Below are 57,110 nucleotides of genomic sequence, written 5' to 3'. Positions count from 1 at the left end.
CATGTTAAAGCGCAGGGGCGCTGCGTGATAGAGCGGCGCCGGCGAGAGATAGATGCTGTCGGATGACATGCCGCACATGTCGGCGCAGAGAATTTTCAAAAGCGGGTTCGGCACGTCGATCGCCTTGCCCTCGAACTCCTTCTTGATGCCCTTGGGCCGGCCGGTAGTGCCGGAGGAATAGAGCATGTCGTAGCCGGCCACTTCATCCGCAATCGGCGTCACCGGCATCGCGATCGCTTCCTTGTCCCAGGAGCGGAAGCCGGGCGCCGGCTCGTCGACCATGAAGAACAGCGGCTCTCCGGGTTCGCCCTTTATCAGGCCTTTGACCTTGTCGGCGCATTGCGGCGTGGTGATGAAGACTTTGGCGCCGCAATCCTTGACGATGTAGGCGATCTCTTCCTCGGTGAGGTAGCGGCTGATGGCGGTGTAATAAAGCCCGCTGCGCTGCGCCGCCCAGCAGATCTCCATGAAGGCGAGGCGATTCTCCATCAGGAGCGCAATGTGGTCACCGGCCTTCAGCCCGAGCGAGCGGAATAGATGCGCGCCCTGGTTCGAGAGTTCATCGAGCTCGCGATAGGTGATCGCCTTGCCGGTGCCGGCCATCTGGTAGGCGATCTTGTTCGGTGTGGTGCGGGCGTGAATCGACGGATGGGTCACAAACGTTTCCTCGGGTGATTATTATTTTGTCGTCCCTGCGAACGCAGGGACCCATAACCACTGATGGCGTTTGTTGAAACAGGCTGGAGCTCCAGCTTTATGTAACCACGCTCACCGGTGGTTATGGGTCCCGGCTCAAGGCCGGGACGACACTGTTTATGCGGACGCTCTTTGCGTCCGATTGCAGGCTTTTACAGTCTTTCAACGATCGTCACATTCGCCATGCCGCCGCCTTCGCACATGGTCTGCAGGCCGTAGCGCTTGCCGCGCTGCTTCAGGGCATTGACCAGCGTCGTCATCAGCTTGGTGCCGGAGCCGCCGAGCGGATGCCCGAGCGCAATCGCGCCGCCATTGACGTTGAGCCGTTCCGGGTCGGCGCTGGTGGTCTTAAGCCACGCCACCGGCACGGCGGCGAAGGCTTCGTTGACCTCGAACAGGTCGATGTCGTTGATCGACATGCCGGCCTTTTCTAATGCCCGCTTGGTAGCGTGTAGCGGCGCGTCCAGCATAATCACGGGATCACCGCCCATCATGGTCATGTGATGGATGCGCGCCATCGGCTTCAGGCCGAGCGATTTAAGGCCCTTTTCATTGACGACCATCACGCCGGAGGCGCCGTCGCAGATCTGGCTGGCGCTGGCGGCGGTGTGCTTGCCGTTCTCGGCGATCAGCTTGACGCCCCTGATACCGTCGAGGCTGGCGTCAAAGCGGATGCCTTCGTCGATATGGTGCGTGTCGGTAGAGCCGTCGGCGCGGGTGATCTGCACCGGAACGATTTCGTCCTTGAACTTGCCGGCCTGGGTCGCGGCAATCGCGCGCTGGTGGCTCCCGTAGGAATATTCGTCGAGCTGATCCTTGGAGAGCCCGTACTTCTCCGCCATCATTTCCGCGCCAGTGAACTGGCTGAATACGATGTTCGGATACTTCTTCTCAATACCCGGGCTCTTGTAGTGACCGAAGCCGTTCTTGGCCGGGAGCTGCGAGGCGAGGCCCATCGGCACCCGCGTCATCGATTCCACGCCGGCGGCGATCACGATATCCATCGAACCGGCCATCACCGCCTGCGCCGCGAAATGCAGCGCCTGCTGTGACGAGCCGCACTGGCGGTCGACCGAGGTCGCTGGCACGCTCTCGGGAAGCTTTGAGGCCATCACCGCGTTGCGGGCGATGTTGTTGGACTGTTCGCCGGCCTGCATCACGCAGCCCATGATCACGTCTTCGATCTGGGCGGGATCAACGCCGGTGCGGTCGACCAGCGAGTCCAGCACGGAGGCGGCGAGGTCGGCCGGATGCCAGCCCGCCAGACGTCCTCCCTTGCGGCCGCCGGCGGTGCGCGCGGCGGCGACGATATAGGCCTCAGCCATGTCTGTTCTCCCTGGTCATTGTTGTCTGTTGGAAAATATGGACCGGATTTAAGGGGCGCGGCGGGATTTAGTCAATCAATCAATTAACTCTTGAGCGCAGCCGCGGCATGCGCTTATGTGCGGGCCGGATTTCCATCCCTCAGGCTATGACGGGACATCAGTTGAATACCAGCGTACCGACCAGGCTTCCGAGCGGCCGAAACGCCACCGCCGAGAAGCTGCTCGTCGCGGCGAGCGAGCTGATGATCGAGCGCGCCTCGATCGAGGTCTCGCTTTCGGACATCGCGCAGAAGTCGGGCGTCAACGCCGCGCTGGTGAAATATCATTTCGGCAACAAGGACGGGCTGCTGCTGGCGCTTCTGGCGCGCGACGCCGCGACCGAGATGTCGCAGCTCGAATATCTGATCAGCCAGCCGATCACGCCGACCGCGAAGCTGCGCCTGCATATCGGGGGCATCATCCGCGCCTATCACCAGTTCCCCTATATGAACCGGCTGATCCACTATCTCCTGCACGAGAGCAGCACGGAGGCCGCGGACGAAGTCTCGCAATTCTTTGTCGCGCCGCTGCTGGACTTTCACCGCCGCCTGCTCGCGGAAGGCGTCAAGGCCGGCGAGTTCCGCGATATCGATCCGGTGCTGTTCTACACCAGCCTGATCGGCGCCTGCGATCACCTGTTCTTCGGCCGTCACGCGATGTCGCGGGCGACCGGGGTCGGTCCGGTCACCGACGAAGTCTGCCGCGACTACATCAAGCATATGGAAGCGCTGATCTTCGGCGGAATGCTGAAGGAGCGAATGGCGAGTAGCGAATAGATCACTATTCGCTACTCCCTATTTGCCAAGTCTAGAAAAGAAACTCTCCAAGGAAAGGTAGCTACAATGCAATTGAAAGACGTTGCCGTACTCATCACCGGCGGTGGCTCCGGCCTCGGGGCGGCGACCGCCCGCGCCATGGCTGCGAAGGGCGCGAAGATCGGCGTGCTCGACCAGAACAAGGAGAATGCCGAAAAGGTCGCGGCCGAGGTGAAGGGCGTAGCTCTTCATGCCGACGTCACCAGCGAGGAGCAGATGAAGGCGGCGATCGCCAAGGCCGAAGCGGCCCACGGCATCGCCCGCGTGCTGATGAACTGCGCCGGCATTGGCGGCTCGCAGCGCGTGGTCGGCAAGGACGGCGTCTACCCGCTGGAAAAATTCGTCCGCATCATCAACGTCAACCTGATCGGCACCTTCAATGCGCTGCGCCTGTTCTCTGAACGGCTTGCCACCGAGGCCCCGATCGGCGAGGAGCGCGGCGTCATCATCAACACCGCGTCCGTCGCGGCCTATGAAGGCCAGATCGGTCAGATCGCCTATTCGGCCTCGAAGGGCGGTATCGTCGGCCTCACTTTGCCGGCGGCGCGCGACCTCGCCAGCCTGAAGATCCGCGTCAATACGATCGCGCCCGGCATCTTCTTCACGCCGCTGCTGATGGGCCTGAACGAGGAAGCCCGCAAGAGCCTCGGCGCGCAGGTGCCGCATCCAGCCCGCCTCGGCGAGCCCGACGAATACGGCGCGCTCGCGGTGCACATCGTCGAGAACGCGATGCTCAACGGCGAGACCATCCGCCTCGACGGCGCCATCCGCATGGCGCCGCGGTAGGGCGAGGTGCTTTTCCTTCTCCCTTGTGGGAGAAGGTGGCTTCGCGAAGCGAAGACGGATGAGGGGTTCTCTCCGGTTGGCAACCCCTCACCACGATGAATGCACAGCACTGCCAGTGTAGCCCTCTCCCACAAGGGGAGAGGGCGCAGCAATAAGCGCCGCAATCCGCGGATGCAGGGAGCGCATCGTGAATCAACCGCTACTGATCGCACATCATGACGGGGTCGATTGGGTCACGCTCAACCGGCCCGACAGCCTCAACGCGCTCGATCCTTCGCTGATCGACGCGCTCAACACCTATTTCGAAGGCCTGCAGCGCAACCGCTCCACCCGCGTCGTAGTCCTGAAGGGGGCCGGCCCCTCGTTCTGCGCCGGACTTGATCTGAAACACGCGATGAAGCGCCGCGCCGGGCAGCAGGAACCACCCGGCGTCACCGAATCCCTGGATTCGCAGCGCCGCATCGCAGATATCGTCATGCTGATGCGGCGCTGCCCGCAGCCGATCATCGCCCTGATCCAGGGCGCGGCGGCCGGCGGCGGATTCGCGCTGGCGCTCGCCGCCGATATCCGCATTGCCACGAAGTCCGCGCGAATGAACTGCGCCTTCATCAAGCTCGGCCTTGGCGGCTGCGACATCGGCACGTCCTATTTCCTGCCGCGGCTGGTCGGCGTCTCCGTTGCTTCCGAACTGATTTTGACCGATCGCTTCATCGGCGCGGAGCGCGCGCTGGCGGTCGGCCTCGTCTCCGAAGTCGTCGAAGAAGGCGGCCTTGATGCAGCAGCTGAGCCTTATGTCGATGCGATGATGACGGCCTCGCCGGTCGGCCTGCGCCTGTCCAAAGAATGCCTCAACATGAGTGTCGATGCCGGCTCGATCGAGGCCGTGATCGCGATGGAAGACCGCAATCAGGTGTTGTGCAGCCGTTCCGAAGATTTCAACGAAGGCATCAGGGCCTTCCTTGAGAAACGAAAGCCTGTCTATATCAGGCGGTAGAAACGAAGAAGACTGAAGAGATCCGCAAAGGACGAATTCCGGGAGACGCAATATGAGTGGGAGTGCCGCCGCCGTGTTGACCAAGCCAGCCTTTCGCAAGATCGAGTGGCTGGCGCGCGACATTGCGGTCGAGCGTCGCCCCGATGGCGTCATCATCCTGAAGTCGCGCATTCCGCTGCAGCCGTACGAGAAGCACATACCGGCTTCGCTCGCGAAATGGGCGAGAGAGGCGCCGGAGCGCATCTGGCTGGCGCAGCGCGCCGGTGCTGACAGGCAATGGCGAAAAGTCTCCTACGGCGAAGCAAAGCGCACCGTCGACGGCCTGACGCAGGGCTTACTAAATCTCGGCCTGGAAGGAGGCCGCCCCGTTACGATCCTCTCGGGCAATTCGATCGAGCATGCGCTGATGACGCAGGCGGCGATGCAAGCGCGTCTGCCGGCAGCGCCGGTGTCGCCGGCCTATTCGCTGATGAGCCAGGATCATCTCAAGCTCAAATACCTGTTCAACCTCATCAAGCCTGCGGTGGTGATGGTGCAGGACGGACCGACCTTCGAGAAAGCACTCAGGGCGATCGACCTCACCGGCATCACGGTCGTTCACGTCGCGCGGCCCTGCGATGGGATCAAGAGCGTGTCCTTTGCCGATCTCGCGGCGACGCAGGTGACGAAGGATGTCGAGGACTCGATCGCGAAGATCACGCCGCAGACCGTCGGCAAGCTCCTGTTCACCTCGGGCTCGACCGGCATGCCGAAGGCCGTCATCAACACGCAGGAGATGATGTGCGCCAACGCGGCGATGATGATGCAGGTTCGCCCGCGTGATCCGAACGGGCCGCTCGCGACCGTGCTGGACTGGATGCCCTGGAATCACACCATGGGCGGCAATGCCGCGTTCCATCCGATCCTGGTCGATGGCGGCACGCTCTATATCGACGATGGCCGGCCAATGCCCGGTCAGTTCGAGGAGACCATTCGCAATCTTCGCGAGGTGTCGCCGACCTATTATGCCAACGTGCCCGCTGGCTATGCGGCGCTCGCGGCAGCCATGGAGAAGGACGACGCGCTGTGCCGCAGCTTCTTCAAGAACCTCTCCGTCATGGCCTATGGCGGCGCGCGGCTGCCGGATGATCTCTATGACCGCATGCAGGCGCTGGCGGTGAAGACCACTGGTGAGCGCATCGTGTTCTATACCGGCTGGGGCTCGACCGAGACTGCGCCGACCTCCACCGGCACCTATTGGGACACCGAGCGCGTTGGCTTGATCGGCCTGCCGTTCCCCGGCGTCGAACTGAAGATGGTGCCGTGCGGCTCGAAATATGAGTTGCGCCTGCGCGGCGTCAACGTCACGCCGGGCTATTTCGGCCAGCCGGACCTCACGAAGAAAATGTTCGATGAGGAAGGTTTTTACTGCATCGGCGATGCCGGCGTGTTTGTCGACGAGAATGATCCGCTGCAGGGCATCATCTTTGCCGGCCGCGTCGTCGAGGACTTCAAGCTCACGACGGGCATCTTTGTCCATGTCGGGTCGCTGCGCACGGATGCCATCGCGGCCGCGACGCCTGTGGTGCACGACGCTTTGGTCGCGGGACAGGACCGTCCGTTCATCGGGCTGCTCGCCTGGCCAAATCTGCACGCCTGCCGGCAGATCATTGGCAATCCCGATGCGACGTTTGAAGATGTCATCCGGCATCCGGAGGTGATCGCCCGCTTCAGGCAAGGGCTGGAAGCGCACAACGCCTCCGCCACCGGCAGCAGCATGCGCATCGCGCGAGCCATGCTGATGGTCGAGCCGCCCTCGATCGATGGCAACGAACTCACCGACAAGGGCTACATCAACCAGCGCGCCGGCCTCGAACGCCGCGCGGCGCTGGTCGAGAAGCTCTACGCCGACAAGCCGGGAGAGGACGTGATTGTGCTGCAATGAGAACGACGCTCTCTCCACTCGCCATTCCGGGATGGTCCGAAGGACCAGACCCGGAATCTCGAGATTCCGGGTTCGATGCCTCGCATCGCCCCGGAATGACAACAGAACGTAGGATGGGTAGAGCGAAGCGAAACCCATCATCCGAAACCAGTTATTGATGGGTATCACTTCGCTCCACCCATCCTACAGAGCCATCACCAACGCGAGTAACACGCCATGAACTTCGATTTCTCCGACGAACAAAAACAGATGCGCGACGAGGCGAGGAAGTTTCTCGCCGAGAAATGTCCGTCGAAGGCCGTGCGGGAGGTGCTCGACGGCAAGGCGCCGTACGACAAGGAGCTGTGGAAGGGGCTCGCCGAAATGGGCTTCCTTGGCGTTGCGATTCCCGAGGAATTCGGCGGTGCGGGTGCCGGCCATCTCGAACTCTGCGTGATCGCGGAGGAAATGGGCCGCGCCAATGCGCCGGTGCCGTTCTCCTCCACCGTCTATCTCGCCGCCGAAGCGCTGCTGCTTGCAGGCTCCGACGCGCAGAAGCGGAAATGGCTGCCGAAGATCGCATCGGGCGAGGCGATCGGCACGCTGGCGCTGTTCGAAGGCAAGGGCAATCCGTCGCCGAAGGCGATCAAGCTGCAGGCCTCAGGCGGCACGCTCTCCGGCGTGAAGAAGCCGGTGCCGGATGGCGCGATCGCCGATTTTGCCGTCGTTGCAGCGCGCACCGGTTCGACCGGGCGCGACGCTGACATTTCGCTGTTTCTCGTCGACCTGAAGGCCGGCGGCGTCGAAGCCAAGCCGTTGACCAACATCGATCCGACGCGCGGGCAGGCCGAACTGACCTTCAAGAACGCCAAGGCGGAGCCGCTTGGAGCTACCGGCGAAGGCTGGAGCATTTTGACCCAGGTGCTCGACCGCGCCGCGGTGTTGCTGGCGTTCGAACAGGTCGGCGGCTCCGATCGCGCGTTGGAGATGGGCCGCGACTATGCGCTTGACCGTATCGCGTTCGGCCGGCCGATCGGCTCCTTCCAGGCGGTCAAGCACATGCTGGCCGACATGTATGTCTCGGCAACGCTGGCGCGCTCGAATTGCTATTACGGCGCCTGGGCGCTCTCGACCAACGCCGCGGAATTGCCGGAAGCCGCCGCTGCCGCACGCATCAGCGCGACGCAGGCGTTCCAGCACTGCTCCAAGAACAATATCCAGGTCCACGGCGGCATGGGTTTCACCTGGGAGTTCGACTGCCACATGTATTACCGCCGCGCCAACGCGACCGCGCTGACGCTCGGCAGCCTATCGTATTGGGAAGACCAGCTGATCGACCGCATGCGCAGGAAGAACGCGGCGTAAGCTTGTGAGAACCGTAGGATGGGTAGAGCGAAGCGAAACCCATCATCACACCGGCCAAGAAGGAGATGGGTATCGCTGCGCTCCACCCATCCTACGAAGCCGGAAACGCGATCGAGGATTGAGACCATGAACTTCGACGACACCCCGCAGGAAGCCGCGTTCCGCGCTGAAGCCAGGGCGTGGATACAAGCCAACGCGCCGAAGCAGTATGAGGAAGAGCTGCGCAAATCCTCGCTCGGCCGCACCGTGCTGAAGGGCGCCAACATTCTCGAGGTCGCCAAGGCCTGGCAGAAGAAGAAGGCCGATGCCGGCTGGGCCTGCCTGCACTGGCCGAAGGAATATGGCGGCCGCGGCGCGTCGCCGATCGAGCGCGTGATCTGGCAGCAGGAGGAGGGCCCGTTCGGCAAGCTTTCCGCCATGTTCATCATCGGCCACGGCATGTGCGGGCCGACCATGATGGCGTTCGCCGGCGAGGAGCAGAAGCGGAAATACCTGCCGCCGCTGGCCTCCGGCGAAAAGATCTGGTGCCAGTTATTCTCAGAGCCGGCCGGCGGCTCCGACGTCGCGGGCCTCCGCACCCGCGCCGAAAGACGCGGCGACGACTGGATCATCAACGGCCAGAAGATCTGGACCTCGGGCGCGCACTATTCCGATTACGGCATTCTCCTCACGCGCACCGATCCGACCGTGCCGAAGCACAAGGGCCTCACCATGTTCTTCCTGGACATGAAGAGCCCGGGCGTCGAGGTGCGGCCGATCAAGCAGGCGAGCGGCCAGTCTGACTTCAACGAGGTCTACTTCACCGACGTCAAGATCCCGGACTCGCAGCGTCTCGGCGCAGTCAACGACGGCTGGAACGTCTCGCTGACCACGCTGATGAACGAGCGCATGTCGATCGGCGCCGGCGTTGCAACTGGTTTCCCCGAACTGTTCGAGTTCTGCAACAGCCTGATGCTGGAGGACGGCCCCGCAATCGAGGACCGCAACGTTCGTTCAAGGCTGGCGAACTACGCGGTGAAGGCGAGCGGGTTGAGATACACCAGCATGCGCGCGATCTCTGCGCTGTCGAAGGGCGAGCGTCCCGGACCGGAAAACTCCATCGGCAAATTGGTCGCGGGATCGATGGTCCAGGAAGTCGCGATGTATGCGCTGGACCTGCAGGGCGCCGCCGGCGTGCTGAGCGGGCCTGAGGATGCCGAGGTCGCCGGCAAATTCCAGGCGATGCTGCTGCGTGCGCCCGGTACCCGCGTCGAGGGCGGCACTGATGAGATCATGCGCAACATCATCGCCGAGCGCGTGCTTGGTTTGCCTGGTGACATCAGGGTCGACAAGGACGTGCCGTTCAACCAGATCCCGACCAAGGGAAGGGGTTAAGAGAATTCGTAGGGTGGGTTAGCGACGCGTAACCCACCATTGCAAGCACGACAATCGATAGAACCGGTGGGTTACGCCTTCGGCTAACCCACCTACGCAAGAAAAAGAGGTCCGCCATGAACTTCGACGATACCCCGCAGGAAGCGGAATTCCGCGCTACTGCCCGCAAATGGATCGATGCCAACGCACCGAAGCAATATGAGGCGGAGCTATCCAAATCCTCGCTCGGCCGCATCCGGCTGGAAAAGGAAGACATCGTCGACGTCGGCAAGGCCTGGCAGAAGAAGAAGGCCGAGAGCGGCTGGGCCTGCCTGCACTGGCCGAAGGAATATGGCGGCCGCGGCGCCAGCCCGATCGAGAAGGTGATCTGGCAGCAGGAAGAGGGCGTCTACGGCAAGCTGACGCAGCCGTTCCAGATCGGCGAGGGCATGTGCGGCCCGACCGTGATGGCGTTCGGCAGCGAGGAGCACAAGCGCCACTATCTGCCGAAGCTCGCTTCCGGCGAACATATCTGGTGTCAGCTGTTCTCCGAGCCGGCCGGCGGCTCCGACGTGGCCGGCCTGCGCACGCGGGCGGAGAAGAAGGGCGACAACTGGATCGTCAACGGCCAAAAGATCTGGACTTCCGGCGCGCACTACTCCGACTACGGCCTCCTGATCACCCGCACCGACCCCAACGTGCCCAAGCACAAGGGGCTGACGATGTTCTTCCTGGACATGAAGAGCAAGGGTGTCGAAGTGCGGCCGATCAAGCAGGCCAACGGCATGCAGGAGTTCAACGAGGTCTATTTCACCGACGTCGTGATCCCCGACAGCCAGCGGCTAGGTGCGGTAGGTGACGGCTGGAATGTCTCGCTCACCACGCTGATGAACGAGCGCATGTCGATCGGCTCGCGGCTCGCCACCGGCTTCCCCGAAATGTTCGAGTTCTGCTCCAATCTGATGACCGACGACGGGCTTGCGATCGATGATCCCGCGACGCGCTCCAAGCTCGCGAGCTGGGCGGTGAAGGCGAGCGGGCTGAAATATACCAGCTACCGCGCCATCTCTTCGCTGTCGAAGGGCGAGCGGCCGGGCCCGGAGAATTCCATTGGCAAGCTGGTGTCCGGCATGATGCTACAGGACATCGCGACCTATGCGATGGATCTGCAGGGCGCGGCGGGCGCGCTCGCCGGCGCCGATGAAGAGCTGGCGCGCGGCCAGTTCCAGCAGATGCTGCTGTCCTCGCCCTCGATGCGCATCGCCGGAGGCACGGATGAAATCCTGCGCAACATCATCGCCGAGCGCGTGCTGGGCCTGCCCGGCGACATCAGGGTCGACAAGGACGTGCCGTTCAACAAAATCCCGACCAAAGGGCGCTGAATAAGGATCGTAGGGTGGGTTAGCGAAGGGTAACCCACCATGCTCCCACACCGATGCGACGGAAGCGGTGGGTTACGTCTTCGGCTAACCCACCCTACGCAGGCAGCAGGAAAGTCCATGGACGTCACCGTGAATCAACAAGACCGCATCGGCGTGCTCGAAGAGCTCCTGAACGAGCGCTATTCCGTGCGCGCCTTCCTGCCGCGGGAAGTGCCGCGTGAAACCATCGAGCATGTCCTGAAAGTCGCGCAACGCACGGCGTCATGGTGCAACAGCCAGCCATGGCAGGTACTAATCGCGAGCGGCGAGGCCAAGGAGAGCTTTCGCAAGGCGATCTATGCCGAGGCCGCCTCCGGTGCCAAGGACGATCATGACTTCACGCCGCCGCGCGAATATCTCGGCGTCTATCTCGAACGCCGCCGCGAGAGCGGCTTTCAGCTCTACAACACGCTCGGCATCGCGCGCGGCGACAAGGCGGCCTACGCCAAGCAGGCGCTGGAGAATTACAATTTCTTCGGCGCGCCGCATGTCGCCATCATCCACACCGACGAGCCGCTCGGCGTCTATGGCGCGGTCGACTGCGGCGCCTATGTCTCCAATTTCATGCTGGCGGCGCAGGCGCTCGGCCTCGGCACGATCCCGCAGGCCGCACTCGCCCGGCATTCCGGGCTGATCCGGCGTCACTTCAGGCTGCCGGACGACCGCCGCGTCGTCTGCGGCATTTCGTTCGGCTATGCCGACCACGCCCACAAGGTCAACAGCTACCGCACCTCGCGGGCGAGCGTCGCCGATACCGTGACGTTCATCGAAGAATAGAGAAGTTCGATCACTCGGCACGGCTCGCGTGAACGCCAAGGTCCTGCAATGCGGCGATCAGGTCAACTGCGTTGAACGGTTTTGGGAGAATCCGCAGGCGCCCCACATTTGCGAAACGAGCTCGGATGCTCGTGTCGGCATAGCCCGTTGCCAATATGATCGGCATGTCCGGGTACAAACTCCTGATCTCGGCGACCAATTCATGGCCAGGTCTATCCGGTAGACCGAGGTCGACGATCGCTCCAACCAGCCCATCCGCATCGGTTCGAATTTTTGTCACGGCTTCCCTGAAATTGCCGGCGACCTCGGCCAAAAGTCCCCATTCTGCAAGCATGTCTGTGACAAACGCATGCAGTAGGGGTTCATCCTCGACGACGAGAATGCGGGAGCCCATGTGCTCATCATCGAGACCGGTATCCAGAAGCTCGCGTACCCGCACCGCAAGCGCAGAAAATGAAAAGGGCTTGTTGAGCAACTCGATACCCGGGTCAAGCCGACCTTCATGGACGAGAGCAGCTGCGGCGTACGCTGTTGTGATGAGAACTCGCAACGACGGATGACTTGACTGAGCTCGGTCACCGAGGGTCTTTCCGTCCATTTCGCCTGGCAGTCCGAGATCGGTCAACAACAAAGCAATACCGGGCTCTCGTTCAAGAATGCCGAGCGCCGAGACTGCATCGGCAGCTTCGTGTACGAGATAGCCAAGTTCGCGTAGGCTGCTCACGGTGTAATTGCGTACGTCGGCCGCGTCTTCCACAACAAGGATCGTCTCGCCCGGCCGGGCGGCGGGAAGCTGCCGCGGCGTCTCCTGTTCGGCTGGTTCAATGTGACATGACGGTGACCGGGATGAGGCGGCCGCCGGCAGGAAGATTTTGACCGTAGTGCCAATATTTGGCCGGCTGAGAACGCTGACAAAGCCGCCACTCTGCCTCACGAAGCCATAGACCTGACTGAGACCAAGGCCGGTTCCACGCCCGTCGGTCTTGGTCGTGAAGAACGGCTCGAATACGTGATTGAGAACCTCGGGCGTCATACCCATCCCGGAATCGGCGACGGAAATGAGCACATGAGGTCCATCCGCGATCTCACTATCGGCGACAGAACGATCCGGAGCCGCCGTCTCAACATTGATCGCTTCCAGAATCAGCTTGCCGCCGCAGGGCATTGCATCTCGCGCGTTGACCGCGAGATTTAGAATGGCGGCTTCCAGCTCGGTCGCGTCGACTTCTATTCCCCAAAGGCCCGCGGCGATTCTAGCTTGAACTTCGATCTTTTCTCCGAGGGTACGTTGAAGCAGATCCGACATCCTTGAAAGGAGGTCTTCAGGACTGATCAGCCGGGGCTCAAGCGGCTTCCGCCGGGCAAACGCGAGTAGTCGTTCGGTCAGCACGGCGGCCTGCTGTGCGCCGCGCGTGGCGTTTTCGAGCGCCCGCTTCAGCAAAGGATCGGCGCTCCTCGAACGTCGCATAGCGCTTTCTAGATTGCCGAGCACCACCGTGAGGTGATTGTTGAAGTCGTGCGCGATACCCGCAGTTAATCTGCCTACTGCCTCCATCTTGGCTGAATGCCTTAGCCGCTCCTCCATCGCCCTCCGGCCCGAAATGTCGCGAAGGCTTGCGAGACGTGCGGGCCGATGATCCCAGACCGTCTCGACGATGCGGATTTCCGCGTCGATTTGATCGCCGCCAGGCCTGTGAATGGCAATTTCCGTCATCTCACCGGCGACAAAGGGAATGCCGATAGGAGAGCCGATTAGCGAGTCGGAAGACCTGCCAAATATTTGCTCGGCGGCAGGATTCGCGAACAGGACGATTCCCATTTCGTCAACCACAATAATTCCATCAGCGTTCTTCTCGATGAGAAACCTGATTTCCCCGTGATCGATGTTCGGTCGGTTTGCAGTATCCGTCATGCTCGTGCCGATCTCAACGCGCCCGGCGGAGTCTCTCGCACCGTCCTGCAGGTCGCTATGTCTTGAATACATTCGGCGCTCTCTTGAATGGATCGCCGAGGTGCATGCCACTGCCATCGATCGCAAACCGGCGAATTTCCTTGGCGTGCTCGCTGCCGCGCATCTTCAGGACCATAAGGCCACGGTTCATTACTTCCTCCTCCTGAATGTAGCGCAGCAAAATGATCGAATCCGTCAGCGTTGAAATATGCTGCTCGCTGACGCTCTCGCCGCCAATCAGGGATTTGCTGGTCGCGGTGCAAAGCCCGGCTATCTCCCGCTTTTTGATGAAGGACGTCAGGCTTATCAAGAACTCGCGGAAGCCGGTGTCCGGTGCGATGCGCTCAAGTGCCGACAGACTGTCCACGGCAATGCGGTTCGGTTTGAATTCGTCAACGAGGCTCTGGATCGTCAGCAGATGATCCGGCAACCCCTGCGCTTCTGGATAGAGACAGATGACCTTAAGCTTCCCGTCGGCTTCCATCCGGGCGAAATCGGTGCCCCAGCCGCTGGCATTGCGGAACAGTTGGCCTTTGCTCTCTTCGTACCCGAACAGGATGGCCCTTTCTCCGGCAGTCACCCCGCCGGCGAGGAAATTCGTCACCAGCAGGGTTTTGCCGGTGCCGGTGGCGCCACTGACCAGCGTCACGCTGTCGCGGAAAAATCCACCCCCGCACATCTCGTCAATTGCCGGATTGCCGCTGGTCACCCGTACGGTGCTCGACTGCTGCTCCAAGCGAAGCGAGGACAGCGGGACGGCTACTACGCCCTGGCTCGCGAGCAGCGTGAATGGTGCTTCGCCTTCGGCGTGATGGCTTCCCCGCATTTTGAGAACCTCTATCGTACGGCGGCGCTTCTCGTAATGCAGGACGTTGCGCAATATCACCACGTTGTCGGCAACGAATTCTTCCAGTCTGTGACGGGTAATCTCGCCATATTCGCTGTTACGCTCTGCGGTCATCAGCACCGTGAGGCCGGATTTTTTCAGGGCGGTGCTGATGTGAAACAGCTCGCGGCGCAGGATCTTGGGATCCCCTATGAAATGGTCGAACAGTTGCGTCAACGAATCCAGGACGACGCGTTTGGCGTTGGCATTCTTTACCGCGTGCTCAATTCGCGAAAGCAAACCGGCGAGATCGAAGTCGCCGATCACGAGTTCATCGGTGGCCGGTGGGCTTGCATCCACGAAGGCTAGCCGGCCCTCCTTGCGCCACTTCGCAAGATCCCAGCCGAATCCGCGCATATTGGCCTCGATGTCAGCCGGCGGTTCCTCAAATGTTACGAGCACGCCATTCTCCCCAAATGTCGTGATTCCGTGGGCGAGAAACTGCGTTGCGAACACGGTCTTTCCGCTTCCGGGTGTGCCGCTGACAACAGTGGTTCGTGCACGCGGAAGGCCGCCCATAACTAGGTCGTCGAAGGCCGCAACGCCGGTCTTGACGCGCTCCAGAACACCGGTCAGATCGACATCATCCTGTGCGGTCATGGATCGTCTCCTGTCTCGATTCCAAGAAATTCAAGAATCCGCTTTTTGTCGCTGAGATCGCCGACGATACGTCTGGGCCTGCCCGAATGCTCGTAGGAGAGAGTAGGCGTGGCAATGATGCGGGCCTGCTCGGCCAGCTCGGGTCTACGCATCACATCGATGATCTCGATGTGCCATGCCTCATTGAGCAAAGTTCTCAGGTCATGAAGATTTTGCTCTGCTCGACGAGAGCCGGCAGAATTTCCGGCGATATACAGTCGGAGCACGAGTTCGGCCACGGAGGCTTCGCCTTTGTAGTAGACCCGTCGCGCGATGCTACGGAGGGCAACATCACTCCGCGGCAGCTCGGGATACGGAAGCCTGATCGGTTAGCGTGATGAGTCGGCAAAGCGAACAATAGACGCCACGCCAGCGCAAGAGAGAGAGAAATACCAACCCTACTAGTAGGCGGTCACCTTCGCCGAAGTTCAGGCGGGACTCGCTTGTGCCTGCTGCCGCCCAAGGCAACCTCGGTAGTAATACCGCGTTCGCGAGCCCAGATGATCGCAGCGCTGCGACGATTGACGCCAATTTTGCGATACAGAGATGCAACGTGATTTCGTACCGTATTCTGCGAAAGCCGGAGCTGTTTGCTCATGTCGATGTCGCTCTTGCCCTCGCATATCAGCCCGAGGACCTCTCGCTCGCGATCGGTCAACAGCTCTATGTCGGTGGAAAGGGGGAGCGGGTGCGCAACCGGGCGCAGACTTTTGAGCTTGTCGATCATGTTGCGCGTAAAGGAGGAAGTATCGGTCAGGACCGACTCGATGGCGGTGATGAGGTCGCGGCCGGAATCCCTGACTTCCTGAATGACGCAAACTGTTGATTGCTCGCCGTTAACCGTCAAATCAACGGACGTTACGAAGCAATCGATCGTGGTCGCGCCGGACTTGCGAATTGGAAGCTCAAGATTCTGCAGGCCGCCATTCACGCGGCGGCGCGTATCGTCGTCTATCCAGACGATCTGACCCCTGGCGTCGGCAATGATCAGTCCGCCACGTAGTGCGGAAGCGAGAGGTTCCCATGGGTCATTATCGCGTGCGTCATCGCTCGCCACCTGGTCCATTGGTGGTCCCCTGTGCTGGTTGAAATCGTGGAATTGCTGGGTTGCCATACCAACGCCGGCACGGAAATCTGGTTCCTTTTTTCTAAGTAACTAGTAGATAGGTACTATTTCGGCTCTGGATTACCCATCGCCAGGTTACCGCCCGCCGTTTCGAAGGATCTTGGAGGAGAAATGACCGCCGCAGCGGCGGAGCGCTTCATGCGTGTCTCGACAGCAGTTCCTCGGTCACTTCGTCGGAGAACCGCTTTTTGACTCCCGCAATCGACACGCATTCCGGATCATCGGGAATCGCCGTTGCGCCCGGCATGCCGTGATCGCGCAGGGCCCGAGCGCAGCCGACCCAGTCGCCGCCTTCGACCGGTTCGTTGCATGAGGCCCATCCGAGCGTGCCGCAGGCATTGTCGCCATGGCCGTGCTGCTCGGTCCATTTGGCGCCATGTTCGAGCAGAAAACGCGTCAGGCCGGCATTGCCGCGGAATACCGCAAGATTGAGCGCGGACGCATCCCAGTCGCCGCCGCGCACGGCGACCGGCCAGCCCAGCCTGACCATCAGCCTGACGGCATCGTCCGCGCCCGCCGCGGCCATGTCAGGCAACAGGCGCAACTGCGCCGGTGAAAGCGAGGCGGGCAAATCGGGCCGCCGGGCTTGAAGCGCGCGTGCCTCGGTCTCGTCGCCGCGCGCACAGGCCGCGACAAAGCGTTCCTCATCGGAAATACCTGGCGCGTCGCTTTGCGTTCGCAGCAGCGCCGCAGTGTCGGAGAGCCCGAATTGCAGCGCCAGCCGATACGGGCTGACGCCCAGGGGAGTTTGCCGTGATGTGTCCGCGCCCGCTTCCAGCAAGGCCTCCACGTGACGGGGCCGCCGGCGGTAGATGGCCCATGCCAGCGGCGAGCCCCAATCGGTGAGCGGCGCATTGCCCGCCGGCTCATTGGGCTCGCCGCCGTGCTGTAGCAGCAGTCTCAGCACGCTGTCGTCATCGAGATCGATCGCGCGGTAGATCGCATTGCTCCCGGCGATGCGCGCGCCGTGCTCCAGCAGCAGGCGCGTGCACACTGGACTCTCCAGGGAGTGGTAGAGCGATTCGCCGTCATTGGGATCCGCGCCAGCTTCAAGCAACAGTCTCGTCAGCACCGGATCATGGTTGCTGCCGGCCGCGCCATAGAGCGTCGAGAGCGGATAGCGCTGGTCCGGCTTCTCGAGCGATCCCGGCGGCCAGCGGCTGAAAATGTACTGGTTGACGTCGGCGCCATCAGCGATCAGCCATTGCGTGCAGCGATGCAGGCGCTCGCGAAACTCCTCTATCTGCAGCAGGCTCGAATGCACGACCGCAAACAGCGGCGGCAATTGCAGTGGGCCGCCGGGCCGGTTGAGCCAGGACGGATCGGCCTGCGTCGCCTTCCGCAACGCGCTTTCGTCGCCAATCGCGCAGGCAAGGTAGGGATCATCAGCGACGAGTCCGCCATCCTCAGCGAGCATCCGCAACGCAACGCGCGGATTGGCGCGGTTGACCGTGCCGCTGACATCGCCGGAATAAAGGAGCTTGGCCCAGTGCAGGACGCGGGCCGAGCGTTCGCTCCGCGCCGCCATCTGCACTTCGACGTAACGCTTCAGGTCAGGCCATGAGGCAAAGCCGTGTTCGCGCGCGATGCAGGATTGCGCGTCGTGCAGGCGAAGTTGCAGCGAGGAAATAGCCTCATCGCTTTGGCCCGCCGCGGCCGGCAGCGCAGCGCGAAATCGCGCCATCGCCGCCGCATCGCTGTCGCGATAGAGGCGGATCAATTCCTTGGCCTGTTTCTTCAGATGATCGAGATTCAATCGATCGGGCGACCGGTCCATCAGACACCTCCGTGCATGACACCGCCGACGGCCCGCAATACCGGCTGCACAAAGGCTCTAGATGTCGCTCGAAAGCTGCAAGTGGGTTCAACCCTTCCCGCGGGCCCGGGAGCGGCTTGCACCGCATGCGCTACCATATGGCGGGTGCAGGCAATGGTCAAATCGGCCGGACAAGGCGCGATTCCAGCGGGAAAAAATCCCGGCCGCTTGTCGCGACCGGGATCTTGATTGCAGAAACCATCGATCAGTAGGCGCAGACGTTCACGGTGCGCAGGCGCATGCCGCGGCGGGTTTCGACCCAGCGCTGCTGCAGACAACCGTTCAGACCAGTGTCGACATAGACGCCGCCAAAGCCGGCGCCGATGGTGGGACCCCAGCCATAGCCCCAATGATGGCCGTGATAAAAGCCACCAGCGGAAGCGGGCGACGCAGCGGCAAGGGTGAGCGAGGTGGCGGCGATCAGTCCGAGGGCAATCCTGCGAAACATCGTTAATTCTCCAGTTACGAGGCACGAGGCCATTGTTGCGTCCCTGCCCATCAGTCGGACCGACCGCAATTCGCGTTCATGCGGGAAGGGGAGAATCGTGTTTCACGAGTGTTTCGTGGGCTGTCGGCTGGATTGTTCGTGTATCTCCGTCATCCTGAGGAGCGCGAAGCGCGGCTCGAAGGATGAACGGCCACCGACCGGGCCGCTCATCCTTCGAGACCGCCGCGTTGCGGCCTCCTCAGGATGACGGATAGAGGGATGCGTCGGGTCAACTTCGCGCCGGTGCGTTCTAAAACCGCGGCGGACGCTTCTCGGCGAACGCGTTGATGCCTTCCTTGATCTCGGCGCTGCGCATGCTTTCGCGATGGCGGCGGTCGGCGGCTTCCTCGTCAAACTTGCCGCGCGCAATTTCGTTGATGGCGCGCTTCATGCCGCGCATCGCAAGCGGCGCGTTGCCGGCGAGGATGTTGGCGAGGCGATCCACTTCGGCATCCAGCGCTTCCACCGGCACCATCGCCGTGAGATAGCCGATCCGCAGCATTTCCGCTGCAGTGATCTTCTCGGCGGTCAGGAACAGCATCTTGGCATTGTCGACGCCGAGCCGCGAGACGTAGCGTTTAATTCCGCTCGGGTAATAGTGCAGGCCGAGCCGCGCTGCCGGCATGAACATTTCCGCAGTGTCTATTCCGATGCGGAAGTCGCAGGCCAGCGCCAGATCGGTCGCGCCGCCATAGACGCCACCATTGAGCCGGCAAATGGTGGGCACGCCGAGATCCTCCAGCCGGTTGACGACGACCTCGAAGGCGGATCCCGCACTCTGCTGCTCCTTCTCGCTGATGGCGCGGTCCGCCACCGAATTGAGATCATAGCCCGCGCTAAAAGCGCGGCCGGTGCCGGTCAGCACCAGCACGCGGATCGCGCCATCGCTCTCGATCCGGTCGAACAGTTTTAGGAGCTCGCCGAGATCCTCGCTCTGCAACCGGTTCAGGTGCTTTGGCCGGTTGAGGCGGATGGTGGCGCGCGGGCCGCTGATTTCGAGAATGGGCGCGCTCGCCGCCTCGGCTGCTTCCCGCATGCTGGTCTCCAATCTTCTTGCTTGTTTGAGCTATTGTTCTCTGGCAGCGCCGCTTGGCCCTGGCATCGATAGTCTCGCCCGGATCGAGATGCTTTTGCTCAGTGGATGCGAAAAGCCGATCAAACGGTCAAGCCGCGGCGTGACAAATGCCGGCAAAGTGCCTGTCTACGTGGAGGCCGTCAACGATGGCCACGTGGCGATTGTGCCCGGCACTGGCCGTCCAGGTAGCACCAATGGCGGGGTAGGAAGCTAATTTTACCCGGAATAGTGAGAATCCCGACAAAACGTCGCCCTTTCCTCGTATACCAAAAGGGCCCTGCGGGCATTACGATAGCGGCACCGCAACAGAATCGCGAATAATTCACCCTAAAGAATTTGGTTGCCTCCAATGGATACGTCTCATCTGGCACAACACGCAGGAACCGCAGGCGCGCTGTTCGCGTCCATCTTCGTGATCGCTACCACCACGATGAAGACCATGATCCCGTTGCGGGTCTTCGGTATTCTCGCAAACGTGGTCCTTATCCTGACGGCGATCCCGACCCGCAATTACCTGGTCATCGTGGTGCAGGTCGCCATGCTGCTGGTCAATTCCTATCGCCTGCACCAGATGCTGCAGCTGGTGCGCGACGTGAAGAAATCCGTCAACAGTGATCTCTCGATGGAATGGCTGAAGCCGTTCATGACCGAGCGCAATTGCGCGGCCGGCGAGATCCTGTTCTACAAGGACGAGAAGGCCGAGGACATGCTCTATATCGTCAGCGGCAAGTTCAAGCTGGTGGAATCGGGCATCGTGCTGCCGGTCGGCGCGATCGTCGGCGAGCTCGGCATGCTGTCGCCGTCAAATACGCGAACGCAGACGCTGGAGTGCGTCGAAGCCGGCCTCATCCTGAGCGTCAGCTACACCAAGGTCGAGGAGCTTTACGTGCAGAACCCTGCCTTCGGTTTCTACTTCCTCCGCCTGGCCAGTGCGCGCCTGTTCCAGAACCTCGAGGCGGTGGAAAAGCGGCTGGCGCAGCAGATGGCAGCCAGCGCCGCCGAACCGAAGCCCGCCTAGGAGCCGGAGCGACAAGGGGTGTCTGACCGCGGTATAGTATCGTCGCTACGTTACCTGTTCGCCGATTTCATCGGGGACGATGACGACGAGCCGCCGTTTCTGCCGGAAGGTTTGCCGGAGCCGGTGATGGCGCTGGCGAGCGAGGCCATCCATCTTCTGATCGATTATCAGGGCCCGAGCTACGCGCGGCTCTATGTCGATCGCCTGCGGCGGTTCGTCGGCAAGCAAGGCGTCAACGACGAGATGCTTGCCGAAATTGCACGCCTGATGGCGGTGCGCATGAGCTATGAGGACCCGATCCGGATCGCCCAACTCAAGCTTGCCGAACTGGCCGACCGCCCCCCTGGATCCGCCGGCTCCGTCGACGTCAGGAAATTCAGCCTTGACGAATTGATCGGCGTGCTGCCGGCGGTGATCGCCGAATACATTCTCGATGCGCTGGAATGGGTGGGCTTGAAGGACAAACGCGTCTCCATCCGCTTCAGCACGAAAAGCCGCTTCGGCATTCGCCGCCTCAAGATAGAAGCGGGGCTGCGGCGATGGCGGCTGCTTTCGGTGCGCTATGCCAAGGAGCGGGTCTGGGTCGAGCGCTGGCTGCACATGATCGACCGCGCCCTGACCAAGCAGCCGCAGGCGGCGCCGGCGATGATCCATACCGCGACCATGATCGTGGGATATGGCGAGGTCTATCGGCAGGGCATGGCGGACTGGCACGCGATCATCGACGGGCTTGCCAAGCCAACCTTCGACGGCGTGCTAGCGCTGTCGGATCTTGCCGGCGCGGTAGCCGAAGCGCGCGCCGCCGCGATGCCTGATCCGCGCCAGTCGGCGCTCAAGCGCAAGATCGCCGAAATTCGCGCGCGGGCGACTGCCGGCGCGTATGTGGGGGTGTCGTCGAGCTGAGAATGTACGGTTGGCAAAGGCGCATTGCGCCGTGGCCCACCATATATCTACGCCGGTGGTCTTGATGGTGGGCACGCTTCGCTTTGCGCACCCCACGGCGGGATCGAATAACTGGACTACGCGCTCTGCGCGGTCTTCACCACCACGACCTTGTCGTCCTGCGCATGATCCTGCGCCACGTGGCGCTTGAGATGTTCGCGGCGCAGGGTGATCTCGTCGCGCACGAATTCATAGCCGAGCTTGAAGGTGTCGAGCCCGTCGCTACTGATAGTGCCGTCGCGCAACCCGATCACAACGCGGCGCAGCACGCGTTCCAGCTCGTCCTGTAGCTCGTCGAGCGCATCGAGCGAGGTGGCATATTCCATGCGCTCGCCGATATCGAGAATGGCGGTGGCGAGCTGGCTCGCCTTTTCCGGCGCGACCCGGGTGACCTTGGCGTAGATGGCGGCAAAGATCGAGCCGATGATGCTGAGCGCGGCCAGCGCGAAATACATCAAATCACTGTAGCGCTCGACGAAGGATTTGGTTTCATCGTTGATGTATTCGGCTGCTCCCGGATGCGCGACGATGAAGGCGTCCTTGTCGGTCGCCGCGGGCTCGATCTTGGAAGCGAAGCCATCGGGCAGCGCGAGTTCGGCCTTGTTTTCGTAGATGATCCGCGCGAGGTCGCCCACGGTCGTGGTCGAAAGCCGGGATTGCGCGACCAGCAGCCACTCGAGTCCGATCGTATCGACGTCTTCCGCAGGGATGGCGGGCGAGGCGGACAGCATTCCCGTGGCCACCGTCTCCTCCGAGATCGCCGGATATTTTCTGGCGATCGCTTTTGCCGAGTCGATCGCATTCAGCGTGAAGCCGCCACGCCGGGCGTATTGCTCGTAGCTCTTGTCCTTCACGATCTGCGAGGCATGCGCGATCTTGATCACGGCGCCGATGCCCGCCGCGAACAACTGGTCGAAGGACGAAAGCGGCGGCGCCATCTGGACCCGCGCTGCCGCCTCCGGATTGTCGGACAGTTCAAGAATATTGCGCACCAGCGCAGCGCCGCTCTCGTTGCCCGCAATAACTGCGATTTTCTTTTTCTTCAGCTCGGCGGTCGATTTGATCTTCTTGCCGTTCGGGCTGATCAAGAGAAGCAGGTCGTGTTCGAGTATCGCAATCGACCGGGCGCGCGGCGGGATGCGGGCGTCGGTCCGCAAGATGGCAAGATTGGCTTCCTTGCGGTCGAATTGCGACAATGCCTTTGCATTGTCGCCATTGGCCACGATCTTCAGCCGCAGCCGCGAGGAATTATTCTTCAGCACCGCCGCCAGCCGGGCCGCAAAGCGCGCCTCGGGACCGCTCTCGTCGCCCACGGCAAACACCAGCGTCTCGGAATTGCGCAGCCAGGTCCGGCCGCCCCACACCACGGCGGCGGTGAGCACCAGTGTCAGGATGGAAAACAGCAGGATCTGGGTCCGGTTGCTTTTGACGGATCGGAGGCGGCGACGCGGCATTTTCGGATGCGGCGTGGGGGCTTCAGCACTCATGGCTCGTAACCGGCGGTGAGGGACGTGGTCGTCGCCGAACGGGCGCCGCAGGCCGTCCGAATGAATTCGTAAATACCTAGAAAAGAACGATAATTTTCCCGCGGGGCCAATGATAGCCCCGTACCATGGGATTGCAAACCGCGCCCGCCGGTAACCTTACCCTGGGGCCGACCGCGCGTGGTTGCCGCAGTATCGCAGTTCCGCCACACCGTGCGATTTTCAGACTACCAAGAGGTGCATTCCGGCGCGGGAGATGTCATAAATAATGCAACGTTCGAATAGTCCGGGTTTGAAAAGAACATTGCGCTGACAGCCTAGGCCCCGGTTTTTCGCCACCTCGTCAGTCCCCAGCCAAAGGGCGTCAGCTTTGTTGTTTCCTTCGATGTCGTCCTCGATCCCGGTAGGTGCGCTGGTAGGATGGATGCTGCTTCTCACGGTGAAGCACGTCATTGCCGACTTCATGCTGCAGACTTCCTGGATGGCGATCGGCAAGGATCAAAAGACCGGCTGGGCGCTTCCGCTCCTCGCGCACTGCCTCGTGCATCTCGCGGTGTCGCTGGTGTTGATCCTGATCGTTGCGCCGCGTTTCTGGTTCGTCGCCTTTGTCGATTTCGCCATCCACATCACGGTCGACCGTCTCAAGGGCATCATCGCGTCCCGGTTCGGCGTGACGCTCGAGAACGAGCATCCGTGGTTCTGGACGCTGATCGGCGTCGATCAGGCGCTGCACCATCTCACCGGCTTTGGCCTCGCGATTTACATGGCGGCGAACTGACCCGCGGCCGGCGGCATCGGTTTCCTTGTTTCAATCGACTTCTGCGATCAGTCGGCGCGCATCCCGCCGCGCGAATCAACTTGCCGATTCTGATTCAGCCGTGACTAGCAAGATCTCCGGAACACTACTGAAGAGCGTGGTTAACCCTTCATTAGAGAATTACGCGGCATCTTCCGGAAAGGGGAGAACCGCAATGTTTTCAAGCCGCGACGCCTTCGAGAATGATTTCTGTCCGGTCCGGGACGAATTGCTTGGCGAGATGTATCGTGCCAATCCGCACGGCCTGTCGCTGCTGGTGGAAAGTGTTTCGCCCGACGTCCGAGCCATGCTGGCGCTGTTCTGCTACCGCCGCAGCCACCTCCATGCGCTGGCGCTAGCGGTTGCCGCAAGCTGCACCGAGCGCGAACTGGTGCATTTCGGTGGCCGGGTCGGCTCCACGCTTTATGCGCTGTCGCGCGAACCCGCCGCACGCTCCGCCTCCTCGTCAGCCAATAACGGCCGCAAGCCGATCACCCTCTCGACCAAGCCGCTCTCGACCTTCAAGCCGATCGACGACGCGATTGATGATGAAGACTTCGCGGAGGCGGTGACGGCTTAACCCAGCTGTCGTCCCTGCGAACGCAGGGACCCATAACCACAAATACTTGTTGTTTTAGAAGGCGTCTGCCTGATCGCCCGATCAATAGATCACGCGGTATGGGTCCCTGCGTCCGCAGGGATGACAGAAAGCACCGGCAATCCATGCCGTTTTCGGGCCATCGCGCATTCGGCATCGCCGGGCATGCAGGTGCGGCACACTTCCGGCCGTATCGCGTAGATCAGGCAGGACGTCGCCTCGCCAACCTTGCCTGACAGTGCCGAGCAGCGATCGCCGTCGCAGCGCATTCCCGACAGTCTGTCGTTGACGAATCTTTCCGGGATCAGGTCGAGCGCCGCGTCGTCCTCGGTGGTGAATCGCGGCCAATTCTGCGAATAGCTGCAGCAGGCGCCGCAGGCCTGGCAGGGGCTTTCATTATCGGCGGCGATTCGATGCATGTTTCAGCGTTTAGCGCCAAATGAAGGCCACGGCCAGCGCACGCGTCAGGTATCTTTCGGCGCTTCCCAGACCAGGCTGCGCCGCCATTTTGCGCGCAGGATGTCGCGGCGCTCTGGATACTTCTCGTCATGATAGACCGCATCGACGACGCGGTCGGTACGGAAGCTGCGGAAATCCTTGCGCAGTTCGCACCACGCCGCGAGGATCCGCACCGCCTCGTGATAGCCGACTGCGATCGGCCAGATCGTGCGCTGGCTGTCGCGGCCATGCTCGTCGCGATAGTTCAGCGTGATCTTCTTGCCCTCGTGGATTTGCGCCCGTGTCCGCACCATGTCGATCCGGTCGGGCTCCCGGTTCCAGGCCCGTCGGGCGCGACTGGCGGGCTCCAGCACGAACGGCCGCAGGCGCTCCGGTACGGTTTCGGCAACCTTGGCCATCAGGTCCTGCGCGGCGCGCGCCAGCGCGGGATCGGCATGGCCGACCACCCATTGCGCGCCGAGCACGCAGGCCTCGATCTCGTCAGGCGTCAGCATCAAGGGCGGCAGGTCGAATCCCTTTTCCAGGATGTAGCCGACGCCGGCCTCTCCGCGGATCGGCACCCGCTGCTCGATCAGCGTCGTTATATCGCGGTAGATGGTTCGCTTCGACGTCTCCAGCTCAGCGGCAATCGCGTCCGCCGTCAGGGGTTTGCGGCTACGCCGGAGCACCTGAATGATCTGGAACAGACGGTCGGCCCGTCGCATGGCTCGTTCTCTTTTCTAAAGGTCATTCGCCCGATGCTGACAGCATGTTGGCAGCAGGGGTTCGGTATATCGGGACAACACCTCAAGTGAAGGGAATTTGTCCATGACGATTTTCAGCGAATTCGGCCCCTTGGGAAGCAGCAAGCCCCTGATAAATGCCCGCGGATTTGCATTGGAACAGCTGGTTTCCATCCACACCGTCACCATGGATCTGCGCTGGGCGATGCTTGAGCTGGCTTGGCGCTCGCTCACCGCATTGTGCGCCTTTGCACACAGGCAGCTCGTCTCTTGGGTGCGCAAGGCCCGCACCCCGCGCGCGGACGAAGCCCACGGCCGGCACTGCTGCTGCTGACACCATGGTGGCAGCAGGGGGCCGCTAGATCAGAGGCCACGTTTCCAGGGAAGATCGGGAGACCGACAATGATTACGCTTTACGGCTTCGGCGCGGGCTTCGGCCTGCCGGAGATCAGCCCCTTTGTGACCAAGACCGAGGTTCAGCTCAAGATGGCCGGCCTTGCCTATCGCAAGGAGAGGGCCAAACCGCCGTCCTCCCCGAAGGGGCAACTCCCCTACATCGTCGACGACGCCGAGACCATCGCCGATTCCACCTTCATCCGCGCGCATCTGGAAGCCAAATACGGCTTCGATTTCGATGCGCCGCTCAGCCTGCAGGCGCGCGCGCAGGCCTGGGCGTTCGAGCGGATGATGGAGCATCATGTCTACTGGGCGCTGGTCGGCGCGCGCTGGGTCGACGGTGACAATTTCGCCAAAGGCCCTTCGCACTTCTTCGACAGCGCGCCGCTGCATCTGCGTGAGAAGATGCGCGAGGACGCCCAGTTTCGCGTCGCCGAGAACTACCTCTTGAGCGGCCTCGGCCGTCACGCGCCCGATGAGGATATCGATCTTGCCATGCGCTCGCTGTTTGCGCTGTCGGTCCAGCTTGGCGACAAGCCGTTCCTGATGGGGGAGACGCCATGCGGCCTGGATGCGACGGCGTTCGGCATGCTCGCGGGAATCCTGACGCCGTTCTTCGAGTCGGTGCTGCGGCAGCGGACCGAGCAGTTCGACAATCTCACCGCCTACGTCGACCGGATGATGCTGTTGTATTACCCGGAATTCGCCTGGTCGCCGGTGCAGCAGGCCGCCTAACTACGGCGCGGGCTGGCCCTTCAGGGCTGCCAGCTCGTGCTCGAGCTCGGCGATACGGGCGTCGCGCACGGCCAGCGCCTGCGCGACATCTGCGGCATCGAACTTCTGCGGGATGTGTTGCGGGCAGTTGGTGTCCCACGCCGAGATCCGGAACAAGATGACCTGCTCGGGCCGCGCCTTGTAACCCCTCGGCATCAGCGCTTCCGTCAAGGCCGGATCGTCTTCGACAACGCGCGCCTCGCCCCAGATCTTCACCCGCCGGCGATGCGCATAGTCCATCACGAAAATATGCGCCTTCGGATTCTCCGAGAGATTGCCTTGCGTGATGTACTGCCGGTTGCCGCTGTAATCGGCAAAGGCGATCGTGTTCTTGTCGATGATGTTGACAAAGCCCTTCGGCCCGCCGCGGTGCTGGATGTAGGGCTGGCCATCGGCCGAGGCAGTTGCAAGATAGAAGCTCGTGGTCTCCGCCAGAAAGCCGGCGAGATTTTCGTCGATTTCGGTGCGCCAGCCGCCGCGCGCTTCGACGCCGGCATAGGCCTCGCGTGAGCCCTTGCGGGCCTGGATCGCCTTCACGGCCGGCGTGAACGCTACATCGCTGGAATAGGTGTGAACGTCAGGCATCTGAGCCTCCGCACGGAGCGCCAAAACGGTCGTCCTTCGGCTTGCAAAATGGGCGTTTCCGTAGCTTAAACAATCATGGGAATTGACACTTCACTGTTGCCATATATGCAATAGTGCCATGGACCGGCTCGATGCCATGGAGGCCTTTGTCGCGGTGGCCGACCTGCGCGGCTTTGCCCCTGCGGCTCGCAAGCTCGGCCTGTCGCCATCAGGCGTTACGCGGCTGATCGCGGCGCTGGAGGAGCGCCTCGGCGCGCGATTATTGCAACGGACCACGCGGCAGGTGACGCTGACGGATGCCGGCGCCCGTTACCTGGAGCGGGCGCGGCGGATTTTGGCCGATGTCGCGGAGGCGGAAGGGGCGGTCGAGGGCGAGCGCACCCGGCCGGAAGGGCAACTCGTCATCTCGGCGCCGGTCGGGTTTGGCCGGCTCCATGTCAGCGAAATCGTGACCGCCTATCTGAAGCGGTATCCCGACGTCGCCGTCGACCTCCGTTTGTCGGACCGCGTGATCAACCTCGTCGAGGACGGCGTCGATCTCGCCGTCAGGATCGGCCATCTGCCCGATTCAACGCTGGTGGCGCGCCATGTCGGCGAGATGCGGCGGATCGTGGTGGCCTCGCCGGGCTATCTCAAGCAGCGCGGCGAGCCGAGGCGGCCGGCGGACATTCCCGCGCACGACACGATCCAGTTCGGCGCCATGACCGCGGCGCTCGACTGGCGCTTCGTCGAGGACAACAGCGAGATCCGCATCGCGAGCACACCACGCTTTGCCACCAACAGTTCGGATGCCGCGATCCAATACGCGGAAGCGGACGGCGGGCTGACGCGCGTGCTGGCCTATCAGGCCGCCGAATCGCTGCGCGCAGGCCGGCTCAAAATCGTGCTGGCTCCGTTTGAGCAGCCGGCATTGCCGATCCACATCGTCTATCCGACCTCGCGGCTGCTCTCGGCGAAAGTGCGCACCTTCATCGATCTCGTCACCGAAATGGCCGACTGGCATTTCGGCTAGTCGACCTGCTCCTTCTTCGGCACCACGCGAAACGTCGCGTTCGCCCGCGCGATCACGACATCGTCGGCCTTGATCAGGCTCTGAGCGAAGCAGATCGTCTTGCCGGTCTTGACCACCTCGCTCTCGACCGCGAGCCACTGTCCGACTTCTGCGGTGCCGACGAAATCGACGGCAAGGCTGATCGTCACCAGCGACGACACCCCGCCCATCACGTGAGCGCAGCTATGGCCCATCGCGTTGTCGGCCAGCGCCGCGATCAGCCCGCCATGGATCAGGCCGCGGCCGTTGGTGTGCGGCTTTGCCAGGCGCAGCCCGATGATGATGGCATTGTCGGTCCGCTTCGAGTAAAGCGGCTCCCAGGGATCAGTCAGCGGGCTTTTGCGGGTGTGAGGCTCGAAACCCGCTGGGATATCGGTGGTTGCCATTTGCAGCTCGCGTCGTAATGTTGTTTTCGCATCATTGAACGCAACGCGCGGTGCGAAGTCACCACCTACAAAGTTTTAAACGGCATTACGACGGCTGTTTGAAATGAGCACACTTGTCGTCACCCGCGAAAGCGGGTGACCCAGTATCCAGAGACGTCAGCGATAAGACGAGGAGCCGCGGCGTACTGGATACCCCGCATTCGCGGGGTATGACGACGAAAGTTGCGAAAGCAACCCGCCGTAGGGTGGGCAAAGCGAGGCGTGTCCACCCTACGGGTCCAACGCCCTAAAACGGCAGCCCCACGTAATTCTCTGACAACGACGCCGACGCCGCCTTCGAACTGACGAGATATTCCAACTCGGCAAGCTGGATGCGCGCGCCGAATTCGCCCTGGTCGGGGAATTTGTGCAACATCGAAGTCATCCACCAGGAAAAGCGCACCGCCTTCCAGACCCGCGCCAGCGCGCGGGCCGAATAGCCGTCGATGCCGGCGGAGGACTTTTCGTCGTAATATTCGCGGAACGCGTGCGAGAGGTAATGCACGTCGCTGGCGGCGAGGTTCAGCCCCTTGGCGCCGGTCGGCGGCACGATGTGGGAGGCATCGCCGGCGAGAAACATCCGGCCAAAGCGCATCGGCTCGGCGACGAAGCTGCGCAAGGGTGCGATGCTCTTTTCGATCGAGGGTCCGGTAATAAGTTCGTCGGCCGCCTTCTGGTCGATCCGGCGCTTGAGTTCATCCCAGAACCGCTCGTCCGGCCACTGCGCGATATCGTCGTCGAGCGAACATTGCACATAATACCGGCTGCGCTTGGTCGAGCGCATGGTGCAGAGCGCAAATCCGCGCGCATGGTTCGAATAGATCAGCTCGGGGCTGACCGGCGGGGTCTCCGAGAGGATGCCGAGCCAGCCGAACGGATAGATCCGCTCATAGGTCTGGATCGCTGACGGTTTGACGCTTGCGCGGCTGACGCCATGAAAGCCGTCGCAGCCGGCGATGAAGTCGCATTCGATTTCGTGGGTGGCGCCGTCCTTGACGTAGCTGACGCGTGGGCGGTCGGTATCGAAGTCCAGCGGTTTGACGTCGGCGGCCTGATAGATGGAGGTGAGGCCGGCGGCCTTGCGGGCGTTCATCAGGTCGAGCGTCACTTCGGTCTGGCCATAGATCATGACGGTCTTGCCGGTGGCGCCATGCATGTCGATGCGGTGGCGCGCGCCGCTAAAGGCGATCTCGACGCCATGGTGGACCAGCCCCTCGCGATGGGCGCGCCCGCCGGCGCCGACCTCGTCGAGCAGCGCTACCGTGCCTTCTTCGAGCAGGCCCGCCCTGATGCGGCCAAGCACATATTCGCCCGTCTGGCGCTCGAGGATGATGTTTTCGATGCCGTAGAGGTGTAATAGTTGCCCAAGCAACAATCCTGCCGGACCTGCACCTATGATTGCTACTTTTGTCCTCAATACCCGCTCCTCCCCGGTATTATAGGTTCCGATCCCGGCGATTGCCGGCGGACTTGAATGATAGTTATATCATATAACGGTTTTGGCAAAGGTCATTCGCGCTGTCAGAACGGGTGTAGTTCGCGACAGTGCACAGACGGACGGAGAACGAGATGCTGCGGTAAGAATGTCCGCCTTGAAAACGCGCACGAGTTAGATAACATGTTAATTAACGAGACCGGGCGATCGAACAGCCCGCGTGCAAAGGGAGAGGATGCCGATGAGGAAAGCATTACTGGCGATGCTGCTGGCCGCCAGCGTGACGCCTGCGCTGGCGCAGGAAAAGACCTTCGATCTTAAGATTTCGCACTGGGTGCCGGCCTCGCATCCCCTGCAGAAGTCGCTGGAAGATTGGGCGGCCGCGGTCGAAAAGGAATCCGGCGGCACCATCAAGTCCAAGGTGTTCCCGGCCCAGCAACTCGGCAAGGCGTTCGACCATTACGACATGGCGCGCGACGGCATCGCCGACGTCACCTACGTCAACCCCGGCTATCAGCCCGGGCGTTTCCCGATCATCGGCGCCGGCGAACTGCCGTTCCTGATGTCGGACGCCAAGGGCGGCTCGATGGCGCTCGACGCCTGGTACCGCAAATATGCCGAGAAGGAGATGAAGGACGTCAAGTTCTGTCTCGCCTTCGTCCATTCGCCCTCGTCGTTCCATTCGCGCACCAAGAAGATCGTCGTGCCCGACGACATCAAGGGCATGAAGATCCGTCCCGCCCACGCCACCATGGCCAATTTCGTCACCCAGCTCGGCGGCACCAACGTGCAATCGTCCGCGCCTGAGGTCCGCGACATCATCGAGCGCGGCGTCGCCGACGCCGTCACCTTCCCGTGGGGCTCGCTGTTGCTGTTCGGCATCGACAAGGTGACGAAGTACGATATGGAGGCGCCGCTTTATGTTACGACCTTTGCCTTCGTCATCAACAAGGACAAGTACAACCAGATGTCCGACAAGCAGAAGAAGGCGATCGACAACAACTGCAACACCGAGACCGCCGGCAAGGTCGGCGAGCACTGGGGCAAGATGGAGGACGCCGGGATCGCGAAGATCAAGGCGGAGCCCAACCACGAGGTTTATCAGCTTACGCCCGAACAGATCGGACTTTGGAAGAAGGCCGCCGAGCCTCTGGTCAAGACCTGGGGCGATGGCGTCAGGAAGAACGGCGGCGACCCGGATGCGGCGCTCGCCGAGCTCAAGGCCTCGCTGACCAAGTACAACGCGCTCGCGCAGTAGAATCGTAAATAACTTCGCGGCGGCAGGAGATTACTGCCGCCGTTACTCCCTGCCATCGCCAGCCGTTCGGAGCGGACATGAATCGCGCGTGGATGGATCGTTTCATCGACACCATCGAATGGATCGCCGCCGGCTTCGTCGGTATCGTGGCGCTCAACATCTTCATCGGCGTCCTCTTGCGAAATACCTTCAACTATTCGATCCCCGACGCCTTCGACATCGGGCGGATGCTGCTCGGCATTCTGATCTTCTGGGGCATTGCCGCCACCAGCTATCGCGGCGGTCACATCACCGTCGATCTGGTCTGGGCCAATGTCGGCCCGAAATATCAGCGCATGATCGACGTGTTCGCGACGCTGGTGCTGCTCTTCGTCGTGACGGTGCAGACCTATACCTTGTTCGACAAGGTGCGCACCACCTATAACGACAACGTCCTCACCTTCGACATGCACATGCCGACCTGGCCGTTCTTCGCGATTGCCTGGGCCGGCGATGGCGCTGCGGTGCTCTTGATCGCGATCCGCACCTACCGGCTGATTTTCCACCCCGAAGACATCCATGACGCCAAGGTCAAGACGGTAGAGTAGGCCCACATGAGTACAGATGCCGTCGCCGTCATCGGATTCGTCGCGCTGTTTGCGCTGATGCTGCTCCGCGTGCCCGTTGGCATGGCGATGGGCCTCGTCGGCGTCTGCGGCTTCGGTTACCTCGTCGGCTTCACCCCGGCGCTGAAACTGGTCGGCCAGACCTCCATGCGCACGGTCACCGACTACACTTTCGGCGTGATCCCGATGTTCCTGTTGATGGGGGCGTTCGTCAGCAATTCTGGCATGAGCCGCGAATTGTTCCGCGCTGCCAACGGATTTGTCGGCCATCTCCGCGGCGGGCTCGGCATTGCAACCGTCGGGGCCTGTGGCGGCTTTGCCGCGATCTGCGGCTCGTCGGTCGCCACCGCCGCCACCTTTTCGGCAGTGGCCTATCCGGAAATGCGGCGCTATGGCTACCCGCAATCCTTTGCCACAGGCGTAATTGCGGCCGGTGGCACGCTAGGCGCCATGCTGCCGCCGTCTACCGTGCTCGCCGTCTACGGGATCATCACCGAACAGGACATCGGCAAGCTGTTCATCGCCGGCATTATCCCCGGCCTGCTCGCTATTGCCATGTACATGCTTACGATTGCGCTGATCGGCTGGTTTCGGCCTGACTTTCTGCCGGCGGGCCCGCACACGAAATGGCGTGAGCGCTTCGCCGGCCTGAAGAACATCTGGGCGCCGGTGCTGCTGTTCATCTTCGTGATCGGCGGGCTGTACGGATTGCCATTTCTGCCGCGTTTTACGCCAACTGAGGCAGGCGGCGTCGGCGCCACCGGCGCGTTCCTGATTGGCGTTCTGACGGGACGGCTGAACAAAGAAAAGATCCTGGCCTCGTTGCTGCAGGCGACACGCACCGCGGCTGCGGTGTTCACGGTACTGATCGGGGCGCTGATCTTCGGTTATTTCCTGACAGTGACGCAGACCCCGCAGAAGGTCACGGAACTTCTCACCGGCACCGGCCTCGGTCCCTACGGCATCCTTGCTCTGATCATGATAATGTATCTGGTGCTCGGTTGTCTGATGGATGCGATGGCCATGATCATCCTGACGGTGCCGATCATCTTTCCGGTCATCATGCATCTCGGCTTCGACCCGATCTGGTTCGGCGTGATCATCGTGATGACGGTCGAGCTCGGCCTCATCTCGCCGCCGATCGGCATGAATGTCTTTGTCATCAAGAGCGTCGTCGAGAACGTGTCATTCGCTACGATCTTCCGCGGCGTAATGCCGTTCGTCGTGACGGACCTGATCCGGCTCGTGATCCTGATCGCATTTCCGATATTGGCGCTGTGGCTGCCGCAGCGCATGGCGGGATAGGATCGCTACGATGAGCCCGCAGCTCGAGACCAGATACGTCTTCACCATCACCGTGCGGATCGGCGAGGTGACGTCAGCGGGCGAGATCGGCACCGGCGTGCGCCGGATCATTCCGATAACTGGCGGCGAGGTGAAAGGCGAAAAGGTCGACGGCAAGGTTCTCCCCTTCGGCGCCGACTTCCAGATCATCCGCCCGAACGAGTTGATCGAACTGGAAGCGAAATACGCCTTCGAGACCGATGACGGCGCGGTGGTCTATGTCGAGAACAAGGGCCTGCGCTTCGGCCCCGTCGAGCTCCTGCAAAAGCTCAAGCGCGGCGAACCCGTCGATCCCAAGCTGATCTATTTCCGCACTGTCCCGAGATTCGAGACCGGCGCTCCCCAATATCGCTGGCTGATGGAAAGCCTCTTCATCGGCTCCGCCGCCCGCCACACCGACCACGTCGTCATCGACGTGCATCAGGTGTTGTGAGCCACCGTTCTCAGCGCGTCATTGCAGCGACGAAGCAACCCATCTATCCCCGCGCCGAGCCATGGATTGCTTCGCTGCGCCCGCAATGACGGGGTGTGCGCGTACTCGAAGCTCCGCCGAAGACTGTCGGGCGCACTTGGCAGGCCCAACAACCACCTTGACTCCCATCTCCAAAAATCGTTATAAAACATAACTATTCTGGACAGGAAGCAATATAAGCCGATGGGAAACGCCTCCACCGCATCAGCGGGTCAATCCGACCTGCTCAAGATCGAGCAGAAAGGCGCGGTGCTGACCGTGGGCCTCAACCGTCCGGCCAAGCGCAATGCGCTGAATGACGGCATCATTCTCGCGATCCAGGATTGCTTCTCCAATCTTCCTGAAGGCATCGGCGCTGTGGTCATCCATGGCATCGGCGACCATTTCTCCTCCGGCCTCGATCTCTCCGAGCTCACCGAGCATGACGCCACGGAGGGCCTGCGCCATTCGCAGATGTGGCACCGCGTGTTCGATCGCATTCAGTATAGCCGCGTCCCCGTGATCGCGGCGCTGAAGGGGGCGGTGATCGGCGGCGGCCTCGAGCTGGCCTGCGCGGCGCATATCCGCGTTGCCGAACCATCAGCCTATTTCGCGCTGCCCGAGGGCCAGCGCGGCATCTTCGTCGGCGGCGGTGGATCGGTACGGCTGCCGCGGCTCATCGGCGTGGCGCGGATGATTGACATGATGCTCACGGGCCGGGTCTATTCGGCTACCGAGGGCGAGTCCTATGGCTTCTCGCAATACCTCACCGAAGCCGGCGGCGCGCTGCCGAAAGCGCTGGAACTCGCCGAGCGCGTCGCGGCCAACGCGCCGCTGACCAATTTTGCCGTGCTGCAGGCGCTGCCGATGATCGCCGAAGCCAATCCGCAAACGGGCCTCCTGATGGAATCGCTGATGGCGACGGTGGCGCAGAGCGACAAGGAAGCAAAACGCCGCATTCGCGCGTTTCTCGATCACAAGACCGCCAAGGTGAAGCCGACCTGACATGAGCGCCGAGCCCAGCACGTCTGCCTCGATCGACGCCGCCGTGCGCGGGGATCATCCGCTGCGCCCGATTTTGTTCGGCACGCCCGCCGTGCATGTCGAGCGCCGCGACGACGGCACCATCTACCTGCGCCCGAAAGCGCAGCTGCGTGATTATCCGGTTCGTATCACCGACCGCCTGCTTCATTGGGCTGCGGCCGCGCCCGAGCGGGTGTTCATGGCGGAGCGCAATGCAGCGCGGGGCTGGCGGCAGATCACCTATGCCGAGCTGCTGGCGTCCTCGCGGCATATCGCATCTGCGCTGCTGGCGCGCGGCCTCTCCGCGGAGAAGCCGGTCGTAATCCTCTCCGGCAACTCCATCGATCATGCGCTGGTCGCGTTCGGCGCGCTCTATGCCGGCATTCCCTTCTGTCCGGTATCGCCGGCCTATTCGCTGGTGTCGCGCGACTACGGCAAGCTCGGCTATTTGATGAAGTTGCTGACACCAGGCCTTGTGTTCGTCGACGACGCCACGAAATTCGCCGATGCGCTCGCCGCCAACGTCTCGTTCGGGACCGAGATTGCCGCCTCCCGCGGCACGGTGCCGGGGCGTGACGTCACGACGCTCGCCGATCTGATGGCGACGCCATTGCATCCGCGCCTCGACGCGGTGCACGAGGCGATCGGCCCGGATACGATCGCAAAATTCCTGCTGACGTCAGGCTCGACCGGCAACCCGAAGGCCGTCATCAATACCCAGCGCATGATCTGCGCCAACCAGGTGATGCTGCGCGAAACTTTGGCGTTCCTGAAAGATGAGCCGCCCGTCATTGTCGACTGGCTGCCATGGAATCACACGTTTGGCGGCAATCACAACATCGGGCTGACGCTGTACAATGGTGGCTCGATGTATCTCGACGAGGGCAAGCCGATGCCCGGCGGCATCGAGGAGACTGTGCGCAATCTCCAGGAGATTTCACCGACGGTCTATTTCAACGTGCCCAAGGGCTATGAATCGCTGTTGCCCTATCTGCGCGACGATGCCGACTTGCGCAAAAAATTCTTTGCCCGCCTGCAGGCGATGTTCTTCTCGGGCGCCGCACTGTCGGCCTTCGTCTGGAACAGCCTCGACGAACTCTCCGTTCGGGAGACCGGCTATCGCGTGCCGATGCTGACCGGGCTCGGCGCCACCGAGACCGCGCCGTTCTTCATGTCGGTCAATCCACATACCAGCCGCTCCGGCCATGTCGGACTGCCGGTTCTCGGCAACGACGCCAAGCTCGTGCCCAACAATGGCAAGCTCGAGGTTCGCGCCAGGGGGCCGAACGTGATGCCGGGCTATTGGCGTCAGCCTGATATCACGGCGAAGTGCTTCGACGAGGAAGGCTTCTACAAGATGGGCGATGCCATCAAGCCCGCCGATCCCGATAATTTCGACGCCGGCTTCGATTTCGACGGCCGCGTCAGTGAGGACTTCAAACTCGCCAGCGGCACCTGGGTCAGCGTCGGCCCGCTACGCGCGCGCTTCGTTGCGGCCTGCGCGCCGCTGGTCCGTGATGTCGTGATTGCCGGCATCAACCGCGACGAAATATCGGCGCTGGTGGTGCTCGATCTCGATGGCTGCCGCCTGATCAATCCGACGCTTCCGCAGGACGACCTCGCTGCGGCGGCATCCGACCCGCTGATCGTCGCGGCCTTCCGCGAGCGCTTTCAGAAGTTTTTCGCTGATGCGACAGGCTCCTCGACCCGGATCACGCGCGCGGTGCTGCTTGATGTGCCGCTGTCGATCGATCGCGGCGAAGTGACGGATAAAGGCTCGATCAACCAGCGCGCGGTGCTGGAGAATCGCGGCGCGCTGATCGAACAAATCTATTCGCCTGCGCCGCCGGCGCAGGTCATCACGCCGTAACCGAAGTAGCAAAGAGTTTTGTCAGGGAGAGCACCATGCAGTTGAAAGACCAGGCCGCCATCGTCACCGGCGGCGCATCGGGATTGGGTGCCGCGACCGCGCGCCGGCTCGCGGCGCAGGGTGCCAAGGTCGCCATCTGCGATCTCAACGCCGAACTCGCGCAGGCAGTCGCGGCCGAGATCGGCGGCGTTGCCGTGATCTGCGACGTATCGGATGCGGCCTCGGCGGAAGCTGCGATCGCAAAAGCCGCGGCGGCGCATGGTCCGGCGCGCGTGCTGGTGAACTGCGCCGGCATCGGCGTCGCCAAGCGCGTGATCGGCAAGGATGGGCCGATGGCGCTTGGTGACTTCGACAAGGTGATCAAGGTCAACCTGATCGGCTCCTTCAACATGCTGCGGCTGGCGACGGCTGCGATGTCGAAGCTCGAGCCGCTTACGACCGGCGAGCGCGGTGTGGTTATTTCGACCGCTTCCGTTGCCGCCTATGAAGGCCAGATCGGTCAGGCTGCCTATTCGGCTTCGAAGGGCGGCATCGTCGCCATGACACTGCCGATCGCGCGCGAGCTGGCGCAGTTCGGCATTCGCGTGCTGACGATCGCGCCCGGCCTCTTCCTCACGCCGCTGCTCGCCAACCTGCCGCAGGAAGCGCAGGATTCGCTTGCCGCCTCGATCCCGTTCCCACGCCGGCTCGGTCAGGCCGAGGAGTTTGCCTCGCTGGCACTGCACATGATCGACAACCCGTATCTCAATGGCGAAGTGGTGCGGCTCGATGCAGCGCTCCGCATGGCGCCGCGCTAGAGCATGCTCCGGAAAAGTGCAATGCGGTTTTCCCTCGCGACAGACGCGGAACGCGTTTGCGCAGAGATCATGCTTGAACGGAGAAATGAGATCATCATGCGACCTATAGAATCGCATGATGATCGGGGATAATTCATGTTCGTCAACAAGCGCGACGTGCAGATCCAGTGGGGCGATTGCGACCCGGCGAACATCGTTTACTACCCGCGATACTTCGCGATGTTCGACGATTCGACCTCGATCATGTTCGAAGTCGCCGGCTTTTCGAAACAGGACCTCGTCCATAAATATGGTCTGGTCGGTATACCCATGGTGGATACGCGGGCGAAATTCTACATCCCCTCAACCTATGGCGACTGGATCAGAATCGAAAGCCGGATCGAGAGCTTCAAGCGATCGAGCTTCGAGGTGGTTCACAACGTATTCAAGGCAGATGCATTGGCGATCGAGGCGTTCGAGACCCGCGTGCTGGTCGGCCGTCACCCGGACGACCCGGCGAAGTTGAAGTCTGCCCCGATGCCGCCGGAGATCATCGAGCGTTTCATGCGGGGCTGACTCGAAATCCCGCATGACCTAAAGAAGGGGCTGAACTGGCCGTCTATCTTTGCTTTACACGATAAAGAGATAATTCAAGGGAGGAATGAATGAAAAAGGCTCTTCTGTCCGCTGTGGCCGTTGTGGCGGCCCTGGCTCTGCCCGGCTTGCCGGCGGTCGCGCAGACCAACGAAATCACGATCGGCATCACCGTTACCACGACCGGACCTGCGGCAGCGCTGGGCATTCCCGAACGCAACTCGCTCGACTTCGTGCCGAAGGAAATCGGCGGTGTGCCGATCAAAATCATCGTGCTCGACGACGGTGGTGATCCGACGACGGCCACCACCAATGCACGGCGGTTTGTGACCGAATCCAAGGCCGACATCATCATGGGCTCCTCGACGACGCCGCCGACGGTCGCCGTCTCCACCGTCGCGAACGAGGCGGGAATTCCGCATTTCGGCCTAGCGCCGCTGCCGATCAACGAAGCGCGCGCGAAGTGGTCGGTGGTGATGCCGCAGCCGATTCCGATCATGGGCAAAGTGCTGTACGAGCACATGAAGGCGCATGGCATCAAGACCGTCGGCTTTATCGGCTACTCCGATTCCTACGGTGATCTCTGGGTCAACGACTTCAAGACCCAGGCCGTCCCGATGGGCCTGACCATGGTGACCGAAGAGCGCTACGCCCGTCCCGATACGTCGGTCGCCGGCCAGGTTCTGAAGCTGGTCGCCGCCAATCCCGACGCCATTCTGGTCGGCGCCTCCGGCACCGCTGCAGCGCTGCCTCAGACCACGCTGCGCGAGCGCGGCTATAAGGGCCTGATCTACCAGACCCACGGCGCTGCCAGCATGGACTTCATCCGCATCGCAGGCGCCGCGGCAGAGGGCGTGATTATGGCCTCGGGCCCGGTGATGTCACCGGAAACGCAGCCCGACAGCGCACTGACCAAGAAGCCGGGCCTTGCACTCAACACTGCCTATGAAGCCAAGTATGGCGCCAACAGCCGCAGCCAGTTCGCCGGCCATTCCTACGACGCCTTCGAAGTGCTCAAGCGCGTGATTCCGGTGGCGTTGAAGACCGCGAAGCCCGGTACGCCGGAATTCCGCGAGGCGATCCGTCTGGCGCTGATCTCGGAGAAGGAGATCGCGGCGAGCCAGGGCGTCTACAACTTCACCGAAAAAGATCGCTACGGCCTCGACGACCGCTCGCGCATCATCCTGACCGTGAAGGACGGGAAGTACGTTCCGGCGAAGTGAACGCCGTCCACTCAGCCGTCATCACCCGCGAAAGCGGGTGATCCAGTGCGCCGCGGCACCCGACGTAAACCTCGATTTCCCGGCGTACTGGATGCCCCGCCGGAGCCTGTCATCGGGCTCGAAGGCGAGACCGTTGGCGGGGCATGACGAATGTGGGATTAAATCCCGCTCGTGCCCTCGTGCTGGAAGCCGAGATAGCTCGCTGCGACCCGCTGGTTGCCGGCGATATCCTTCGCCGATCCCGAAAGGATGAACTCGCCGAGTTCCATGACGTAGGCGCGGTCGGCGATCTGCAGGGCGGCTTGCGCGTTCTGCTCGACCAACAGCACTGAGACGCCGGCGGCGCGCAATTCGCCGATGGTGCGGAAGATATCGGCGACGATGATCGGCGCGAGGCCGAGGCTTGGCTCGTCAAGCATCAACAGTCTTGGAGCGCCCATCAGCGCGCGGCCCATCGCCAGCATCTGCTGCTCGCCGCCGGAAAGCGTGCCCGCAAGTTGCTTGCGCCGCTCCTTCAGCCGCGGAAACAGCGTATAGACCCGCTCGAACGATTTTGCTGCGGTAGCCTTCGGAATACGGAAGGCGCCGAGCTGCAGATTGTCCTCGACATTCATGGTGGCGAACAGCTCGCGATGCTCGGGCACGAGACTTAGGCCCGCCGCAACGCGATCCTCGATGTCGAGCAGGGCCATGTCCGTGCCGGCGAAGGAGGTCGTGCCCTTGAGCGGCAGCACGCCCATGATGGCGTTCAGCAGCGTGGTCTTGCCGGCGCCGTTGGCGCCGATGATGGTGACGATCTCGTTGTCACGAACATCGAGCGAGACCGAACGCACAGCTTCGACCTTGCCGTAGGAAACATGGGCGTCGGAGACCGATAACAGCGCGCTCATGCGGTAGCTCCGAGATAAGCCTTGATCACGTCGGGATTGGTCTTGATCTGGCTCGGCGTGCCCTCGGCGATCTTGGTACCGAAATCGAGCACTACGACGCGGTCGGCGAGGTCCATCACAAACCCCATGTCGTGTTCTACCAGCAGCACCGACATGCCGCCGTCGCGCAACTGGCGGAGCAGGGCGGCGAGCCGCTGCTTCTCCATGTGCCGCAGGCCCGCGGCCGGCTCGTCGAGCAGCAGCAGCAAGGGATCGACGCACAGGGCACGGGCTATCTCGACGATGCGCTGCTGGCCGAGCGAGAGGCTTCCCGCGAGCTGGTCGATCTGGTCGCCGAGACCGACGCGCTCGATCTGGCGCGCGGCTTCCGCCAGCAATTTCGCCTCGTCGGCGCGGTCGAGCCGGAACATGCTGGAGATCGCCCCTGACGAGCCTCGCAGATGTGCGCCGATCGCAACGTTCTCCAGCACGGTCATGTCGGGCACCAGCTTGACGTGCTGGAAAGTGCGCGCGACGCCGAGCTTGACGACTTCCTGCGGCGGCGCGTTGTCGACCTTGCGCCCAAGCACGGAGATGGCGCCGCCGGTGGTCGTCAAGACGCCCGTGATCAGGTTGAACGTCGTGCTCTTGCCGGCGCCGTTGGGGCCGATCAGCGCGACGATCTCGCGCGCTCGAACGTCGAATGAGACATCATTGACGGCGATCACGCCGCCGAACTGCTTGCGCGCCTTCTCGATCTGCAGCAGCACGTCAGACGAAGCCTGCGCGCGCACAGGCGTGGCAAGCGGAAGCGAGCTGACGGGCGTCTTGCGGGCGGGCTTGATCGGCAGTCGCGACATCAGCCATGGCCAGACGCCGGTCGGCGCCAGTTGCAGCAGGACGACCAGCAGGATGCCGAACACGATGGTCTCGAGCTGGCTCTGGCCGCCGAAAATATAGGGCAGATAGCTTTGCAGGATCTCCTTCAGGATCACGACAATCCCGGCGCCGAGCACCGCACCCCAGACATAGCCGGCGCCGCCAACCACGGCGATGAAAAGATATTCGATGCCGGCATGCGCGCCGAACGGGGTCGGGTTGGCCGCGCGCTGGAAATGCGCATAGAGCCAGCCGGAGAGGCCGGCCAGCACCGCCGCATAGACGAACACCAGCAGTTTTGCGCGTGGCGTCTGAACGCCGAACGCTTCGCCGGCAATATGCCCGCGTCGCAGCGCGCGGATCGCGCGGCCGGTGCGGGAGTCCAGGAGGTTCATGGTCAGAAGCGCCGAGACCAGCACTGCGATCCAGATCGCGAAATAGATCGTGCCGGGATCGAGCATCCGGAAGGTGCCGATCGAAAGCGGCGGGATGCCGGAGATGCCGTCATTGCGGCCGAGGAATTCCAGCTTGCTGAACAGATAGAACAGGCCGATGCCCCAGGCGATGGTGCCGAGTGGCAGATAATGGCCTGACAGCCGCACCGTGATGATGCCGAGCAGGACGGCGGCGATGCCGCTGACCAGAAGTGAGAGCGGCAGCGTCAGCCACGGCGACACGTCATAGGCCGTGGTCAGTACCGCCGTGGTATAGGCGCCGAAGCCGCAGAACGCGGCCTGGCCGAACGAGGTGAGGCCGCCGACGCCGGTCAGGAGCACGAGGCCCATCGCCACCAGCGCAGCGAGGCCGATATTGTTGAGCAGCACGATCCAGAACGGCGGGATGCCAGGGATGAACGGGATCACCGCCATCAAAGCTGCGAAGATGATGAGGGGAGTTCGCTGATTCATCGCCTCAGTCCTTCTCTTCCTCGACCTCAGGCGCTGCGAGCGAACGCAGCATCAGCACGGGAAGGATCAGCGTGAAGACAATGACCTCCTTGAAATTGCTGGCATAGAACGAGGAGAAGGCCTCGACGCTGCCGACGAGCAGTGCTGCGACCGCGGTCAGCGGATAGCTCACAAGGCCACCGATGATCGCGGCAATGAAACCCTTCAGGCCGATCAGGAATCCGGTATCATAGTAGAGCGTCGTGATCGGCACGATCAGGATGCCGGAAATCGCGCCGATCAGCGAGGCCAGCAGGAAAGCGATCTGTCCCGACAGCGTGGTACGGATGCCGACGAGACGGGCGCCGAGCCGGTTGACGGCGGTGGCGCGCAGCGCCTTGCCCATCAGCGTGAAGCCGAAGAACAGCCACAGCGCGATAATGAAGGCGACGGTGAGCCCGTAAACCGCAAGGCTCTGCCCGGTGAAGCGGAGCGGGCCGATGGTGAGCGCCGCATTCGACAGCGCCGGACCGCGCAGGCCCTCGGCACCAAAGAATACAAGCCCGAGGCCTTGCAGAGCGAGATGGCAGCCGACAGACGCGATCAGCAGCACCAGCACCGAAGTATGCGCGATCGGCTGGAATGCGAGGCGGTAGAGGTACAGCCCGATCGCCGCAACGATCAGGAGCGACAGCGCGATATTGACCGCGATCGGCGTTTTGGGACCGGCAAGGCGATAGGTGAGAGCCAGGATGGCAGCCGGCATGACCACGTTGAAGACAAGAGAGCGCAAGATGCGCTTCAGCCGTAGCGATCGCCGTGCATCAAACAGATCGAAGCCGAAAGCGGCGATACCCATGGCCATCGCCAGCCAGACCGTGCCGGGCACCTGGCCCGTCGCCAGCATGGCGTAACTCAGCGCGCCGTAGGTGACGAACTCGCCCTGCGGGATCAGGATGACGCGGGTGACGGCAAACACCAGCACCAGCGCGAGCCCGAGCAGCGCATAGATCGCGCCATTGGTAATGCCGTCCTGCACCAGGAACAGCATGATCGTCGTATTCAAGACTGGCGCTCCCCCTAAAAGCGTCGCCGATCCTGACCTCGTGCGGTCCGCCGGCCGTCCCATATCTCGGCAGTTGAAAGATGCCGATATTTGATATATCCGATAACAATTATCGAATATAACATCAAGGCCCGGCCATCGGCCAAGGCTTTTTCTCGGGTGCGAGCCTCACGCCATGACAGTTTCCAAGGCAGCGACCGATCCCGTCAAGTCGCCGCGGAGCAACGGCAAGGACATTGCTGAGGGCACCCCGGACAATGCCGGATTGCAGCTGGGGGAACTGGCCGACCTGCTCGGCTATTCTCTCAAGCGTGCCCAGCTCAGGGTATTTGAGGACTTCCTGCGCTGTGTCGCGCCGCTCCAGCTGACGCCGGCGCAGTTTTCGGTGCTGCTGCTGCTCGACCGTAATCCCGGGCGCAATCAGACGGAAATTGCCAACACGCTCGGCATCCTCAGGCCGAACTTCGTATCGATGCTGGACGCGCTTGAGAGCCGCGGCCTCTGCACCCGGATGCGCTCGACCAACGATCGCCGCTCGCACATCCTGCTTCTGACCGACAAGGGCAGGGCCGTTTTGGCGCGCGCCAAGAAGCTTGTTGCCACCAAGCACGAGGCGCGGCTCAACGAATTGCTGGGCCCTGCCAACCGCGTCGCGCTGCTGGAAATGCTATCGAAGATCGCGGCGGAGTTTTGAAGTAAGTGATGAGTCATTCCGGGGCGCGAGTGAAACGAGCGAACCCGGAATCTCGAGTCTGGTCCTTCGGGACCATCCCGGAATGACGACGTAGCGCGATCAGGCCGCGACGATGCGGCCTTTAACCTTGCGCGGTCCTCGTGCCGACAAAAATTGCCGCTCGATCTCGGCGGCGGGCAGCGGTTTGCTGAATAGAAAGCCCTGCATCTCCGTGCATCCCTCGGACGCGATGCTGTGAAGCTGCTCGGCGGTTTCAACGCCCTCGGCGGTCGCCGTCATGCCCATGCCATTGGCGAGTGCGGCAACCGCCCGCACGATGTTCAGCGAGCTCGAATCCTCGGTGATGTTCTTGACGAACGAGCGGTCGATCTTGATCTTGTCGAACGGAAAGCTCTGCAAATAGGTGAGCGACGAATAGCCGGTGCCGAAATCATCCATGGCAATCCGGATACCGAGCGCGCGCAACTGATGCAGCAGCGCCAGTGTGGCTTCCTTGTTGTGGAGCAGAACGGTTTCGGTGATTTCGATCTCCAGCCGTGTCGGTGCGAGACCGGAGGCGGCAAGCGCGCCGACGATCACCTGCATCAGGCCCGGGCTGCGAAACTGCATCGCTGAAATATTGACGGCGACGTGAAGGGGACTGGGCCATTGCGCGGCCGTAGCGCACGCCTTCCTGATGACCCACTCGCCCATCGGAACGATGAAGCCGATCTCCTCGGCCAGCGGGATGAATGTGGCCGGCGAGATCATTCCCTTGGTCGGATGATTCCAGCGGATCAAGGCTTCGAAGCCGCTGATCTCTTTGCTCGCGAGGTTAACTACCGGCTGGTAATGCAGCTCGAATTCGCCGCCCGGCAGCGCTTTGCGCAGATCCTGCTCCATGACGCGGCGGGTCTGCATCTGCAGGTCCATCGCAGGCTCGAAGAAGCGGAACGTGCCGCGGCCGTCGCTCTTGGCGCGGTAGAGCGCAAGGTCGGCGTTCCGCAGCAACTTATCGGGATTCGATCCGTCGGAGGGTCCAACCGAGATACCGATGCTGACGCCGATCACGGCCTGCTGGCCGTCGATGCCATAGGGCTCGCTGAGCGTATCGATAACGCGCTGCGCCAGCGAGGTGGCCTCAGTAGGGTCCGCGATTGCGGCCTGCACGATCACGAATTCGTCGCCGCCCATCCGCGCGATCGTGTCGGCTTCGGCAACGAGCGAGCGCAGGCGCTCGGCAACGAGCTTGAGCAACTTGTCGCCGAAGGGGTGACCGAACGTATCGTTCACGGCTTTGAACTGATCGAGGTCGAGATGATGGACGGCCACCATTTCAGCATTCTGAATCCTGGCCAAGGCGTGTTCGAGCCGGTCGTTCAACAGCACTCTGTTGGCAAGATCGGTCAAGGCATCGTGGTGCGCCATGTATTCGATCCTTACCTCGGACTGCCGCTGCTCGGTGATGTCCTCGTGGGTCGCGACCCAGCCGCCGCCCGGCATCGGTCGATGACGGATCTTGAAGGTGCGTCCGTTCATCAGCTCGACGATGCTGTCTTTCGGTTCGTTGGAAACCGCAACATTGGTGCGCCAGCGCAGATATTCGTCCCGCGTCATCGCGGGGAAGCTGCCGGCCTCGAAGCGCAGGTCGACGATCTCCATGAGCGACATGCCCGGGCTGACACGGTCGGGCGCGATATCGTACATCGAGACGAAGCGATCGTTGCACACGATCAGGCGATGGTCGGAATCGAAGAAGCAAAGCCCCTGCGACATGTTGTTGATCGCGGTGTCGAACTGAAAGTTCTTGATGCGCAGCGCCTCTTCCTGCTCTCGGCCGAGTTCGTATTGCTTCTTGAGCCGGGCATTGAGCTCTTCGCGCTCGGTAACGTCCTCGTGGGTCGCCATCCCGCCTCCGCCGGGGATTGGGTAAACGGTGTATGCGATGATGCGGCCGTCGGTGAATTCCTGCATGGTAGTGTCGAGCGCGATGTCATGGCCGACGCGCTTGCGGATGTAATCGTCGGGCGAGACCTGCACCTTCAGACCGAGATTGAGCCGGTGCTGGATCAGCTCACGGGTCGCTGTTCCCGGCTTAACCTGTTCGGGTGAGAGCCCGTACATGTCCCGGTAACGTGCGTTGCAGAAGACGACTTCGCGCTTCTCGTCGAAGATGACGATACCGAGCGACAGATGGTTGATCGCCTCTTCGAGGCGCGCGCTCAACTGCGCTGACCGCGCGGCGGTGATCTGGTCGTGATCCGTCATTATAGCGTTTCCCCAGCCGCTATTGGCGGCTCTCCTCCTGTCCCGGAGAGCAGCCATTAGAAGCGCAAGCTGGTGAATCGCAGCTTCGGCCCGGGTAAGCGCGCGCGTGTTCCTGACAACGTGCTCAACAGAGCGTTAATGCCGTCGCGGCCCGCAAGGGATGCCGGCGATCCGCCGCAAAACCTAGCGCATGATGAAATTAGGTTTGATTGCGACCACGAAGAAAGTACGCTCCCTCTCCCGCTTGCGGGGGAGGGCTGGGGTGGGGGTGTCTCCGCGGGCGATACTGCCCGAGTGGAGAGAGCCCCCACCCGGCGCTTCGCGCCGACCTCCCCCGCAAGCGGGAGAGGTTGAGCCGCGTCCGCGGTCAAATCGATCTAACCAAGAATCGTCATGCTCTAGGCGGGGTCCACCAGGATCACCCTGACGTCATTGACGTTGGTGAGCGTCGGACCGGTCAGCAAGAGATCGCCGGTGGCTGAGAAGAATGCGGTCGCATCGTTGTTGGCGAGATGGGCCGCGGGATCGAGGCTGAGCGACTTCATCTTCGCAAACGTCGTCTGATCGATCAAAGCCCCGGCCGGATCGCTCGCGCTGCCGGCGCCGCCATCGGCGCCGTCCGTGTCGGCGGCGAGCGCGACAATGCCTGACGTGTCCTTCAAAATATCCGCCAGCGCCAGCGCATATTCCTGGTTAGGGCCGCCGCGGCCGTTGCCGCGCACGGTCACCGTGAGTTCGCCGCCCGACAGGATGGCGGTGCGTTTGCCCTCGTTGCGGGCCTTCAGCGCCAGTCGCGCATGATCGGCTGCAACATCGCGCGCTTCGCCTTCCAGGTCGGCGCCGAGGTCGATGACTTCGTAACCGGCGTCCTTTGCCACCTTGATCGCCGCATCGAGCGACGCCTTCGGCTTTGCGATCATCTCGAATTGCGCGCGGGCGAACGCGGGATCGCCAGGCTTGCAGCTCTCGTTCCTGGGATCTTCCAGCGCACGCCTAACGGCATCGTCGACCGCGAGATTATACTTTGCCACCAACGCGCGGGCATCTGCGAGCGTCGTCGGATCCGGCACCGTTGGCCCCGATGCGATCGCTGAGGGATCATCGTGCGGCACGTCCGAGATCGCGAGTGTCACGATCTCGGCGGCGCGCTGTCCGGCGCGCGCGAGCCGGCCGCCCTTGATCCGCGACAGATGCTTGCGCACGATATTCATCTCGCCGATCGGCGCGCCCGAACGCAACAGCGCGCGGTTCACCTGCTGCTTCTGTGTGAACGAAACTCCGTCGGCCGGCGCGATCCAGTTGGCGGAGCCGCCGCCGGACAACAGCACCAGCAAGAGATCATCGGCGGTTGCTTCCGCGGCGAGACGCAGAGTTTCGTCGGCGGCTTTCAGCCCGGCTTCGTCGGGCACGGGGTGGCCGGCCTCGATCACGTTGATCCGCCGCGTTGGCACGCCATGCCCATGGCGCGTGGTGGCAAGGCCGGTCAGCCGCGATGGTTCTAACCCCAGCGTATCGAGATAGTGCCGTTCGGCAGCGGCGGCCATCGCGGCGGCTCCCTTGCCGGCGGCAAGGCAGATCACTTTTCCCTTCGGGACTGGGCGCAGATGCGCCGAGAGCACGACGTCCGGATGGGCCGCCGCGACGGCCGCGTCGAAGATTGCACGCAAGAGGGAACGCTGGTCGGTCATGGCCTGCAACGGAGCTGCTAAGGGACGGGAGGTCTGGTTATCCATCCAATCGCTGCAAAAGAAAACCCCCGCGGAACGTCCGCGGGGGCGCGTTGGGCCCGCAAATGGGCCGATCAGGATTCGAAATGACTAGCCGCCGGCGTCGCCGGTAAGGATCTCGCCGAAGCGCTCCCAGGTTTCGCCCTTGAACTTGATCAGTTGCACCGAAGAGATCGGGGCGAAGTCGGTCGGCGACGTGTTGACCTTGATGCCCGGCAAGAGGCCGCCGAGCTCGAGATCCTTGATGCTCGCCGCCTGCTTCATGACGTTCTCACGCGTGAGATTGTCACCGCAGGCCTTCAGCACATGCACGAGACCTTGTGCGACGGTGTAGCCGAACATCACCGACGCATCGGCGCGGTTGGCTTCCGGATAATACTTATCCAGGAACTCGTTCCAGGCCTTCATGCCCGGATCATCCTTCCACTGCGCATCCGTCGGATCCTTCAGATACTGCGAGGAGATGATGTCCTGGGCATTTTCCATGCCGGCCGGCTTGATGACGCTGCCGATCGAGGCCGAAACGTTGTTAAGGAAGTGCAGAGGCTTCCAACCGATCTCGGCGTTCTTCTTGATCGCCTGCGCCGCAAACTTCGGTGTGGTGATGTTGATAAAGACGTCGGCGCCGGACGCTTTCAGCTTGACGATGTGGGAATCGATCGTCGGCTCGGAGACTTCGTAGCTTTCCTCCAGAACGATCATCGACGCGGCCTTGGCGCCCAGGCCGTCCTTGAAGCCCTTCAGGTAGTCCTTACCGTAATCGTCGTTCTGGTAGAGGATTCCGATCTTGGCGTTCGGCTTCTCCTTCAGAATGTACTTTGCATAGATCTGCGTTTCGCTCTGGTAGTTGGGCTGCCAGCCCATCGTCCACGGGAAGTTCTTCGGATCGTTCCACTTGGTGGCGCCGGTCGCGACGAACAGTTGCGGCACCTTCTTCGAGTTCAGGTACTTCTGAATCGCCGTGTTCGGTGGCGTACCGAGCGGGTTGAAGACAAGAAGGACTTCGTCGCTCTCGACCAGCTTACGCGCCTGCTCCACCGTCTTCGGCGGAGAATAGGCGTCGTCATAGCTGATGAAATTGATCTTGCGGCCGTTGATGCCGCCCTCGGCATTGATCTTCCTGAAATAGGCTTCCTCGGTCTTGCCGATCACGCCATAGGCGGAAGCCGGTCCGCTATAGGGCATGATATTGCCGATCTTGATTTCGGTATCGCTTGCGCCGGGATCGTATTTCTTCTGTGCGAAAACGCTGCTCGAAGTTACCGCGAGCAATCCAAACGCGGCCGAAACGACCGCAAGTTTTTTCATTTTGGACATTTCTGTCTCTCCCTTTTCATTTCTTAACGTAACCGTCCGGCCCCTTGACGAGGCTCTTGTGACAGCGTCGTGATTAGCATCTTGCCAGAGGCGTCACAATAAAAAGCCCCTGCAGCAAAAGCCGCAGGGGCTGCATCTTAAGCAGAGCTCGCAGCGGCGCTCAGCCGCCGACGTCGCCCGAGAGAATTTCGCCGAAACGCTCCCAGTTCTCGCCCTTGAACTTTATCAGTTGCAATTGCGAGAGCGGAGCAAAATCGGTCGGCGACGTGTTGACCTTGACCCCGGGCAGCAGGCCGTTGAGTTCGAGGTCCTTGATGCTGGCCGCCTGCTTCATGACGTTTGCGCGGGTCAGGTCATCGCCGCAGGCCTTTAGCACGTGCACCAAGCCTTGCGCGACGATGTAGGCGTACATCACCGACGCATCGGCGCGGTTGGCTTCCGGATAGTACTTGTCCAGGAACTCGTTCCAGGCCTTCATCGCCGCATCGTCCTTCCATTGCGCGTCGGTCGGGTCCTTGAAGTATTGCGACGAGATGATGTCCTGCCCGTTCTCGAAGCCGGCAGGCTTCATCACGCTGCCGATTGAGGCGGAGACGTTGTTGAGGAAGTGCAGGGGTTTCCAGCCGATCTCGGCGTTCTTCTTGATCGCCTGCGCCGCAAACTTCGGGGTCGTGATGTTGAAGAAGACGTCCGCGCCGGACGACTTCAGCTTGACGATGTGGGAGTCGATCGTCGGCTGCGAGACTTCGTAGCTTTCCTCAAGGACAATCATCGATGCGGCCTTGGCGCCGAGCCCGTCCTTGAAGCCCTTCAGATAGTCCTTACCATAGTCGTCGTTCTGATAGAGGATGCCGATCTTGGCGTTGGGATGGTTTTTCAAGATGTACTTGGCGTAGATCTGCGACTCGCTCTGGTAGTTGGGCTGCCAGCCCATGGTCCAGGGGAATTCCTTCGGATCGTTCCACTTGGTGGCGCCGGTCGCGACGAACAGCTGCGGTACCTTCTTGCTGTTTAGGTACTTCTGGATCGCCGTGTTCGGTGGCGTACCGAGCGGATTGAAGATGAGCAGAACCTCGTCGCTCTCCACCAACTTGCGCGCCTGCTCCACCGTCTTCGGCGGAGAGTAGGCGTCGTCATAGCTGATGAAGTTGATCTTGCGGCCGTTGATGCCGCCCTCGGCGTTGATCTTCCTGAAATAGGCTTCTTCCGTTTTGCCGATCACACCATAGGCGGAAGCCGGTCCGCTGTAGGGCATGATGTTGCCGATCTTGATTTCGGTGTCGCTCGCGCCGGTGTCGTATTTCTTTTGAGCAAGTGCGCCGCTGCTGGTCGCGGCAAGCAATGCGAGAGCAGCCGCAAAGGCACCCACTCGCAAGTTGAGAAAGGACATATTGATCTCCCTAGGATCACGATGGATGTGTCATCTTCTTTTTGATTGGAGCACTTGGCGGCTCTTGGGGGATATTGAATACCTTTCGGCCCCGTCCAGCAACAAAAAGCCCCCCGCGACGATGTCGCGGGAGGCGATTTTTAGTCTGATGCCCCGGAAAACTACCGTCCGGCGGAATATTGGTTAATGGCCGACTTCGCCGCTGATGACGTCGCCGAACAGATCCCACTTCTCACCCTTGAAGCGCATCATCTGAAGCTGCTCGATTGGCGCGAAGTCGGTAGCCGACGTGTTGATCTTGACGCCGGGCAGCAGCGTATCGGGCGTGAAGTCCTTCAGGTTCGCGGCCTGCTTCATGATATTTGCGCGGGTCAGGTCGTCGCCGCACATCTCGAGGATCTTGGCGAGCGTCTGGGCGGCGCCATAGCCGTAGACCACCGAGCTGTTGAGCCGGTCGCCTTCCGGATAGTACTTGTCGAGGAAGGCGAAGAACTTCTGCATGCCGGGATCGTTCTGCCATTGCGGGTCGCTGGCGTCCTTGGCATAGGCTGCCGAAAGCAGGCCCTGCGAGTTCTCGAACCCCGCCGGCTTGAGCACGCTGCCGACCGAGGCCGAAACGTTGGCGACGATCTGGAGCGCCTTCCAATCGATCTCGGCCGCCTTCTTGATTGCCTGTGCCGCAAATTTGGGCGTCGTGATGCTGATCAGGACGTCCGCTCCGGTCGCCTTGAGCTTTACGATGTGGCTGTCGATCGTCGGCTCCGAGACCTCGTAGCTTTCCTCGATCAGCGAAGCCTTGCCCTCGAAGCCGTCCTTCAGGCCCTTGAGGTAGTCTTTGCCGAAATCGTCGTTCTGATAGAGCACGGCGATCTTGGCGTCGGGCTTCTCCTTCATCAGGTATTTGGCGTAGATGCGTCCCTCGCTCTGGTAGCTGGGCTGCCATCCGATGGTCCACGGAAAGTGCTTCGGATCGTTCCACTTGGTCGCGCCGGTGGCGACGAAGAGTTGCGGCACTTTCTTGGCATTCAGGTACTTCTGGATCGCGCTGTTGGAGGGGGTGCCGAGCGGATTGAACACCACCAGCACCTCGTCGCTCTCGACGAGCTTGCGCACCTGTTCGACGGCCTTTGGCGGGCTGTAGGCATCGTCATAGGAGACGAAGCTGATCTTCCGGCCGTTGATGCCGCCATTGTCATTGATCATCTTGAAGTAGGCTTCTTCGGTCTTGCCGATGACGCCGTAGGCGGAGGCGGGGCCGCTGTAGGGAACGATGTGACCGATCTTGATTTCCTTGTCGGTCGCACCGGTATCGTATTTCTTCTGCGCGAGGGCGGTGGTGGAAGTGAAAACGAATGCGGCGACCGCCGCCCCGAAGGCGACGGTCCGTCGTGTTGCAGACATAATGTCTCCTGAGTTTGTACTTTCGGTTCTTAGTTCTTCTTGAGTTTACCGAGCATCTGCTGGGCAACTATCGCGACCTGCCTTGCACCGTGCGGCACGAGGAAGATCACGAGGAACAGGAGCACGCCGAAGACGGCGCCCGAGAGGCCCTTGGAGATGCTCTCGGCGATATTCGGCACGAAGATGATGAAGGCGGCGCCGACGAACGAGCCCGGCAACCAGCCCACCCCGCCAACCACCATGCCGAGGAATAGTGCGATGGCCAGGTTGATCGTGTAGCTGTCGGGCGCCACGAACGCCACGACGATGGCGCTGAGCCCGCCGGCGATGCCGGTGATGCCCGCGGATATGCCGAAGGCGAGCGTCTTGTACTGGGCGACGTCGACGCCCATGGCGGATGCCGCGATCTCATTGTCGCGGATCGACATGAAGGCGCGGCCCGAGCGCGAGCGGAGCAGGTTGACCGACCCGATATAGATTGCCAGCGAGATCGCCAGCGTGAAGTAATAGAGCCACTTGTCCTGTCCGAGCGGCAGGCCGAACGGCGCATCGGGCTTCATGACGGTGAGGCCCTGCACGCCGCCGGTCCAATGCTCGAGGAAATGCAGCTTCAGCAGTTGCGGCATGGCGACCGCCAGCGCGAAGGTGGCAAGCGCAAGGTAGATGCCGGAGAGCCGCAATGCGGGTTTGCCGAACAGGTAGCCGGCGCCGAACGAGACAAGCCCCGCAATCGGCAGCGTCAGCGCGTAGTTCACGTTGAAGTTTTCCATCAGGACCGCCGACGTATAGGCGCCGAGCGCGTAGAACGCGCTCTGGCCTAGCGAAAACTGTCCGCTGCCGCCCGTGAGGATGTTGAGTGCCAGCACCGCGATTCCGTAGATCATGACCATCGTCATCTGGAAGACGACGAAGTTCTTCACGAACATTGGCGTGACGAGCAGCGCCGCCAGGATCACCAGCGAGGTGCCGGTGCCCAGCGTCATGGCGCGCTTCGGAACGGCCTCGACGGCGGCGGGGGCTTCTGTGACGGCGTCTTCTGCAGCTGCGCTCATAATCAGACTCGCTTGACGATGGCTCGGCCGAAGAGACCGGCAGGTTTGAAAACCAGGACGGTGATGATCAGCGCAAGCGCGATCGGGAGTTTCAGTTCATTGCCCACGCCGGGGATGTAGGTGCCGGCGAGGTTCTCGAAGACGCCGACCAGGAAGCCGCCGATGACTGCGCCAAGCGGTGAGGAAAGCCCGCCGAGCACGGCGGCGGCGAAGCCGTAGACCAGGACGCCGCCCATCATGTTCGGTTCGAGGAACACGACCGGGGCGATCAGGATGCCGGCGACGGCGCCGATCGCGGAGGCCATGCCCCAGCCGAGCGCGATCATCCAGGAGGTGTTGACGCCGACCAGGCGCGCCGATTCCGGCAACGCCGCCGCTGCGCGCATCGCAAGGCCGATTCGGGTGAACTGGAAGAAGAGGTAGAGCCCGATCAGCATCAAGAGCGTGACGCCGATCATCCCGGCCTGGTGGGTCGAGATCAGCTGGCTGCCGAGGAACGGTGCGGAACCGAACGGGGTTGGATATTGCTTGATGGTGAAGTCCCAGGTCAGGCCGGCCACCGAGTTGACGATCGCAAACAGCGCGATGAAGCCGGCGACGTTGGTCAGCACCGGTGCCTTGGCGAGCGGTTTGAACAAGAGGCGTTCGATCAGGATGCCGCCGGCGAACGAAATGGCCAGCGTGAGCAGGAACGCCGACCAATAGGGTACGCCCCACTGCATCAATTGCCAGGAGATGAAGGTCGAGAACATCGCCATTTCGCCCTGGGCGAAATTCAGATGGTCGATCGCCTGGTAGATCATGACGACCGCGAGCGCCATACAGGCATAGATCGCGCCTGTGGCAATGCCGGCCAGGACTTGGTTGGTAAGTAGTTCCACGGCCGTGCTCCTCAGTAGCCTAGATAGGATTTGCGGACGTCTTCGTTGCTCGCGATTTCCTTCGCGCTGCCCGACATCACGATCTTCCCGGTTTCGATGACATAAGCCTGGTCGGCGAGCTCCAGCGCCAGTTGAGCGTTCTGCTCGACCACCAGGATGGTGACCTTGTCCTCGCGGTTGATCTTGCCGAGAATCTTGAACAGCTCGCGCACGATCAGGGGCGCCAGTCCGAAGGACGGCTCATCCAGCAGCATCAGCCGCGGCCGCAACATCAGCGCCCGCGCGACCGCGAGCATCTGCTGCTCGCCTCCCGACAGGGTGCCGGCCTGCTGCGTGTGGCGCTCCTTGAGCACCGGGAAGTGATCGTACATGCGCTCGATATCGGCGACGATGTTCTTCCTGTCGGTGCGGGTGATGGCTCCAAGCTGCAAATTCTCCTCCACCGTCATGGTGGTGAAGGTGCCGCGGCCCTGCGGCACGTGCGCAATGCCGAGACGGACGACGTTTTCGGTCGACTTGCCAGACAGCGGCTTGCCCTCGAACTCGATCGCACCGGTCGAGCGCACCATATTGCAGATCGCCCGCAGCGTGGTGGTCTTGCCGGCGCCGTTGGCCCCGAGCAGGGTGGTCAGCGAGCCCTCGTTCAGCGCGAAGGACAGGCCGTGAAGCGCCTGGACCTGCCCGTAATAGGCGCGCAGGTCCTTAACGTTGAGCATCGCGGTCATTGGTCCTTGCTCCCCAGATAGGCTTTGATGACATCCGGGTCGGCCTGGACCTGGGCCGGCGTCCCTTCGGCGAGCTTGCGGCCGAAGTTGAGTGCGACGACGTGATCGGCGATTGACATCACCAGACCCATGTGATGCTCGACCAAGAGCACGGTGAGATGACGTTCGTCACGAAGCTTCTTGATGAGGTCGCCGAGCACATGGACTTCCTCGTGATTGAGGCCGCCGGCGGGCTCGTCGAGCAGCAGGATCTTCGGGTCGGCGGCTAGCGCGCGCGCCAGCTCGACACGCTTCTGCGTACCGAACGGCAATCCCGACACGACGGTGTGGCCGACGTCTTCGAGGTCGAGATAGGCGAGGATCTCGTGGGCCTTCTTGTTGACTTCGGCCTCGCTGCGGCGAACCCAGGCGAGCTTCAGGGAGTCCGAGATGATGTCGCTAGAGGTGCGCGAATGGCAGCCGACGCGGACATTGTCGAGCACCGAAAGGTTGGGAAACAGCGCGACGTTCTGGAAGGTGCGGCCGATGCCGATCTCGGCAATCTTGTGCGCCGGGCGCGTCAGGATGCTCACGCCTTCCATCAGGATATCGCCGGAGGACGGCTGATAGAGCCGGGAGAGACAGTTGAACAACGTCGTCTTGCCGGCGCCGTTCGGACCGATCAGGCCGAGGATATTTCCCTTGTGCATATCGAAGGAAACGCCATTCAGCGCGATGATGCCGCCGAACACGACGCTGACGTCGCGAACCGCGAGCAGGGGTGAGTGTCCCTGCGCGAGCTGTGCCTGCGTCATCGCGTCCCGCTCGCCCTGATCACGGAGCGGGAATGACCGTGCGAGATTTTCTGCCGGTCGTGGTGAAGGCTATTCGATCCCCTCGGCCAAACGTGCAACTTTTCCTCCTGCTTTCAACTTCTTGTTCTCTGCTTTTTTGAATTGCGGAGCCGCGCCGCCGAGCGCCGCCTCGATGCTCCTTACCATCGTCACAAGACGAGGTCCAATGTCGTTGATCAAACGATCTTCCGTGAAGCGGAAAGCAGGCGCGCCGCAATTAAAGGCATACGGTCCGGTTCCGTCGTTGAGCTTCAGCGCCACACCCACGGCGTGCACATCTTCCTGCCATTCGCCTGCCGAGATCGTGAATCCGCAACGCGCAACCATTTCACCGGCGCGTTCGATGCCGTCGCGCATCCGCGACCAGCGGCTGCCGTAATGATCGCGCAGTTCGCGCAACAAGGTGGCGCGATCGTCGTCGGGCAGCGCCCAGATATAGGCACGCCCCATCGCGGTGGTCGCGATCGGCACGCGCGAACCGACGTCGAGCTGTATGCCGAGTAGCCCGGTACGGCTCTGGCCGAAATAGATCATGCTGTGACGGTCGCGTCCGCCGACGGCGACCGCGCCGCCGGTCTCGCGCATCAATTGTTCACGGTAAGGTTCGGACAAATGCCGAACACCGAGATTGGCGAGCGCGGCATACCCCAGCGCCATGGCTGATGGCGCGAGCTGATACTTCTCGAAACGCGGAACGGGTGTAAGATAGCCCAGCTTGGTCAGGGTATAGGTCAGCCGGGAAATGGTTGGCTTCGGCAATTTGGTGCGGGCAGCGAGTTCTTGATTGCCCAGCAGTCCGTCGTTGGGTTGGAATGCGCGTAACACTTCAAGACCGCGGGAAAGCGCGACGACGAAGCTGCGATCAGTCGCCACTTTCTTCCCTTGACGCTTCATTGCCCGCTACTGCTGATGAGCTCGTTGACAAGGGACGTGCTTCAAAATAACCCTCCCTGTCAAGATGTGGAATTAAATTTCGCACTGCGAAATTGGTGAAAACGACCCGTAGCCACTCAACGCAAGTTGAGCGGCATCCAAGAACAAGCAATCCAGGGAGAGTCCCGTGAGCGAAGTGGTAAAACTCGAGCGTCAAGACGTCATCGCCATCGTCACGGTCAACAGTCCTCCCGTCAATGCGCTGAGCGCCGCGGTGCGCGGCGGCATCTTCGAATGCATGAAGAGCGCGATTGCCGACGCCGAAGTGAAGGCGATCGTTCTGACCTGCGACGGCCGCACCTTCATCGCCGGCGCCGATATCACCGAATTCGGCAAGCCGCCGAAGCCCCCGGGCCTCGCCGAGGTGCTGGAGCTGATGGAGAACTCGCCGAAGCCGATCGTTGCCGCCATTCACGGCACCGCGCTCGGTGGTGGTCTCGAAGTCGCGCTGGCATGCCACTATCGCGTGGCGGTCAAGGAAGCGAAGCTCGGTCTGCCCGAAGTGAAGCTTGGTCTTCTGCCGGGCGCCGGCGGTACCCAGCGGCTGCCGCGTGCGGTTGGTCCCGAGCTCGCGGTCAAGATGATCGTCGGCGGCGATCCAATCAGCGCGGCGGACGCGCTCAAGAACGGCCTGATCGAGGAGATCGTCGAGGAACCGGCGTCGGGCGGCGAGGCCTTCGCCCGCAGGGTGCTGGCCGAGAAGCGCCCGCTGCGCAAGCTACGCGATGACGATTCCAAGCTCGCAGCGGCCAAGGCTGACATCTCGATCTTCACCAACGCAGTCGCGGCGATGACCAAGAAGGCGAGGGGCCTGGAAGCCCCGTTTGCCGCCGCTGACGCCGTGCGTGCTGCGATCGAGCTGCCTTTCGATGAAGGTCTGAAGAAGGAGCGCGAAGGTTTTCTCAAGCTGGTCGCCAGCGATCAGT

54 protein-coding genes (2 of these 54 cut by a window edge) are annotated in these 57,110 nt (G+C 62.0%); 26 read left to right on the top strand and 28 right to left on the bottom strand.

Annotated features, from left to right (window positions below):
• Together J6524_RS10880 and J6524_RS10875 are read right to left on the bottom strand one after the other, a co-directional pair.
• A protein-coding gene (locus J6524_RS10880) for an acyl-CoA synthetase (RefSeq protein ID WP_225670351.1) crosses the window boundary here: on the bottom strand, positions 1-657 show its 5' portion. Its footprint begins 885 nt before the window's first position; 657 of the gene's 1,542 nt are visible here — the first part of the coding sequence; it begins with the start codon at positions 655-657; its stop codon lies off the left edge, out of view.
• 191 nt (positions 658-848) lie between these two features.
• Positions 849-2,021, bottom strand: a complete 1,173-nt coding sequence (locus J6524_RS10875; RefSeq protein ID WP_225670350.1) for an acetyl-CoA C-acetyltransferase — start codon at positions 2,019-2,021, stop codon at positions 849-851.
• Between the two features lie 146 nt (positions 2,022-2,167).
• On the opposite strand from J6524_RS10875, the gene J6524_RS10870 reads away from it, so the two are divergent.
• The 8 genes from J6524_RS10870 to J6524_RS10835 all read left to right on the top strand — a co-directional run bounded on the left by J6524_RS10870 (position 2,168) and on the right by J6524_RS10835 (position 11,474).
• Positions 2,168-2,836: a TetR family transcriptional regulator gene (locus J6524_RS10870; protein WP_225670907.1), complete on the top strand. Its 669-nt coding sequence runs from the start codon at positions 2,168-2,170 to the stop codon at positions 2,834-2,836.
• Positions 2,837-2,902: 66 nt separating this feature from the next.
• Positions 2,903-3,661: an SDR family NAD(P)-dependent oxidoreductase gene (locus J6524_RS10865; RefSeq protein ID WP_225670349.1), complete on the top strand. Its 759-nt coding sequence runs from the start codon at positions 2,903-2,905 to the stop codon at positions 3,659-3,661.
• 187 nt (positions 3,662-3,848) lie between these two features.
• Positions 3,849-4,655, top strand: coding sequence for an enoyl-CoA hydratase/isomerase family protein (locus tag J6524_RS10860; RefSeq protein ID WP_225670348.1), 807 nt, complete (start codon positions 3,849-3,851; stop codon positions 4,653-4,655).
• Between the two features lie 52 nt (positions 4,656-4,707).
• A complete protein-coding gene (locus J6524_RS10855) occupies positions 4,708-6,579 on the top strand; it encodes an AMP-binding protein (protein WP_225670347.1) in 1,872 nt (623 codons plus the stop codon).
• Positions 6,580-6,795: 216 nt separating this feature from the next.
• The gene (locus J6524_RS10850) at positions 6,796-7,923 is read left to right on the top strand and encodes an acyl-CoA dehydrogenase family protein (RefSeq protein WP_225670346.1); all 1,128 of its coding nucleotides are present in this window, start codon (positions 6,796-6,798) and stop codon (positions 7,921-7,923) included.
• Positions 7,924-8,049: 126 nt separating this feature from the next.
• Positions 8,050-9,297: an acyl-CoA dehydrogenase gene (locus tag J6524_RS10845; RefSeq protein ID WP_225670345.1), complete on the top strand. Its 1,248-nt coding sequence runs from the start codon at positions 8,050-8,052 to the stop codon at positions 9,295-9,297.
• Positions 9,298-9,413: 116 nt separating this feature from the next.
• Entirely contained in the window at positions 9,414-10,658 is a 1,245-nt protein-coding gene (locus tag J6524_RS10840) for an acyl-CoA dehydrogenase (protein ID WP_225670344.1), read from the top strand.
• A gap of 117 nt (positions 10,659-10,775) precedes the next feature.
• Entirely contained in the window at positions 10,776-11,474 is a 699-nt protein-coding gene (locus J6524_RS10835; protein WP_225670343.1) for a nitroreductase, read from the top strand.
• A gap of 10 nt (positions 11,475-11,484) precedes the next feature.
• Here J6524_RS10835 and J6524_RS10830 read toward each other — a convergent pair whose 3' ends face one another.
• The 7 genes from J6524_RS10830 to J6524_RS10800 all read right to left on the bottom strand — a co-directional run bounded on the left by J6524_RS10830 (position 11,485) and on the right by J6524_RS10800 (position 19,415).
• Entirely contained in the window at positions 11,485-13,386 is a 1,902-nt protein-coding gene (locus tag J6524_RS10830; RefSeq protein ID WP_225670342.1) for a response regulator, read from the bottom strand.
• Between the two features lie 55 nt (positions 13,387-13,441).
• Positions 13,442-14,911 carry a circadian clock protein KaiC gene (kaiC, locus tag J6524_RS10825; RefSeq protein ID WP_225670341.1) on the bottom strand — a complete coding sequence of 490 codons (1,470 nt, stop codon included), beginning with the start codon at positions 14,909-14,911 and terminating at the stop codon, positions 13,442-13,444.
• Positions 14,908-15,189, bottom strand: coding sequence for a circadian clock KaiB family protein (locus J6524_RS10820; RefSeq protein WP_225670340.1), 282 nt, complete (start codon positions 15,187-15,189; stop codon positions 14,908-14,910). The genes kaiC and J6524_RS10820 overlap by 4 nt, the downstream gene beginning before the upstream one ends.
• Before the next feature lie 173 nt (positions 15,190-15,362).
• Positions 15,363-16,016, bottom strand: coding sequence for a response regulator transcription factor (locus tag J6524_RS10815; protein WP_225670339.1), 654 nt, complete (start codon positions 16,014-16,016; stop codon positions 15,363-15,365).
• Between the two features lie 196 nt (positions 16,017-16,212).
• Entirely contained in the window at positions 16,213-17,853 is a 1,641-nt protein-coding gene (locus tag J6524_RS10810; RefSeq protein ID WP_225670338.1) for an ankyrin repeat domain-containing protein, read from the bottom strand.
• A 244-nt stretch (positions 17,854-18,097) separates the two neighbouring features.
• Complete coding sequence (locus J6524_RS10805) at positions 18,098-18,340, bottom strand: hypothetical protein (RefSeq protein WP_225670337.1); 243 nt, start codon at positions 18,338-18,340, stop codon at positions 18,098-18,100.
• Between the two features lie 289 nt (positions 18,341-18,629).
• A complete protein-coding gene (locus tag J6524_RS10800; RefSeq protein WP_225670336.1) occupies positions 18,630-19,415 on the bottom strand; it encodes an enoyl-CoA hydratase/isomerase family protein in 786 nt (261 codons plus the stop codon).
• A 388-nt stretch (positions 19,416-19,803) separates the two neighbouring features.
• On the opposite strand from J6524_RS10800, the gene J6524_RS10795 reads away from it, so the two are divergent.
• Positions 19,804-20,472, top strand: a complete 669-nt coding sequence (locus tag J6524_RS10795) for a Crp/Fnr family transcriptional regulator (RefSeq protein ID WP_225670335.1) — start codon at positions 19,804-19,806, stop codon at positions 20,470-20,472.
• An 18-nt stretch (positions 20,473-20,490) separates the two neighbouring features.
• Positions 20,491-21,375: a DUF6537 domain-containing protein gene (locus J6524_RS10790; RefSeq protein ID WP_225670334.1), complete on the top strand. Its 885-nt coding sequence runs from the start codon at positions 20,491-20,493 to the stop codon at positions 21,373-21,375.
• A 116-nt stretch (positions 21,376-21,491) separates the two neighbouring features.
• Here J6524_RS10790 and J6524_RS10785 read toward each other — a convergent pair whose 3' ends face one another.
• Entirely contained in the window at positions 21,492-22,901 is a 1,410-nt protein-coding gene (locus J6524_RS10785) for a TAXI family TRAP transporter solute-binding subunit (RefSeq protein ID WP_225670333.1), read from the bottom strand.
• Between the two features lie 421 nt (positions 22,902-23,322).
• Here J6524_RS10785 and J6524_RS10780 point away from each other — a divergent pair, with 421 nt between their 5' ends.
• Positions 23,323-23,676, top strand: a complete 354-nt coding sequence (locus J6524_RS10780; RefSeq protein ID WP_225670332.1) for a DUF3307 domain-containing protein — start codon at positions 23,323-23,325, stop codon at positions 23,674-23,676.
• A 193-nt stretch (positions 23,677-23,869) separates the two neighbouring features.
• Entirely contained in the window at positions 23,870-24,274 is a 405-nt protein-coding gene (locus J6524_RS10775) for a hypothetical protein (RefSeq protein ID WP_225670331.1), read from the top strand.
• A gap of 89 nt (positions 24,275-24,363) precedes the next feature.
• On the opposite strand, the gene J6524_RS10770 is transcribed toward J6524_RS10775, so the two are convergent.
• Both J6524_RS10770 and J6524_RS10765 read right to left on the bottom strand, forming a co-directional pair.
• On the bottom strand, positions 24,364-24,711 hold the full coding sequence (locus J6524_RS10770) for a YkgJ family cysteine cluster protein (protein WP_225670330.1): 348 nt from the start codon (positions 24,709-24,711) through the stop codon (positions 24,364-24,366).
• A gap of 45 nt (positions 24,712-24,756) precedes the next feature.
• The gene (locus J6524_RS10765; RefSeq protein ID WP_171709606.1) at positions 24,757-25,455 is read right to left on the bottom strand and encodes a helix-turn-helix transcriptional regulator; all 699 of its coding nucleotides are present in this window, start codon (positions 25,453-25,455) and stop codon (positions 24,757-24,759) included.
• A 103-nt stretch (positions 25,456-25,558) separates the two neighbouring features.
• Here J6524_RS10765 and J6524_RS10760 point away from each other — a divergent pair, with 103 nt between their 5' ends.
• Together J6524_RS10760 and J6524_RS10755 are read left to right on the top strand one after the other, a co-directional pair.
• The gene (locus J6524_RS10760) at positions 25,559-25,807 is read left to right on the top strand and encodes a hypothetical protein (RefSeq protein WP_225670329.1); all 249 of its coding nucleotides are present in this window, start codon (positions 25,559-25,561) and stop codon (positions 25,805-25,807) included.
• Between the two features lie 68 nt (positions 25,808-25,875).
• A complete protein-coding gene (locus J6524_RS10755; protein WP_225670328.1) occupies positions 25,876-26,604 on the top strand; it encodes a glutathione S-transferase family protein in 729 nt (242 codons plus the stop codon).
• Here J6524_RS10755 and J6524_RS10750 read toward each other — a convergent pair whose 3' ends face one another.
• Positions 26,605-27,228: a pyridoxamine 5'-phosphate oxidase family protein gene (locus J6524_RS10750; RefSeq protein ID WP_225670327.1), complete on the bottom strand. Its 624-nt coding sequence runs from the start codon at positions 27,226-27,228 to the stop codon at positions 26,605-26,607.
• A gap of 118 nt (positions 27,229-27,346) precedes the next feature.
• On the opposite strand from J6524_RS10750, the gene J6524_RS10745 reads away from it, so the two are divergent.
• Positions 27,347-28,240, top strand: a complete 894-nt coding sequence (locus J6524_RS10745) for a LysR family transcriptional regulator (protein ID WP_225670326.1) — start codon at positions 27,347-27,349, stop codon at positions 28,238-28,240.
• On the opposite strand, the gene J6524_RS10740 is transcribed toward J6524_RS10745, so the two are convergent.
• Together J6524_RS10740 and pobA are read right to left on the bottom strand one after the other, a co-directional pair.
• Complete coding sequence (locus J6524_RS10740) at positions 28,237-28,665, bottom strand: PaaI family thioesterase (protein WP_225670325.1); 429 nt, start codon at positions 28,663-28,665, stop codon at positions 28,237-28,239. The two genes, J6524_RS10745 and J6524_RS10740, sit on opposite strands and share 4 nt — an antisense overlap.
• A gap of 286 nt (positions 28,666-28,951) precedes the next feature.
• On the bottom strand, positions 28,952-30,121 hold the full coding sequence (pobA, locus tag J6524_RS10735; RefSeq protein ID WP_225670324.1) for a 4-hydroxybenzoate 3-monooxygenase: 1,170 nt from the start codon (positions 30,119-30,121) through the stop codon (positions 28,952-28,954).
• 259 nt (positions 30,122-30,380) lie between these two features.
• Between pobA and J6524_RS10730 the strand changes: the two genes are divergently transcribed.
• From J6524_RS10730 to J6524_RS10690, 9 genes are all read left to right on the top strand, one after another.
• Positions 30,381-31,397: a TRAP transporter substrate-binding protein gene (locus tag J6524_RS10730; RefSeq protein ID WP_225670323.1), complete on the top strand. Its 1,017-nt coding sequence runs from the start codon at positions 30,381-30,383 to the stop codon at positions 31,395-31,397.
• A gap of 77 nt (positions 31,398-31,474) precedes the next feature.
• Complete coding sequence (locus J6524_RS10725) at positions 31,475-31,984, top strand: TRAP transporter small permease (protein ID WP_225670322.1); 510 nt, start codon at positions 31,475-31,477, stop codon at positions 31,982-31,984.
• A 6-nt stretch (positions 31,985-31,990) separates the two neighbouring features.
• On the top strand, positions 31,991-33,307 hold the full coding sequence (locus tag J6524_RS10720) for a TRAP transporter large permease (protein WP_225670321.1): 1,317 nt from the start codon (positions 31,991-31,993) through the stop codon (positions 33,305-33,307).
• Positions 33,308-33,317: 10 nt separating this feature from the next.
• Positions 33,318-33,779: a DUF3237 domain-containing protein gene (locus J6524_RS10715; protein ID WP_225670320.1), complete on the top strand. Its 462-nt coding sequence runs from the start codon at positions 33,318-33,320 to the stop codon at positions 33,777-33,779.
• Positions 33,780-34,001: 222 nt separating this feature from the next.
• Positions 34,002-34,802 carry a crotonase/enoyl-CoA hydratase family protein gene (locus J6524_RS10710; RefSeq protein ID WP_225670319.1) on the top strand — a complete coding sequence of 267 codons (801 nt, stop codon included), beginning with the start codon at positions 34,002-34,004 and terminating at the stop codon, positions 34,800-34,802.
• A 1-nt stretch (position 34,803) separates the two neighbouring features.
• Positions 34,804-36,690 (top strand): feruloyl-CoA synthase, encoded by a 1,887-nt coding sequence (locus tag J6524_RS10705; RefSeq protein ID WP_225670318.1) that lies wholly within the window; start codon positions 34,804-34,806, stop codon positions 36,688-36,690.
• 35 nt (positions 36,691-36,725) lie between these two features.
• Positions 36,726-37,487, top strand: coding sequence for an SDR family NAD(P)-dependent oxidoreductase (locus J6524_RS10700; RefSeq protein ID WP_225670317.1), 762 nt, complete (start codon positions 36,726-36,728; stop codon positions 37,485-37,487).
• Positions 37,488-37,622: 135 nt separating this feature from the next.
• Entirely contained in the window at positions 37,623-38,042 is a 420-nt protein-coding gene (locus tag J6524_RS10695) for an acyl-CoA thioesterase (protein WP_225670316.1), read from the top strand.
• An 89-nt stretch (positions 38,043-38,131) separates the two neighbouring features.
• A complete protein-coding gene (locus J6524_RS10690; RefSeq protein WP_225670315.1) occupies positions 38,132-39,283 on the top strand; it encodes an ABC transporter substrate-binding protein in 1,152 nt (383 codons plus the stop codon).
• Positions 39,284-39,441: 158 nt separating this feature from the next.
• Here J6524_RS10690 and J6524_RS10685 read toward each other — a convergent pair whose 3' ends face one another.
• The 3 genes from J6524_RS10685 to J6524_RS10675 are packed head-to-tail and all read right to left on the bottom strand — an operon-like array spanning position 39,442 to position 42,984.
• The gene (locus J6524_RS10685; RefSeq protein WP_225670314.1) at positions 39,442-40,173 is read right to left on the bottom strand and encodes an ABC transporter ATP-binding protein; all 732 of its coding nucleotides are present in this window, start codon (positions 40,171-40,173) and stop codon (positions 39,442-39,444) included.
• Positions 40,170-41,939, bottom strand: a complete 1,770-nt coding sequence (locus J6524_RS10680; RefSeq protein WP_225670313.1) for a branched-chain amino acid ABC transporter ATP-binding protein/permease — start codon at positions 41,937-41,939, stop codon at positions 40,170-40,172. The genes J6524_RS10685 and J6524_RS10680 overlap by 4 nt, the downstream gene beginning before the upstream one ends.
• A gap of 4 nt (positions 41,940-41,943) precedes the next feature.
• Complete coding sequence (locus tag J6524_RS10675) at positions 41,944-42,984, bottom strand: branched-chain amino acid ABC transporter permease (RefSeq protein WP_225670312.1); 1,041 nt, start codon at positions 42,982-42,984, stop codon at positions 41,944-41,946.
• Positions 42,985-43,159: 175 nt separating this feature from the next.
• Between J6524_RS10675 and J6524_RS10670 the strand changes: the two genes are divergently transcribed.
• Positions 43,160-43,678, top strand: coding sequence for a MarR family winged helix-turn-helix transcriptional regulator (locus J6524_RS10670; RefSeq protein WP_225670311.1), 519 nt, complete (start codon positions 43,160-43,162; stop codon positions 43,676-43,678).
• A 99-nt stretch (positions 43,679-43,777) separates the two neighbouring features.
• Here the strand turns inward: J6524_RS10670 and J6524_RS10665 are convergent, their stop codons facing one another.
• From J6524_RS10665 to J6524_RS10620, 10 genes are all read right to left on the bottom strand, one after another.
• A complete protein-coding gene (locus J6524_RS10665; RefSeq protein ID WP_225670310.1) occupies positions 43,778-45,925 on the bottom strand; it encodes an EAL domain-containing protein in 2,148 nt (715 codons plus the stop codon).
• A gap of 398 nt (positions 45,926-46,323) precedes the next feature.
• Positions 46,324-47,613, bottom strand: coding sequence for a glycerate kinase type-2 family protein (locus J6524_RS10660; protein ID WP_225670309.1), 1,290 nt, complete (start codon positions 47,611-47,613; stop codon positions 46,324-46,326).
• Positions 47,614-47,742: 129 nt separating this feature from the next.
• Positions 47,743-48,969: an ABC transporter substrate-binding protein gene (locus J6524_RS10655; RefSeq protein ID WP_225670308.1), complete on the bottom strand. Its 1,227-nt coding sequence runs from the start codon at positions 48,967-48,969 to the stop codon at positions 47,743-47,745.
• A 160-nt stretch (positions 48,970-49,129) separates the two neighbouring features.
• Positions 49,130-50,359, bottom strand: a complete 1,230-nt coding sequence (locus J6524_RS10650; protein WP_225670307.1) for an ABC transporter substrate-binding protein — start codon at positions 50,357-50,359, stop codon at positions 49,130-49,132.
• Positions 50,360-50,542: 183 nt separating this feature from the next.
• Positions 50,543-51,760 (bottom strand): ABC transporter substrate-binding protein, encoded by a 1,218-nt coding sequence (locus J6524_RS10645; protein WP_225670306.1) that lies wholly within the window; start codon positions 51,758-51,760, stop codon positions 50,543-50,545.
• Positions 51,761-51,789: 29 nt separating this feature from the next.
• Complete coding sequence (locus tag J6524_RS10640) at positions 51,790-52,812, bottom strand: branched-chain amino acid ABC transporter permease (RefSeq protein WP_225670305.1); 1,023 nt, start codon at positions 52,810-52,812, stop codon at positions 51,790-51,792.
• Positions 52,813-52,814: 2 nt separating this feature from the next.
• On the bottom strand, positions 52,815-53,693 hold the full coding sequence (locus J6524_RS10635) for a branched-chain amino acid ABC transporter permease (RefSeq protein WP_225670304.1): 879 nt from the start codon (positions 53,691-53,693) through the stop codon (positions 52,815-52,817).
• An 11-nt stretch (positions 53,694-53,704) separates the two neighbouring features.
• The gene (locus tag J6524_RS10630; RefSeq protein WP_225670303.1) at positions 53,705-54,418 is read right to left on the bottom strand and encodes an ABC transporter ATP-binding protein; all 714 of its coding nucleotides are present in this window, start codon (positions 54,416-54,418) and stop codon (positions 53,705-53,707) included.
• Positions 54,415-55,212, bottom strand: coding sequence for an ABC transporter ATP-binding protein (locus J6524_RS10625; protein WP_225670302.1), 798 nt, complete (start codon positions 55,210-55,212; stop codon positions 54,415-54,417). Before J6524_RS10625 ends, J6524_RS10630 begins: the two co-directional genes overlap by 4 nt.
• A 69-nt stretch (positions 55,213-55,281) precedes the next feature.
• Entirely contained in the window at positions 55,282-56,145 is an 864-nt protein-coding gene (locus J6524_RS10620; RefSeq protein WP_225670301.1) for an IclR family transcriptional regulator, read from the bottom strand.
• 166 nt (positions 56,146-56,311) lie between these two features.
• Here J6524_RS10620 and J6524_RS10615 point away from each other — a divergent pair, with 166 nt between their 5' ends.
• A protein-coding gene (locus J6524_RS10615) for a 3-hydroxyacyl-CoA dehydrogenase NAD-binding domain-containing protein (RefSeq protein ID WP_225670300.1) crosses the window boundary here: on the top strand, positions 56,312-57,110 show its 5' end (the start). It continues 1,298 nt past the right edge of the window; only the first 799 of its 2,097 coding nucleotides appear in the window; the start codon lies at positions 56,312-56,314; its stop codon lies off the right edge, out of view.

Origin of the sequence: Bradyrhizobium hereditatis, assembly GCF_020329435.1 — a bacterium.
Classification (GTDB): domain Bacteria; phylum Pseudomonadota; class Alphaproteobacteria; order Rhizobiales; family Xanthobacteraceae; genus Bradyrhizobium; species Bradyrhizobium hereditatis.
The sequence above is the reverse complement of the archived record's forward strand: the minus strand, read 5'-3'. Positions and strand labels throughout refer to the sequence as shown.

Bases quoted from the DNA above. Each gene is read 5' to 3' on its own strand.
- J6524_RS10655 (WP_225670308.1), bottom strand. From the start codon at position 48,969: ATGTCCAAAATGAAAAAACTTGCGGTCGTTTCGGCCGCGTTTGGATTG.
- J6524_RS10775 (WP_225670331.1), top strand. From the start codon at position 23,870: ATGTTTTCAAGCCGCGACGCCTTCGAGAATGATTTCTGTCCGGTCCGG.
- J6524_RS10870 (WP_225670907.1), top strand. From the start codon at position 2,168: ATGACGGGACATCAGTTGAATACCAGCGTACCGACCAGGCTTCCGAGC.
- J6524_RS10830 (WP_225670342.1), bottom strand. From the start codon at position 13,386: ATGACGGATACTGCAAACCGACCGAACATCGATCACGGGGAAATCAGG.
- J6524_RS10805 (WP_225670337.1), bottom strand. From the start codon at position 18,340: ATGTTTCGCAGGATTGCCCTCGGACTGATCGCCGCCACCTCGCTCACC.
- J6524_RS10650 (WP_225670307.1), bottom strand. From the start codon at position 50,359: ATGTCCTTTCTCAACTTGCGAGTGGGTGCCTTTGCGGCTGCTCTCGCA.
- J6524_RS10755 (WP_225670328.1), top strand. From the start codon at position 25,876: ATGATTACGCTTTACGGCTTCGGCGCGGGCTTCGGCCTGCCGGAGATC.
- J6524_RS10765 (WP_171709606.1), bottom strand. From the start codon at position 25,455: ATGCGACGGGCCGACCGTCTGTTCCAGATCATTCAGGTGCTCCGGCGT.
- J6524_RS10835 (WP_225670343.1), top strand. From the start codon at position 10,776: ATGGACGTCACCGTGAATCAACAAGACCGCATCGGCGTGCTCGAAGAG.
- J6524_RS10745 (WP_225670326.1), top strand. From the start codon at position 27,347: ATGGACCGGCTCGATGCCATGGAGGCCTTTGTCGCGGTGGCCGACCTG.
- J6524_RS10620 (WP_225670301.1), bottom strand. From the start codon at position 56,145: ATGAAGCGTCAAGGGAAGAAAGTGGCGACTGATCGCAGCTTCGTCGTC.
- J6524_RS10685 (WP_225670314.1), bottom strand. From the start codon at position 40,173: ATGAGCGCGCTGTTATCGGTCTCCGACGCCCATGTTTCCTACGGCAAG.
- kaiC (WP_225670341.1), bottom strand. From the start codon at position 14,911: ATGACCGCACAGGATGATGTCGATCTGACCGGTGTTCTGGAGCGCGTC.
- J6524_RS10730 (WP_225670323.1), top strand. From the start codon at position 30,381: ATGAGGAAAGCATTACTGGCGATGCTGCTGGCCGCCAGCGTGACGCCT.
- J6524_RS10875 (WP_225670350.1), bottom strand. From the start codon at position 2,021: ATGGCTGAGGCCTATATCGTCGCCGCCGCGCGCACCGCCGGCGGCCGC.
- J6524_RS10780 (WP_225670332.1), top strand. From the start codon at position 23,323: ATGCTGCTTCTCACGGTGAAGCACGTCATTGCCGACTTCATGCTGCAG.
- J6524_RS10770 (WP_225670330.1), bottom strand. From the start codon at position 24,711: ATGCATCGAATCGCCGCCGATAATGAAAGCCCCTGCCAGGCCTGCGGC.
- J6524_RS10845 (WP_225670345.1), top strand. From the start codon at position 8,050: ATGAACTTCGACGACACCCCGCAGGAAGCCGCGTTCCGCGCTGAAGCC.
- J6524_RS10640 (WP_225670305.1), bottom strand. From the start codon at position 52,812: ATGAGCGCAGCTGCAGAAGACGCCGTCACAGAAGCCCCCGCCGCCGTC.
- J6524_RS10690 (WP_225670315.1), top strand. From the start codon at position 38,132: ATGAAAAAGGCTCTTCTGTCCGCTGTGGCCGTTGTGGCGGCCCTGGCT.
- J6524_RS10630 (WP_225670303.1), bottom strand. From the start codon at position 54,418: ATGACCGCGATGCTCAACGTTAAGGACCTGCGCGCCTATTACGGGCAG.
- J6524_RS10720 (WP_225670321.1), top strand. From the start codon at position 31,991: ATGAGTACAGATGCCGTCGCCGTCATCGGATTCGTCGCGCTGTTTGCG.
- J6524_RS10785 (WP_225670333.1), bottom strand. From the start codon at position 22,901: ATGAGTGCTGAAGCCCCCACGCCGCATCCGAAAATGCCGCGTCGCCGC.
- J6524_RS10705 (WP_225670318.1), top strand. From the start codon at position 34,804: ATGAGCGCCGAGCCCAGCACGTCTGCCTCGATCGACGCCGCCGTGCGC.
- J6524_RS10865 (WP_225670349.1), top strand. From the start codon at position 2,903: ATGCAATTGAAAGACGTTGCCGTACTCATCACCGGCGGTGGCTCCGGC.
- J6524_RS10815 (WP_225670339.1), bottom strand. From the start codon at position 16,016: ATGGACCAGGTGGCGAGCGATGACGCACGCGATAATGACCCATGGGAA.
- J6524_RS10680 (WP_225670313.1), bottom strand. From the start codon at position 41,939: ATGAATCAGCGAACTCCCCTCATCATCTTCGCAGCTTTGATGGCGGTG.
- J6524_RS10850 (WP_225670346.1), top strand. From the start codon at position 6,796: ATGAACTTCGATTTCTCCGACGAACAAAAACAGATGCGCGACGAGGCG.
- J6524_RS10760 (WP_225670329.1), top strand. From the start codon at position 25,559: ATGACGATTTTCAGCGAATTCGGCCCCTTGGGAAGCAGCAAGCCCCTG.
- J6524_RS10840 (WP_225670344.1), top strand. From the start codon at position 9,414: ATGAACTTCGACGATACCCCGCAGGAAGCGGAATTCCGCGCTACTGCC.
- J6524_RS10670 (WP_225670311.1), top strand. From the start codon at position 43,160: ATGACAGTTTCCAAGGCAGCGACCGATCCCGTCAAGTCGCCGCGGAGC.
- J6524_RS10700 (WP_225670317.1), top strand. From the start codon at position 36,726: ATGCAGTTGAAAGACCAGGCCGCCATCGTCACCGGCGGCGCATCGGGA.
- J6524_RS10660 (WP_225670309.1), bottom strand. From the start codon at position 47,613: ATGACCGACCAGCGTTCCCTCTTGCGTGCAATCTTCGACGCGGCCGTC.
- J6524_RS10795 (WP_225670335.1), top strand. From the start codon at position 19,804: ATGGATACGTCTCATCTGGCACAACACGCAGGAACCGCAGGCGCGCTG.
- J6524_RS10800 (WP_225670336.1), bottom strand. From the start codon at position 19,415: ATGCGGGAAGCAGCCGAGGCGGCGAGCGCGCCCATTCTCGAAATCAGC.
- J6524_RS10715 (WP_225670320.1), top strand. From the start codon at position 33,318: ATGAGCCCGCAGCTCGAGACCAGATACGTCTTCACCATCACCGTGCGG.
- J6524_RS10725 (WP_225670322.1), top strand. From the start codon at position 31,475: ATGAATCGCGCGTGGATGGATCGTTTCATCGACACCATCGAATGGATC.
- J6524_RS10645 (WP_225670306.1), bottom strand. From the start codon at position 51,760: ATGTCTGCAACACGACGGACCGTCGCCTTCGGGGCGGCGGTCGCCGCA.
- J6524_RS10665 (WP_225670310.1), bottom strand. From the start codon at position 45,925: ATGACGGATCACGACCAGATCACCGCCGCGCGGTCAGCGCAGTTGAGC.
- J6524_RS10695 (WP_225670316.1), top strand. From the start codon at position 37,623: ATGTTCGTCAACAAGCGCGACGTGCAGATCCAGTGGGGCGATTGCGAC.
- J6524_RS10710 (WP_225670319.1), top strand. From the start codon at position 34,002: ATGGGAAACGCCTCCACCGCATCAGCGGGTCAATCCGACCTGCTCAAG.
- J6524_RS10810 (WP_225670338.1), bottom strand. From the start codon at position 17,853: ATGGACCGGTCGCCCGATCGATTGAATCTCGATCATCTGAAGAAACAG.
- J6524_RS10625 (WP_225670302.1), bottom strand. From the start codon at position 55,212: ATGACGCAGGCACAGCTCGCGCAGGGACACTCACCCCTGCTCGCGGTT.
- J6524_RS10740 (WP_225670325.1), bottom strand. From the start codon at position 28,665: ATGGCAACCACCGATATCCCAGCGGGTTTCGAGCCTCACACCCGCAAA.
- J6524_RS10855 (WP_225670347.1), top strand. From the start codon at position 4,708: ATGAGTGGGAGTGCCGCCGCCGTGTTGACCAAGCCAGCCTTTCGCAAG.
- J6524_RS10750 (WP_225670327.1), bottom strand. From the start codon at position 27,228: ATGCCTGACGTTCACACCTATTCCAGCGATGTAGCGTTCACGCCGGCC.